The sequence below is a fragment of the Collinsella aerofaciens genome, from assembly GCF_015670745.1.
Classification (GTDB): domain Bacteria; phylum Actinomycetota; class Coriobacteriia; order Coriobacteriales; family Coriobacteriaceae; genus Collinsella; species Collinsella aerofaciens_T.
Window position 1 is genome coordinate 115,343 of the sequence record NZ_JADPCH010000002.1, and the last position, 57,671, is coordinate 173,013.

46 protein-coding genes and 4 tRNA genes (1 of these 50 cut by a window edge) are annotated in these 57,671 nt (G+C 62.4%); 6 read left to right on the top strand and 44 right to left on the bottom strand.

The window, feature by feature from the left end; translation table 11 throughout:
- Positions 1-240 precede the first annotated feature (240 nt).
- Positions 241-672, bottom strand: a complete 432-nt coding sequence (locus tag I4W07_RS01465) for a double zinc ribbon domain-containing protein (protein ID WP_055251579.1) — start codon at positions 670-672, stop codon at positions 241-243.
- Between the two features lie 889 nt (positions 673-1,561).
- Between I4W07_RS01465 and I4W07_RS01470 the strand changes: the two genes are divergently transcribed.
- The 4 genes from I4W07_RS01470 to I4W07_RS01485 all read left to right on the top strand — a co-directional run bounded on the left by I4W07_RS01470 (position 1,562) and on the right by I4W07_RS01485 (position 6,122).
- Complete coding sequence (locus tag I4W07_RS01470) at positions 1,562-3,019, top strand: NAD(P)/FAD-dependent oxidoreductase (protein ID WP_196025376.1); 1,458 nt, start codon at positions 1,562-1,564, stop codon at positions 3,017-3,019.
- Between the two features lies 1 nt (position 3,020).
- The gene (locus tag I4W07_RS01475) at positions 3,021-4,421 is read left to right on the top strand and encodes an NAD(P)/FAD-dependent oxidoreductase (protein WP_196025377.1); all 1,401 of its coding nucleotides are present in this window, start codon (positions 3,021-3,023) and stop codon (positions 4,419-4,421) included.
- A gap of 4 nt (positions 4,422-4,425) precedes the next feature.
- Entirely contained in the window at positions 4,426-4,836 is a 411-nt protein-coding gene (locus I4W07_RS01480; RefSeq protein ID WP_196025378.1) for a DUF1667 domain-containing protein, read from the top strand.
- Between the two features lie 197 nt (positions 4,837-5,033).
- Complete coding sequence (locus tag I4W07_RS01485; RefSeq protein WP_196025379.1) at positions 5,034-6,122, top strand: M24 family metallopeptidase; 1,089 nt, start codon at positions 5,034-5,036, stop codon at positions 6,120-6,122.
- A 351-nt stretch (positions 6,123-6,473) separates the two neighbouring features.
- On the opposite strand, the gene I4W07_RS01490 is transcribed toward I4W07_RS01485, so the two are convergent.
- The 29 genes from I4W07_RS01490 to I4W07_RS01630 all read right to left on the bottom strand — a co-directional run bounded on the left by I4W07_RS01490 (position 6,474) and on the right by I4W07_RS01630 (position 43,094).
- Positions 6,474-7,817, bottom strand: a complete 1,344-nt coding sequence (locus tag I4W07_RS01490) for a bifunctional folylpolyglutamate synthase/dihydrofolate synthase (RefSeq protein WP_196025380.1) — start codon at positions 7,815-7,817, stop codon at positions 6,474-6,476.
- A 277-nt stretch (positions 7,818-8,094) separates the two neighbouring features.
- Positions 8,095-10,791, bottom strand: coding sequence for a valine--tRNA ligase (locus tag I4W07_RS01495; protein ID WP_196025381.1), 2,697 nt, complete (start codon positions 10,789-10,791; stop codon positions 8,095-8,097).
- A gap of 338 nt (positions 10,792-11,129) precedes the next feature.
- Positions 11,130-12,536, bottom strand: coding sequence for an ATP-dependent Clp protease ATP-binding subunit ClpX (clpX, locus tag I4W07_RS01500; protein WP_196025382.1), 1,407 nt, complete (start codon positions 12,534-12,536; stop codon positions 11,130-11,132).
- Between the two features lies 1 nt (position 12,537).
- Entirely contained in the window at positions 12,538-13,158 is a 621-nt protein-coding gene (locus I4W07_RS01505) for an ATP-dependent Clp protease proteolytic subunit (RefSeq protein ID WP_196025383.1), read from the bottom strand.
- Positions 13,159-13,321: 163 nt separating this feature from the next.
- Positions 13,322-14,623: a trigger factor gene (gene tig / locus I4W07_RS01510; protein ID WP_271739724.1), complete on the bottom strand. Its 1,302-nt coding sequence runs from the start codon at positions 14,621-14,623 to the stop codon at positions 13,322-13,324.
- Between the two features lie 88 nt (positions 14,624-14,711).
- Positions 14,712-14,795, bottom strand: a tRNA-Leu gene (locus I4W07_RS01515).
- Between the two features lie 140 nt (positions 14,796-14,935).
- Positions 14,936-17,767: a molybdopterin-dependent oxidoreductase gene (locus I4W07_RS01520; protein WP_196025384.1), complete on the bottom strand. Its 2,832-nt coding sequence runs from the start codon at positions 17,765-17,767 to the stop codon at positions 14,936-14,938.
- Entirely contained in the window at positions 17,767-18,669 is a 903-nt protein-coding gene (locus I4W07_RS01525; protein ID WP_271739725.1) for an FAD binding domain-containing protein, read from the bottom strand. The genes I4W07_RS01520 and I4W07_RS01525 overlap by 1 nt, the downstream gene beginning before the upstream one ends.
- 241 nt (positions 18,670-18,910) lie before the next feature.
- Positions 18,911-20,266 (bottom strand): NADP-specific glutamate dehydrogenase, encoded by a 1,356-nt coding sequence (gene gdhA / locus I4W07_RS01530; protein ID WP_196025386.1) that lies wholly within the window; start codon positions 20,264-20,266, stop codon positions 18,911-18,913.
- Positions 20,267-20,523: 257 nt separating this feature from the next.
- Positions 20,524-20,919, bottom strand: coding sequence for a DUF3343 domain-containing protein (locus tag I4W07_RS09225; protein WP_196025387.1), 396 nt, complete (start codon positions 20,917-20,919; stop codon positions 20,524-20,526).
- Positions 20,920-20,948: 29 nt separating this feature from the next.
- A complete protein-coding gene (gene mobA / locus I4W07_RS01540) occupies positions 20,949-21,581 on the bottom strand; it encodes a molybdenum cofactor guanylyltransferase (RefSeq protein WP_196025388.1) in 633 nt (210 codons plus the stop codon).
- A gap of 154 nt (positions 21,582-21,735) precedes the next feature.
- Positions 21,736-21,832, bottom strand: a tRNA-Sec gene (locus I4W07_RS01545).
- Positions 21,833-21,966: 134 nt separating this feature from the next.
- Entirely contained in the window at positions 21,967-23,934 is a 1,968-nt protein-coding gene (gene selB, locus I4W07_RS01550; protein WP_196025389.1) for a selenocysteine-specific translation elongation factor, read from the bottom strand.
- Positions 23,931-25,388, bottom strand: coding sequence for an L-seryl-tRNA(Sec) selenium transferase (gene selA, locus I4W07_RS01555; RefSeq protein WP_230317412.1), 1,458 nt, complete (start codon positions 25,386-25,388; stop codon positions 23,931-23,933). Before selA ends, selB begins: the two co-directional genes overlap by 4 nt.
- A 52-nt stretch (positions 25,389-25,440) precedes the next feature.
- The gene (locus I4W07_RS01560; RefSeq protein ID WP_196025390.1) at positions 25,441-27,558 is read right to left on the bottom strand and encodes a molybdopterin-containing oxidoreductase family protein; all 2,118 of its coding nucleotides are present in this window, start codon (positions 27,556-27,558) and stop codon (positions 25,441-25,443) included.
- A gap of 121 nt (positions 27,559-27,679) precedes the next feature.
- Entirely contained in the window at positions 27,680-28,519 is an 840-nt protein-coding gene (locus I4W07_RS01565) for a formate/nitrite transporter family protein (RefSeq protein WP_196025391.1), read from the bottom strand.
- A 39-nt stretch (positions 28,520-28,558) separates the two neighbouring features.
- A complete protein-coding gene (gene hycI / locus I4W07_RS01570) occupies positions 28,559-29,062 on the bottom strand; it encodes a hydrogenase maturation peptidase HycI (protein ID WP_196025392.1) in 504 nt (167 codons plus the stop codon).
- Positions 29,062-29,643, bottom strand: coding sequence for a formate hydrogenlyase maturation HycH family protein (locus tag I4W07_RS01575; protein ID WP_196025393.1), 582 nt, complete (start codon positions 29,641-29,643; stop codon positions 29,062-29,064). Before I4W07_RS01575 ends, hycI begins: the two co-directional genes overlap by 1 nt.
- The gene (locus I4W07_RS01580; protein ID WP_022095195.1) at positions 29,644-30,426 is read right to left on the bottom strand and encodes an NADH-quinone oxidoreductase subunit B family protein; all 783 of its coding nucleotides are present in this window, start codon (positions 30,424-30,426) and stop codon (positions 29,644-29,646) included.
- 2 nt (positions 30,427-30,428) lie between these two features.
- The gene (locus tag I4W07_RS01585) at positions 30,429-31,145 is read right to left on the bottom strand and encodes a formate hydrogenlyase complex iron-sulfur subunit (RefSeq protein WP_196025394.1); all 717 of its coding nucleotides are present in this window, start codon (positions 31,143-31,145) and stop codon (positions 30,429-30,431) included.
- Position 31,146: 1 nt separating this feature from the next.
- Positions 31,147-32,919, bottom strand: coding sequence for a hydrogenase large subunit (locus tag I4W07_RS01590; protein WP_035138048.1), 1,773 nt, complete (start codon positions 32,917-32,919; stop codon positions 31,147-31,149).
- Between the two features lie 4 nt (positions 32,920-32,923).
- Entirely contained in the window at positions 32,924-34,489 is a 1,566-nt protein-coding gene (locus tag I4W07_RS01595; RefSeq protein ID WP_099431575.1) for a hydrogenase 4 subunit F, read from the bottom strand.
- A 3-nt stretch (positions 34,490-34,492) separates the two neighbouring features.
- A complete protein-coding gene (gene hyfE, locus I4W07_RS01600; RefSeq protein ID WP_196025395.1) occupies positions 34,493-35,146 on the bottom strand; it encodes a hydrogenase 4 membrane subunit in 654 nt (217 codons plus the stop codon).
- A 10-nt stretch (positions 35,147-35,156) separates the two neighbouring features.
- A complete protein-coding gene (locus I4W07_RS01605; RefSeq protein WP_055309579.1) occupies positions 35,157-36,614 on the bottom strand; it encodes a hydrogenase 4 subunit D in 1,458 nt (485 codons plus the stop codon).
- A gap of 16 nt (positions 36,615-36,630) precedes the next feature.
- Positions 36,631-37,554 (bottom strand): respiratory chain complex I subunit 1 family protein, encoded by a 924-nt coding sequence (locus I4W07_RS01610; RefSeq protein ID WP_196025396.1) that lies wholly within the window; start codon positions 37,552-37,554, stop codon positions 36,631-36,633.
- A 17-nt stretch (positions 37,555-37,571) separates the two neighbouring features.
- Positions 37,572-39,590: a hydrogenase 4 subunit B gene (gene hyfB / locus I4W07_RS01615; protein ID WP_196025397.1), complete on the bottom strand. Its 2,019-nt coding sequence runs from the start codon at positions 39,588-39,590 to the stop codon at positions 37,572-37,574.
- Complete coding sequence (locus I4W07_RS01620; RefSeq protein WP_196025398.1) at positions 39,583-40,200, bottom strand: 4Fe-4S dicluster domain-containing protein; 618 nt, start codon at positions 40,198-40,200, stop codon at positions 39,583-39,585. The genes hyfB and I4W07_RS01620 overlap by 8 nt, the downstream gene beginning before the upstream one ends.
- A 78-nt stretch (positions 40,201-40,278) precedes the next feature.
- On the bottom strand, positions 40,279-42,501 hold the full coding sequence (gene fdhF, locus I4W07_RS01625) for a formate dehydrogenase subunit alpha (protein ID WP_196025399.1): 2,223 nt from the start codon (positions 42,499-42,501) through the stop codon (positions 40,279-40,281).
- Between the two features lie 74 nt (positions 42,502-42,575).
- On the bottom strand, positions 42,576-43,094 hold the full coding sequence (locus tag I4W07_RS01630) for a 4Fe-4S dicluster domain-containing protein (protein ID WP_022095206.1): 519 nt from the start codon (positions 43,092-43,094) through the stop codon (positions 42,576-42,578).
- 463 nt (positions 43,095-43,557) lie between these two features.
- On the opposite strand from I4W07_RS01630, the gene I4W07_RS01635 reads away from it, so the two are divergent.
- Positions 43,558-43,848: a type II toxin-antitoxin system RelB/DinJ family antitoxin gene (locus I4W07_RS01635; protein WP_196025400.1), complete on the top strand. Its 291-nt coding sequence runs from the start codon at positions 43,558-43,560 to the stop codon at positions 43,846-43,848.
- Positions 43,841-44,338: a PIN domain-containing protein gene (locus I4W07_RS01640; protein WP_196025401.1), complete on the top strand. Its 498-nt coding sequence runs from the start codon at positions 43,841-43,843 to the stop codon at positions 44,336-44,338. The genes I4W07_RS01635 and I4W07_RS01640 overlap by 8 nt, the downstream gene beginning before the upstream one ends.
- A gap of 141 nt (positions 44,339-44,479) precedes the next feature.
- Here I4W07_RS01640 and I4W07_RS01645 read toward each other — a convergent pair whose 3' ends face one another.
- From I4W07_RS01645 to modB, 14 genes are all read right to left on the bottom strand, one after another.
- Positions 44,480-45,481 carry a hypothetical protein gene (locus I4W07_RS01645; RefSeq protein ID WP_196025402.1) on the bottom strand — a complete coding sequence of 334 codons (1,002 nt, stop codon included), beginning with the start codon at positions 45,479-45,481 and terminating at the stop codon, positions 44,480-44,482.
- Between the two features lie 333 nt (positions 45,482-45,814).
- A tRNA-Gly gene (locus I4W07_RS01650) sits at positions 45,815-45,888 on the bottom strand.
- Positions 45,889-45,894: 6 nt separating this feature from the next.
- A tRNA-Pro gene (locus I4W07_RS01655) sits at positions 45,895-45,971 on the bottom strand.
- A 91-nt stretch (positions 45,972-46,062) separates the two neighbouring features.
- Entirely contained in the window at positions 46,063-47,421 is a 1,359-nt protein-coding gene (gene brnQ, locus I4W07_RS01660; RefSeq protein WP_196025403.1) for a branched-chain amino acid transport system II carrier protein, read from the bottom strand.
- A 67-nt stretch (positions 47,422-47,488) separates the two neighbouring features.
- Positions 47,489-48,628, bottom strand: coding sequence for an aminotransferase class V-fold PLP-dependent enzyme (locus I4W07_RS01665; protein WP_196025404.1), 1,140 nt, complete (start codon positions 48,626-48,628; stop codon positions 47,489-47,491).
- Complete coding sequence (locus I4W07_RS01670; RefSeq protein ID WP_196025405.1) at positions 48,625-48,876, bottom strand: DUF3343 domain-containing protein; 252 nt, start codon at positions 48,874-48,876, stop codon at positions 48,625-48,627. The genes I4W07_RS01665 and I4W07_RS01670 overlap by 4 nt, the downstream gene beginning before the upstream one ends.
- 19 nt (positions 48,877-48,895) lie before the next feature.
- Positions 48,896-49,522 carry a sulfurtransferase-like selenium metabolism protein YedF gene (gene yedF, locus I4W07_RS01675; RefSeq protein WP_195444610.1) on the bottom strand — a complete coding sequence of 209 codons (627 nt, stop codon included), beginning with the start codon at positions 49,520-49,522 and terminating at the stop codon, positions 48,896-48,898.
- A 57-nt stretch (positions 49,523-49,579) separates the two neighbouring features.
- Entirely contained in the window at positions 49,580-50,629 is a 1,050-nt protein-coding gene (gene selD, locus I4W07_RS01680; protein WP_196025406.1) for a selenide, water dikinase SelD, read from the bottom strand.
- Positions 50,622-51,839, bottom strand: a complete 1,218-nt coding sequence (locus I4W07_RS01685) for a glycosyltransferase family 4 protein (RefSeq protein ID WP_196025407.1) — start codon at positions 51,837-51,839, stop codon at positions 50,622-50,624. Before I4W07_RS01685 ends, selD begins: the two co-directional genes overlap by 8 nt.
- A gap of 14 nt (positions 51,840-51,853) precedes the next feature.
- Positions 51,854-52,618 (bottom strand): acyl-CoA dehydratase activase, encoded by a 765-nt coding sequence (locus I4W07_RS01690; RefSeq protein WP_196025408.1) that lies wholly within the window; start codon positions 52,616-52,618, stop codon positions 51,854-51,856.
- Positions 52,619-52,773: 155 nt separating this feature from the next.
- Positions 52,774-53,937, bottom strand: a complete 1,164-nt coding sequence (locus I4W07_RS01695; RefSeq protein WP_196025409.1) for a double-cubane-cluster-containing anaerobic reductase — start codon at positions 53,935-53,937, stop codon at positions 52,774-52,776.
- 154 nt (positions 53,938-54,091) lie between these two features.
- Positions 54,092-55,375, bottom strand: a complete 1,284-nt coding sequence (locus I4W07_RS01700) for a double-cubane-cluster-containing anaerobic reductase (RefSeq protein WP_196025410.1) — start codon at positions 55,373-55,375, stop codon at positions 54,092-54,094.
- 429 nt (positions 55,376-55,804) lie between these two features.
- Positions 55,805-56,875: a sulfate/molybdate ABC transporter ATP-binding protein gene (locus tag I4W07_RS01705; RefSeq protein WP_138112235.1), complete on the bottom strand. Its 1,071-nt coding sequence runs from the start codon at positions 56,873-56,875 to the stop codon at positions 55,805-55,807.
- Between the two features lie 3 nt (positions 56,876-56,878).
- Positions 56,879-57,671 carry the 3' portion of a molybdate ABC transporter permease subunit gene (gene modB, locus I4W07_RS01710; protein ID WP_271739726.1) on the bottom strand. Its footprint extends 650 nt past the window's final position, so 793 of the gene's 1,443 nt are visible here — the last part of the coding sequence; the start codon falls outside the window, past its right edge; it ends in the stop codon at positions 56,879-56,881.

A 57,671-nucleotide genomic window follows, 5' to 3' on the forward strand; every position in this document is an offset into this window, starting at 1 on the left:
CTGATGCAAGTGCGTGCGATGCGCTCGGCGTTTTAACTTGCATCATTATAGGCAGGTTGCCTTGGTATACAAGCGCCCGCCGCACCTTAATGGCACGGCGGGCGATTTTCTACGCATGCTTCATCGTGTGGGGCGGGGCGGGGTGTGGGGCGCGCGTGGTTTGCGGCGTGCCCGTGGCGCGGGGCGATTGCGCAGGATGCGCGGTGCCCGTGGTTTGCGGCCGGCCCGGCGATGGATGCGTTACTGGATGCGAGTTCGGCAGTAGGGGCAGACCTTCCAGTGCGCATCGAGCGGGCGATGGCAGCTGGGGCAGACGTTGCGAACCTGCGTATCGCACACCGGGCAGACGACGAAGTCCTTCTCGATGGGCGCGCCGCACTGCGGGCAGGTGCCGTACTGGGCAAGCTGGCGCTCGCGCAGGGCCATGTCCAGCTCCTGCTCCTCGCGGTCGGACGCGTAGGAATGCGGGCGCAGGACCAGGTAGGCGATGAGGCCCACAAACGGGATGAGGGCGATGATGCCCCATGCCACGTAGGCGCTGGCGCCGCGGCGGCGAGCGTCGATGAACACATAGACGACCGACAGCACATACAAGGCGATGATAAAGCCAACGAAGGCATAGACGACGCCCATAAGCTGCGGCGACATGAGCTCGGAGATGTACTTGGACATTACGGGTACCTTTCGGAATAATAACAGTCCGGTCAAGTTTACCACGGGGTTTGTTTATATGGGACCACGGCTAGGGGCGGGGCTGGCGCGGACACAAACATCTCAATCTGTAACAGATACTCGGCAAATAAGGGGCCAGGTGTTACGGATCGAGACGAACGGGAGGGCCGCCGAGCAAACGTCTCGATCTGTAACAGCTTGGACCAAATTTCCTATCTTGCTGTTACAGATCGAGACACAGGGGCCCCTCCCCGACTTAAATCTCAATCTGTAACATCTTGGGCCCCAAAACCCCTCTTACTGTTACAGATCAAGATGAACGGTGAGCCCTCCGTTAAATATCTCAATCTGTAACAACTAGGGGTCAAAAACCCTTCTATCTGTTACAGATCAAGACATAGGAAAACGTCCAATCTCAATATCTCAATCTGTAACAATAACTCGGCAAAAACAGGTCTAACCGTTACAGATTTAGACATTCGAAACCAACTGATAGGTTCATCTAAATCTGTAACATCTAGACCCCAAAACGATCCCTAGATGTTACAGATCGAGACAGAAGATCTCTCCCTGGCTTTGAATCTCAATCTGTAACACGTAGGCCCGATTTCCCCCTCTTACTGTTACAAATCAAGACAAACGGAGGGGCCGTCTGGCAAACATCTCGATCTGTAACATCTAGAACCCAGTTCTTCTGCTTACTGTTACAGAACGAGACAAACCTCTGACACCAGGGGCGACAGACGATGTCACCGATGGTCCCGTGTCTCCCCTCGCCTGCCGTTGGCGGATACAGCAGGGCTGTTCGCCGCATTGCCGCTGCACCGGGGGGGTGTGCAGACCGTAGGATAGTCCTATTGACAGCCTGTCAACTCGTCTGGGAGGCACTGTGACGGAAACGTTTGATATCGCAATTGTGGGCGCGGGCATCACCGGGTGCGCCATCGCGCGGCAGCTTGCGCGGTTTGACCTGTCCATTTGTGTGGTCGAGGCGGCCAACGACATCGCGCTGGGCGCCTCGAAGGCCAACGGCGGCCTGGTGCACGCAGGTTACGATCCGGCTCCGGGCACGGTAAAGGCGCAGGTCAACGCCCGCGGTTGCGAGCTATATAGCACGTGGGCCCAGGAGCTTGGATTTTTGTTCCGCCGCACCGGGTCGATGGTGCTGGGTTTCAACGACGAAGACCGCGCACACCTGGAGAAGCTGCGCCAGAATGGCCTTGCCAACGGCGTGCCCGAGCTGGCGATCATTGGCCCCAAGCGTATCCGCGAGCTGGAACCGCGTGCCAGCGCCGACGCAACATGCGCGTTGTGGTGCCCTTCGACCGGTTACGTCGACCCGTTTGAAGTGGCCATCGCCGCGCTGGAGAACGCGGTTGCCAACGGCGTGACGTTTATGCGCTCCGCACCGGTGGAGGCCATTGAGGTTGCCGACTCGGATGACGGGGCTGCACGCTTTACGCTGGCAACGCCCGCCGGAGACGTGCGCTGCCGTTACTTGATAAATGCCGCGGGCAACGGAGCCGCGGACATCTCGCACATGGCCGGCGCCGAGGAGTTCCAGATGGTCTGGCGCCAGGGCAATATTGTGGTGCTGGACAAGGAGCCGCGTGCGCTCATGCCGCTCTACCCTGTTCCCACGCCGGTTTCCAAGGGCGTTATCGTCACGGGCACCGTGCACGGCAACACCGTAATCACCGCGACCGCCGCTGTACGCGAGCCGGGCGATACTCAGACCTACGCGACCGATGTCGACGCACTGCTGACCGGCGCGCGCAAGCTGGTGCCCGACCTGGACACGCGCCGCGTGGTGCGCGCGTTTGCCGGCGGACGCCCGGTCATTAAGGGAACAAACGACTTCTTTATTGGGCAGTCAGTCGTGGTGCCGGGCCTGTTCCAGGCGGCGTGCATTCAGTCGCCGGGCGTGGCGAGCGCGCCGGCCATTGCCGAGCGCATGGAGCAGGTACTGCGCGATGCCGGCGTGGTCCTGCGCGAACGGGACGATTGGGACCCGATACGCCGCGCGCCGGATGACTTTGACCGCGCCCCGCTTGTGCGCAAGGAAGAGCTCATTGAGTCCGACCCCGCGTGGGGGCAGATTGTCTGCCGCTGCGAGACGGTGCCCGAGGCCGAGATCGTGGCCGCGATCCGACGCCGCCCGGGTGCGGTTTCGGTCGAAGGCGTCAAGCGCCGCTGTCGTGCCGGCATGGGTCGGTGTCAGAGTGGCTTTTGCCAGAGCCGCGTGGTGGCGATCCTGGCGCGCGAGCTGGGCTGCGACCCTAGCGAGGTGTTGTTGGAGGATGCCGGATCCTGGCTGGTAGAGGGACCGCTGAAGGGGGTGCGCTAGGATGGCGACGTTTGATTCGCTCAACGGACGCGCGGATGCCGGAGCTACCGAGGCGGTGCAGACGCAGGCGTTCGACGTTGTTGTTATCGGCGGCGGACCTGCCGGCATGGCGGCCGCGCTTGCCGCGCATAAGGTCGGCGCCCACGTGGCCATCGTGGAGCGCGAGCAGCATCTAGGAGGAATCCTCCGCCAGTGCATCCACCCCGGTTTTGGCCTTTCGCACTTTAAACAGGAGCTCACCGGTCCCGAGTACGCGCAGCGCTTTATTGACCAGGTGCGCGCGTCCGATATTGCACTGTCCCTGGGCAGCATGGTGCTTGGGATTGATTCGAGCGAGGGCGCGTGTGTGGGCGACCCGGACACGGACGAAGGTACAGGAGATGCCGCAGTCCATACCGTCACGCTCATGAGCCGTACCGGCATGCTTCAGCTCACCGGGCGTGCGGTCGTCCTTGCTATGGGATGCCGCGAGCGCACGCGCAGCGAGATCAAGATCCCCGGCAGCCGTCCCGCCGGCGTGTTTACGGCGGGCCTGGCGCAGCGATACATCAATATCGAAAACCTCAAGCCCGGCTCGCGCGCCGTCATTTTGGGCTCGGGCGACATCGGGCTGATCATGGCGCGCCGCTGTACGCTCGAGGGAATTTCGGTCGAGGGCGTGTACGAGCTCATGCCGTACGCCAACGGCCTGCGCCGCAACGTCAAGAACTGCCTGGACGACTTTGGCATTCCGCTGCACCTGTCCACAACCGTGACGCGCGTGATCGGACACGATCGCGTGGAGGCCGTTGAGGTGAGTCGGGTCGACGAGCACCTGGCACCCATTCCGGGGAACGAGCGCGTTGTTCCGTGCGACACGTTGCTGCTTTCGGTGGGTCTGATTCCCGAGAACGAGCTTTCGGTGGGCGCGGGCGTTGAACTTGACCCGCGCACGCGCGGCGCCGTGGTGGACCAGAGCCTGCAAACGGGCGTGCCGGGCATCTTTGCCTGCGGAAACGTGCTACACGTACACGACCTGGCCGACAACGTGACGACCGAGTCCGAGCGTGCCGGCGCGGCTGCGGCGGCATACGCGCTGGGCTGTAGTGCTGGGGCCGATGCGGGCACTGCGGACCCGGGCTGCCAGCTCACAGTCTCCCCTGCCGGCATTGCGGGCTACGCATTGCCGGGACGCATTACGGCTGTGGCACTTACCAAACTCAACTTCCGTGTGCGCCGACCGGTCGATGCCGCCCGTGTGCGCATTTTGGCAGGCGACGAGGAATTGTTCGCAGGCAAGGTCCGCCCGTTTAAACCGAGCCTAATGGAAAGCTTCCCACTGCCGGCAAAGGTGATTCAGCGCGCACTCGACCTGGGTTTCAGCGAGATTGCCCTTTCCGTCGATCCCGTCGAGGAGGCGTAGAGCCATGAGCACAAACGCGATCGAAACGCTGCAGTTCAACTGCACCACGTGCCCCTCCGAATGCCTCCTGACCGTTGAGGTGGAGCGCGACGCAGACGGTGCCGTGGTAGAGGTGCGCTCCGTGGCCGGCAACAGCTGCCCGCGCGGCGATAAGTTCGCGCATCAGGAGCTCACCTGCCCCATGCGCGTGCTCACCACCACCGTGGCCGTATCCGGCGGCGACGAGGCTCTGTTGCCCGTGCGCACGGCCGAAGCCATCCCGCTGGCCCTCCACGCCCAAGCCATGGCCCTCCTCCGTGGCCTAGTGGTCAAAGCCCCCATCCGCATGGGCGACGTCGTCCTCCCCGACCTCCTCAACACCAACATCAACCTAATCGCCAGCATGGACATCGACCGAGCCCAAGTAGCTAATTAGGGACGGGGCTCTTTTAGCTACCCCGCCATCCACCCCGCCCTCCTCAGTTGCGGTGAAATACGGACTGTTTTATGGCTTCAGGCTGCTAAACAGTCCGTATTTCACCGCAGCTTATGAGGGCCGCATGGGATGCAAAGGAGTGTCCCTATGTGCCAGGCTTGGGATACCATGGTGGCACCCTAGCGAAAGGACGATGTATGGCACATGTCGATGACCAGCGTGTGGCGCGCGTGCTCGATGCGCTCGAGGCTCAGCACCCCGGCTCGCAGCTGCTCGTAAACGACCCGTGGTCGATTTATTACCTGACCGGTTTTTATGCCGATATGTTCGAGCGTTTTTGCGGCGTGCTGCTCGCACGCGGTAGCGAGCCCGTGATCCTGGTCAACGCGCTGCATCAGCTGCCCGAGTATGACAATGCGCGCGTTGCCTACCACACCGATACCGACGTCGTGGCCGACGCCATCGCTCGCGAGGTCGATCCGACCAAACCACTCGGCATCGATACCGTCATGCGCTCCGGCTTTTTGATGCCGCTCATGGAGCGCCACGCCGCAAGCGAGTTTTTCCTGGGCGACTTTGCCGTCACCGCCGCGCGCACCCACAAGGATGCCGCCGAGCAGGAGCTCATGCGCATGTCCTCGGCCGCTAACGACGCCGTGATGGCCGACGCCATCAAGCTCGTCCACGAGGGTGTGACGGAGCGCGAGATCGCCGACCAGATGCTCGGCTTGTATCGCAAGCACGGCTGCGAGGGCTTTAGCTTTCCGCCCATCGTGAGCTTTGGTGCCAACGCCGGCGACCCGCATCACGAACCCGACGATACGGTACTCAAGCGCGGCGACGTGGTGCTGTTCGACATTGGCGGACGTCACTGCAACTATTGCTCGGACATGACGCGCACGTTCTCTTGGGGCGAGCCAGACGAGGAGACGGCGCGCATCTACGACATCGTGCGCCGCGCCAACGAGGCCGCCGAGGCGCTCATCGCACCGGGCGTGCGCATGTGTGACCTGGACCGCGCCGCACGCGACGTGATTGAGGATGCGGGCTATGGGCAGTACTTTACGCATCGCCTGGGACACTCGATCGGCTTGCAGGACCACGAGCCGGGCGACGTTTCACTCGCCAACGAGCAGGTCGTAGAGCCGGGCATGACGTTCTCCATCGAGCCGGGCATCTACCTCCCCGGCCGCACCGGCGTCCGCATCGAGGACCTGGCCCTGGTCACCGAGTCCGGCGTCGAGATTCTCAACGCCTACCCCCACGATCCGCTCCGCCTAGACTAGCCAATGTGACAAAGGGACAGCCCCTTTGTCACATTGCGATTACGTCGCGCCACAAAAACGGGCTATCTACTACGTTTAACCCGCATGGGTCGACCATGCGGGTCTTTTTTGAAAAACAGCAAGCCGTCTACCTGCGGTTTTAATTTTGCGATTTTCCGTCTGGTCGAGGGTAGTCGCCAAAACGTAGTAGATAGGCCCATTTCGAGGCAAGCGAGTCAACTCGGGGCACAAGACAGCTAAAAAAGCCCCGTCCCAAATTGGCTGCTTTTGAGTTGCGGTGATATACGGACTGTTTGAGGCTTCTGGCTTGTAAAACAGTCCGTATTTCACCGCAACTGATGAGGGGATGGGTTAACGGAGCAGCCCCGCTACTTCGCCGGCTAGGGTGATGGTGCCGGCGGCTACGAAGGGCTCACCCGCGGCATCGAGGGCTGCGAGGGCCTCGGATACGCTGGGATACACGCCAGCGAGCTTATCGGCGTCCACCAGGGCAGCGAGCTCCTCCGCCGGCAGAGCGCGGTCGGAATCGGTCTGCGTCACAACCACGCGCGGGAAGGCCGGGATCAGCACGTCGACGATGCCCGCCACGTCCTTGTCTGCCAGTGCGGCGCACAGCAGCGTGGGCCGATTTTCTACGAACGGATCGATCTCATCCAGCGCGCCCACAAAGTTCTCGCAGCTCTGGGGGTTATGGCAGGCGTCGATCAGCTTGAGCGGATCGGTTCCCAGCACATCAAAGCGACCCGGCGTGGGGCAGCCCATAAGCGATGCATCGAGCTTGTCGTGGTCGAGCTCGCGGCCCAGATAGCCCTCGCACAGCATAATCGCGCACGCGGCATTCTGCGGCTGATACGCCGGCTTAACCATCCTCGACGTATAGATCGCACGCGGCGTGGTGCAGCTAAACTCCACCGTATCACCAACGTGTGCCGGAACCTTTGTTGTGGCATGGTTCACCACGAGCGGCACCACACCGCATTCGCGGCAACGGGCATCCATCACGCGCTGAACGCTCGCCTCATGGGTACCCTCACCCAAAACAACCAAACGCCCAGGCTTAATAACCGCAGCCTTCTCCCCCGCAATAGCCTCAAGCGTGTCGCCAAGGACCTTCGTATGGTCGAGTCCAATGCCCGTAATGGCGACGGCGACGGGATCGGTCGCACTCGTAGCATCCCAGCGTCCGCCCATGCCAACCTCAAGCACGGCAACGTCCACGCAAGCCTCGGCAAACATAGTCAAACCGGCCACGGACAAAAGATCGAAAGGCGTAATAGCACGGAGCTCCTCGCCCGCCGCCTCACGACGCGCATTGAGACGACGGCCCGCCTCATACGCCGCAGAGACACCATGGGCAAAGACCTCGTCTGAGACGACCTTTCCGTCAATCTCCATACGCTCGGGATAGCGCACCAGATGAGGCGACGTAAAGAGTGCCGTCTTAAGGCCCTCGCCACGAAGAATGGCAGCCGAGAATCGCGTTGTCGAGGTCTTTCCATTGGTACCGGCTATCTGGACGCAATCATAGAACTCGTCAGGACGACCAAGCTCATCGAGCATCTCGACGACGGTCTCGAGCAGCGGCGTGGAATAACGCGCAATCTTGCCCGTATCGGCCGCAAGTGCAACAGCCTCATCAAAAGAAAGCTCCGGAACCTCAAACGGCACCGAATACAACCCAGAACGCTTCGCCATAACCAAAGTCCCCTCAACATAAAAAGAGGCCCGTAAGCAACAACGAGCCCCTCCCATTCAAAATATCAGCCAAACACCGCTTGCAGCGAGCTCAAGGCCACAACCAAGTGGCCCTAACCGGCAGGCAGCGGACGCCCCCGTAACCGCCATGGGAGCGGTTTGGGGCTTTGCTCGATACAAGTTCCGCACGAGCCGAAGGCCACTTAATGTGGCCTTCGTGCGAGCAGGACTGTCCGCAGTAGCGAGCAATGCCCCAAACCGCGTCCCCCAGTAACGCTTACGAGAAGTCAGCAACCTGAGCAGTCAGTGCAGCCAGGATCTCTTTGAGCTCAGCTGCACGGTCCCTCTTCTTCTGGACCACCGCGGGCGCGGCCTTAGCCACAAAGCCCTCGTTGGCGAGCGTCTTCTCGCAGCCGGCGAGCTCCTTCTGGGCCGCGGCGATCTCCTTCTCCAGACGCGCCTTCTCGGCCGAAAGATCAACCTTGCCCTCGAGCACCACAAAGACCTCGACGCCGCCGTCGACCACGGCAATGCTCGCAGCCGGCTTCTCGACGTCGGTACCCATGACCAGCGAGGCGGTGTTCGCCAGCGGTTCAATGGTCGAGCGCAGGCTCTCGAGCTTCTCGATGTCCTCGGCACCGGCGCGCACGACCACGTCGAGCTCGGCCTTGGGGCTCAAGCGGTAACGCGAACGCGTGGCGCGGGCGGCGGAAACGACGGTGCGGCACAGCTCAAACGCGCGCTCGGCGTCCTCGTCGACATACTTGACGTAGTCGGCAGGCTCCGGCCACTTGGCGATCATGAGTGCCTCGGGGCGGTCGACGTTGCCCTCCGCATCCAGGTCGAGCACGCTCGCCGGCATGTTGTCCCAGATCTCCTCGGTCACAAACGGCATGAGCGGGTGCATCAGGCGAATGGAGGTATCAAGAACAAAGATCAGGTTGCGCTGAGCCTGCAGACGGCCCTCGCCCTTCAGGCGGGCCTTGGTGACCTCGACGTACCAGTCGCAGACCTCGTTCCAGAAGAACTGCTGCACGCCGCGAGCCATATCGCCAAAGGTGTACTTCTCGATACCCTCGGTGACCATCTTGACGGCCTTGGCCAGACGGCTGAACATCCAGGCGTCGGCCGGCGTCTCCACGACGGGCTCGCCGGGCGTGTAGCCCTCCATGTTCATAAGCAGGAAGCGGCTGGCGTTCCAGATCTTGGTCACAAACGACTTGGCCTGCTCGGTACGCGGGCTGTCGATGAGCTTCTTGGTCTTCTTGTCGATGTTCGCGTCGAACTTGACGTCCTGGTTGTTGGTGCACAGCGTCAGCAGGTTGTAACGCATGGCGTCGGCGCCGTACATGCCGATGAGGTCCATGGGGTCAACGCCGTTGCCCTTGGACTTGGACATGCGGCTGCCGTCCTTGGCAAGAATCGTCGGGTAGATGACGACGTCCTTAAACGGCACCTCGTCCAGGAAGTACAGCGAGCTCATGACCATGCGGGCGACCCACAGTGCAATGATGTCGCGCGCGGTGACGAGCGCCGTCGTGGGGTGATGGCCCTCGAGCAGCTCCGGCTTTTGCGGCCAGCCCTGCGTGGCAAAGGTCCACAGCTGCGAGCTGAACCAGGTGTCCAGCACGTTCTCGTCCTGATGCACGTGATGACCGCCGCACTTGGGGCACACGTCGGTGTCCTCGGTAAGGGCGTCCTCCCAGCCGCAGTCCTCGCAGTAGAACACGGGGATGCGGTGGCCCCACCACAGCTGGCGGCTGATGCACCAGTCCTTGAGGTTCTCCATCCAAGTGGTGTAGGTCTGCGTCCAGCGCGCGGGATGGAAGGTGACCTTGCCGGAGTTGACGGCGTCGAGCGCCGGTCCCTTGAGCTTGTCGACGGCCACGAACCACTGCTCGGACAGCCACGGCTCCAGCGCGGAGTCGCAACGGTAGCAGTGCATGACGGAGTGATCGAGCTCGTCGACATGATCGAGCAGGTCGTGCTCCTCAAACCACTTGATGACGGCCTCGCGGCACTCGTCGCGGTTCATGCCGGTGAACTCGCCGTAGCCCTCGACAACCACCGCGTGCTCGTCAAAGATGTTGATCTGCGGCAGGTCGTGAGCCTGACCCATGGCGTAATCGTTGGGGTCGTGGGCCGGGGTGACCTTGACAAAACCGGAACCAAAGTTGGCGTCGACATGCCAATCCTCAAAGATGGGGATCTCACGGTCGACGATGGGGAGCTTGACGGTCTTGCCCACAAAGGCAGCCTTCTCGGGGTCCTTCGGGGAGACGGCGACGCCCGTGTCGCCGAGCATGGTCTCGGGGCGCGTAGTGGCGACGACGATGTAATCCTGGCCGTTGACCGGCTCGGTCAGCGGGTAGCGCAGGTGCCACAGGTGGCCCTTCTCGTCCTTGTACTCGGCCTCGTCGTCCGAGATAGCAGTGGTGCAGTTAGGGCACCAGTTGACGATGCGCTTGCCGCGGTAGATCAGACCATCGTGGTACCAGTCGCAGAACACCTTGCGCACGGCCTGGGCGTAGTCCTCGTCCATGGTGAAGCGCTCGTTATCAAAGTCGACGGAGCAGCCCATACGCTTGATCTGCTCGACGATGATGCCGCCGTACTCGTGGGTCCAATCCCAGCAGGCGTCTACAAACTTGTCGCGACCGATCTCCAGGCGGCTGATGCCCTCCTCTTTAAGCTTCTTGTCGACCTTGGTCTGCGTGGCGATACCGGCGTGGTCGGTGCCGAGCACCCAGCGCGTGGACTTGCCGCGCATGCGGGCCATACGGATGATGGCGTCCTGGATGGAGTCGTCGGTGGCGTGACCCATGTGGAGCTTGCCGGTCACGTTGGGAGGCGGAATGGTTACGGTGCAGTCGCCCACGCCCTCGCGGCGCTTGTAGTAGCCGCCGTCGAGCCACTTCTGCAGGATCGCCGGCTCGTTGGTCGACGGATCGTAGTTCTTGGGCATTTCTTCCATATATCTCTCCCTTGCCCGTCGGCGTGTCCGCCTGCTTGGTTTTCGCTCGGTCAGGTCCTGGGCTCGCACGAAGAGCACATTTAGTGCTCTTCGGCTCGTGCGGAATCTACGAAAACCAAGCAGGCGGACACGCCTTAGGTATCGATTACTTCAGTCTGAAGGTACTAACTTGACAATCTCACAGAATAGCACAGGCATACCTGCCGAAAAGGGACAGGTTTATTTTGGTAGGTTTTATCAGGGGAAACGACAGTTGCCCATATAAAACCGACCAAAATAAACCTGTCCCTAAATGGCAGGCCCCGCGGTGGTTGCCGCGGGGCCTGGATTCAAGCTATTTAACCGTAGATGCGCTGGGGTTGTTCTTCGCCCTTTACGGAGGCTTCGGTCACGACGACCTTGGAAACGCCCTCCTCGCTGGGGAGGTCGAACATCGTCTGCTGCAGCACGTCCTCGCAGATGGAGCGCAGGCCGCGGGCGCCGGTCTTGCGGGCAAGCGCCATGCGGGCGATCTCGTGCAGGGCGGCATCCTCAAACTCAAGCTCAACGTCCTCGAGCTGGAACATCTTGCGGTACTGGCGCACCACGGCGTTCTTGGGCTCGGTCAGGATCGACACCAGGTCGTCCTCGTCGAGCGCCTGCGTCTGGGTGACCACGGGCGTACGTCCCACAAACTCGGGAATCATGCCAAAGGCGTTGAGGTCCTGCGGGAGCACCTGGCGCAGCAGGTCGTTCTCGTCGACCGAGGTGGGGCCAGCGATCTCGGAGTTAAAGCCCACGCCCTTGTTGCCCACGCGGTCGGCGATGATCTTGTCCAGACCCACAAAGGCACCGCCGCAGATGAACAGGATGTTGGTCGTGTCGATCTGCAGCAGCTCCTGCTGGGGATGCTTGCGACCGCCGGTGGGCGGAACGCTTGCCACCGTGCCCTCAAGAATCTTAAGCAGCGCCTGCTGAACGCCCTCGCCCGAAACATCGCGGGTAATGGAGAGGTTCTCGGCCTTGCGGGCGATCTTGTCGATCTCGTCCACGTAGATAATGCCAACCTGCGCGCGCTCGATATCGCCATCGGCGGCGTTGATAAGCTTAAGCAGGATGTTCTCCACGTCCTCGCCCACGTAGCCGGCCTCGGTAAGCGCGGTAGCGTCGGCGATGGCAAACGGTACCTCGAGGATGCGCGCGAGCGTCTGGGCGAGCAGGGTCTTACCGGTACCGGTGGGACCGAGCAGCAAAATGTTGGACTTGGCGAGCTCTACCTCGTCCATATCGTCGTCGAACTGCGAGCCCATACCGTCGTCAAAGGCAGACACCGCGGCGCCGCCCTCGATCACGCGACGATAGTGGTTGTACACGGCCACCGACATGGCGCGCTTGGCGTCCTCCTGGCCCATTACATAGGCCGAGAGCTCGTCATAGATCTCGTGCGGCGTCGGCACGTGCGTGATGACCTGGCGGTCGTCCTCGAGCTCAAAACCCTCGGTCTCGGGGTCCACGGCGGGCTGGGATGCAGCCTGACCATGGTCGTTGAGGAAGCCTGGCAGCTTGCCGTTGCGGGCAGCGTCCATAAAGTCCGAAGCCAGCGACTCCTCCAGAATCTCGGAGCAAGCGGCGACGCACTCGTCACAGATAAAGATGTTGGTCGGGCCCTTTACGAGGCGACGGACCTGGCCCTGCTCTTTTCCGCAGAAGGAGCAGCGGATAGGGTTGCCGTTCTCGTCAAAGTTGTCCTGCATGTTTCCTGCCATCCTAGGCGTCCTTCGCGGCGAGGTCGCGCGAGGTGACGATACGGTCAATCAGGCCGTAGTCGAGGGCCTCGGCAGCGGTCAGGTAGTTGTCGCGCTCGGTATCGGCCTGGACCTTCTCGATGGGCTGGCCCGAGGCATCGGACAGGATCTGGTTGAGCTCGCAGCGGGTCTTCTTAATCTCCTCGGCCACAATCTCGATCTCGGTCTGCTGGCCCTGGGCACCGCCGCTGGGCTGGTGAATCATGACCTTGGAGTGCGGCAGGCAGAAGCGTTTGCCCTTGGCGCCGGCCGAAAGCAGCACAGCGGCCATAGACGCGGCCATACCGACGCAAATGGTCGAGACCTGCGGCTTGATGAAGTTCATGGTGTCCAGAATCGCCAGGCCGGAGTAGACCTCGCCACCGGGCGAATTGATGTAGAGCGAGATATCCTTCTCGGCATCCTGGCTCTCAAGATGCAGCAGCTGGGCAACGACCAGGTTGGCGCTGACGGAGTTGATCTCCTCGCCCAAGAAGATGATGCGGTCGTTGAGCAGGCGCGAATAGATATCGTAGCTGCGCTCGCCGCGCGGCGTCTGCTCGATAACGTATGGCACGAGGGCGGAATCGAACTTGGCGATCATACGCATCTCCATTTCTCTCTTGCGGACCAAATTGGTTCTAGATAAACGTACGGTGCCCGCATGCTATGCATTGGCTGGCACCGTACGAAGCAACCGGATAACCGGTGTATAACTTTACCCCATCACGGGCGCACGCATGCGCTCGCGGGCAAGGTGGCGAGAATTACTCGGCGTCCTTGGCGGTCTCGTCGACCTCGGTCACCTTGGCGTTCTCGACCAGGTGGTCGACGGCCTTGGAGCGACGGATGGACTCGCGGACGGCAGGCATGCGGCCATCGGCGATGAACTCGGCCTTGGAAGCCTCGACGTCCTTGACGCCGGCCTTCTCGAACTCGGCGTTGATGTCGTCCTCGGTGACCTCGATCTTGAGCTCACGGGCAAGGGCGTCCAGAGCCAGGGACTCACGGGCAACGTCGTTGGCCTGCTTGTGCAGGTCGCCGATGAACTGCTCCATGGTCAGGCCGGAAGCGGGCAGCCAGGTGTCCAGGGTCATGCCGCGAGCAGCGAGGTTAGACAGGAAGTTCTGGCCGAGCTCCTCAAAGACGGACTGCTCGTAGTCGGCATCCATCTCGTCGAGCTGCAGGCGCTCGGCGAGAGCGGAGACGCAACGGTTCTCCTTCTCGGCCGGGAGGCGGGAAGCCTTGTCCTGCTCGATCTCGATCTTGATGGCATCGCGCATGGCCTCGATGCTGTCGAAGCCAAAGTCGGACTTGACGAGCTCATCGGTGAGCTCGGGGGTGTTGCGGACCTTGATGCCCTTGACGGTGACCTCGACGGTGTGGGTCTCGGCCTCCTCGCCCTCCTCGGCCTCGTCGGTCCAGGTGACGGACTTGACGTCGTCAACGTTGGCACCGATCAGGGCCTCGTTGAACTCCTTGGGGTTGCTGTCGCTACCGGCGATGAGCATGCGGCCCTCGGCGGCGAAGTTGTCGGCGTTCTCGACGGCCTTGAGGTCGACGGTCACATAGTCGTCAGCCTCGACGGCGCGACCCTCGACGTCCTCGAAGGTGGCACGGTAGTTGAGGAGCATCTCGACCTGGTTGTTGATCTCGGACTCGGTGACCTCCGCAGGGGGCATCTCGATCTCGACAGCGTCGAAGGAGGAGAGCTCAGCGGCGGGACGCAGGGAGAACTCGACGGTGTAGGTGTAGTCCTCGTGATCCTTGGCGAGGTCGAGCTCCTTGTAGTCACCGTTCTTGGTGGGGACGATGTCCAGCTCGTTGAGGACGGCGGGCTCGTTGGCGGCGATCAGGTCGTTGGTGGCCTGAGCGAGGGTAGCCTCGGCGCCAAGAGCGGAGTCGATGACCGGACGGGGAGCCTTACCGGCGCGGAAGCCCGGGAATCGGTACTTCTTGGCGGTGTCCTTGTAGGCCTTCTTGATCGCGGCGTCGACGTCGGCGGCCGGGATGGTGACCGTAGCGGTGAGCTTGGCGTCCTTGACGTCAGAAGCGGTGATGTTCAACACGTTCCTCCTCATACTGCCCAGCTTATCTGAGGTGCTGGTACCTTTATGCAACAAAGAGTCGCGACGGCGGGAGCCGACGCAGATGCGTTGGTGCGGGCGAAAGGACTCGAACCTTCACGGGAATCCCACCAGAACCTAAATCTGGCGCGTCTACCAATTCCGCCACGCCCGCATGAGCGCACAGACTAGGAATGATAGCAGATACAAGCGGCAAGCGCACGCACACCTTTTACGGGCTCACGACCTCACCACGAGTACAAAAGGCGGGACGAGTTGTCCCGCCCCGCCCATTACGATTTGTTCGCTGACCAGCTACTCCCCCAGCAGGGCCTTCTCGGGCGTGATCGGCAGCGAGCGTACCTGATGTCCGGTGGCGTGTGCCACGGCCGAGGCCACGGCGGCGAGCGGCGTGTTGATGACGACCTCGCCAATCGACTTGGCGCCAAACGGACCCGTCGGCTCGTAGCTCGGCTCAAAGGCCACGCGAATGCTGCCGATATCCAGGCGCGTGGGCAGCTTGTAGCTCATAAAGTTGCCGGTGCGCAGGCGGCCGCGATCGTCGTGCTCGACGATCTCGTAGAGCGCGTGGCCGATACCTTGGGCAATACCGCCCTCGGCCTGGACGCGCGCGAGCGCCTCGTTGATCACGGTACCGCAGTCGACGGCCGCCGCGTAGTCCACCACAGTCACCTTGCCGGTGGCCTTGTCGACCTCGACCTCGGCAATGCCGGCCATAAACGGCGGAGGCGAAACGGGGAGGCAGGCAGAGGCATGCGAGGTGAGCGCGTCGCCGCCCGCGATGTTCTTGACGCACAGGTTGGCAAAGTCGCGCAGCGTGAGGTAGCAGTTCTGCTCGCGCGCGGCGCGCTCGTCGGACAGGCGCACGTACTGACCATCAAAGACCACATCGGCGGCATCCACGTCCCACATCTGGGCGGCCTTGGTGCAGATCTTCTCGCGCAGCTCGGTCGCTGCGTTCTTGGCTGCCAGGCCCGTCACGTACGTGCCCGAGCTCGCGTACGAGCCGGCATCGAACGGCGACACGTCGGTGTCCACGCCGCGCACCACGATCAGCGAGCTCTCCACGCCCAGCTCCTCGGCGGCAATCTGCGCCAGGATCGTGTCGACGCCCATGCCGTTGTCGGTGGCGCCGGTGCCGATGGTAATGAAGCCGTCCTCTTCCAGGCGCATGTCGATGCCGGCAATGTCCACGTTGGAGATGCCCGAGCCCTGCATGGTGAGTGCGCAGCCCAGAGCACGCACGCGGTCGCCCAGGTCGACGGCCAACGGCTTGTCGCGCCAGCCGATCATGTCCATCGCGCGCAGCAGGCAGCGGTCGAGCGCGCAGGCGTTGAGCTTCTCGTTGTAGTACTGCGGCATGATCTCGCCCTCGTGCACGATGTTCTTAAGGCGAAGGTCAGCCGGGTCCATGTGCAGCATGTCGGCGAGCTCGTTGACGGCGCTCTCCACGGCAAACTGGCCCTGGGTGGCACCGTAGCCACGATACGCGCCGCCGCGGTTGGTGTTGGTGTAGACGGCATCCCAGCTAAAGCGGCTCGCCTTCACGTGGTTGTAGATAGGCAGGCTCTTGTGGCCCGAGAGGCCGATCGTCGTGGTGGCATGCTCGCCATAGGCGCCGGCGTTGGACAGCGTATGCAGGTCGATGGCCGTGATGGTGCCGTCGTTCATGGCGCCCAGCTTAACGGTCATCTGCATCTGGTGACGCGAGTTGCCCGCGGTGATGGTCTCCTCGCGGGTGTAGCAGCAATAGCTCGGACGGCCGGTCTGCTGGGTGACGAACGCCACGAAGATCTCGCAGCAGCCCGTCTGCTTGGAGCCAAAGCCGCCGCCGATGCGCGGCTTAATGACCTGCACCTGCGATTGCGGAATGTCGAGCGACTGCGCGACCATGCGGCGCACGTGGAAGGGCACCTGTGTAGAGGTGGTCACCGAGATGCGGCCGAACGCGTCGGTCGTCGCGAAGGCGCGGAAGGTCTCCATGGGCGCGGTCTGCGTGGCCTGGCTGGTGTAGGTGCGCTCAAAGACGATGTCGCTCTGGGCGAACGCTTCATCAAGGTCACCAAAATCACTGGTACCGCTACACACTAGGTTGCGAGCAACATCGCCGCCCTGCGGGAACATAAAGGTCACGTCGCCCTCGGGGTGGACCACGATGTCGTTATCGAGCGCCTGGGTAAAGTCGAGCAGGGGCTCGAGCACCTCATAGTCGACCTTGATGAGCTTGAGTGCCTTGTCGGCGGCCTCCTCGGTCTCGGCGGCGACGATCGCCACCTCCTCGTTTTGGTAGCGCACGAGGTTCTCGAGGATCAGGCGGTCGTAGGGACTCGGCTGCGGATAGCTCTGGCCGGCGATGGTAAAGCGGCGCTTGGGCACGTCCTCGTAGGTGTAGACGCCCACCACGCCGGGCACCTTCAGGGCGCGCGATGTATCGATGGAGCGAATCTTGGCACGGGCATACGGGCTGCGCTTGAGCTTGACGATCAGGGCGCCGGCGGGCACCAGGTCGCCCGTGTAGACGGGACGGCCCTCGAGCAGGGCCTTCGAGTCCTTCTTGGGCTGCTTGTGGGTGATCTGCTTGTAGGAGACACCGTCGCAGCTGGTGTCGTTGACCGGCAGCTCGGGCATCTCAAAGCCCACCCGTACGCCGGACTCGTTAAGGAAGCGCACGATGGCGCGCAGCTGGCTCTCGTAGCCGCTGCAGCGGCAGAGGTTGCCGGCGAGCTGGCGCGAGAGCTCCTCGCGCGTGGAGACGAGGCTTGGGTCCTCCTTGGCGGCACGGGCAAGCGCCAGCACGTTCATGATAAGGCCGGGGGCGCAAAAACCGCACTGCTCGGCGCCTTCGGCAGCCATTGAGCGGGCGAGTGCCTCGGACTCGGCCTTGAGTCCCTCGAGCGTGGTGATGGTGTGTCCCTCAACACGGGCGGCGGGAACCGAGCAGCTCAGCACCGGGTCGCCGTCGAGCCACACCGTGCACAGGCCGCAGTTGGTGGTCTCGCAGGCGCAGCGCACCGACGCGCAACCCTGCTCGCGCAGCAGCGCAAAGAGCATGGTATCGGGGGCAATCTGAACCTTGACCTTGCGGCCGTTGAGCATAAAGGAAAGATCGATGGGTTTGGCAGCCATTAGCGCACCTCGCTAGAATCGACGCCGGGCACGCGGCGGCAGGAATACTCGTCCGTGGCAAACTTGGGAATCTGCACGCCCTCGAGCTCGCGGGCAAGCGCGGCCGAAAGCTCGATGCCGGCGGCGCGGCGCACGGCCTGAATCGCCAGCGGGGCTGAGATGCGACGGCGGTAGTCAGCCGAGCCCCACATGTTGGTGCCGTAGCTCAGGGCACGCACGGATGCGGCCAGGGCGCGCAGCTCGTCCTCGGAAGGCCGCTCGGCGGTAAGGCCGCATGCCTCACCCTGCAACAGGGTCGCGCGGAGCGGGCGGGCACCCACGGTGACATGCCAGCTGTTGTCCCACCAGGCGGCGGTGACGTTTAAGGAGGGGAAGTCGGTCGCGGCCTTGCGCACGGCCTCGTAGCTCGCACGGTAATCGTGCTTAACGACTACGACGTGCTCGATCACGTCGCGCACATAGCCCATGTCCACGAACTCGGCAAGCGGTACGCGGCCGGCACCCGTCAGCTCAACGTACGAATCGAGCGCCAAAAATGCCGAGAGCACGTCCGAAAAACCAAAGCGACCGTAGATGCTGCCGCCCGCCGTGGCGGTGTTACGCAGCTGCACGCCCACAATATCGTGGACGGCGAACTCAAAGACATGGTTGACAAGCGCGTTGAGTTCGGCATGACGCTCGAGCTGGCGCAGGGTACACATGGCACCGATGCGAAACTCGGTCTCGGTCTCCTCGATCTGATCGAGTCCGCAGGCCGAAAGGTCAATCGCCGTCGCCACGCGACGCGAACCCAGGCGCATCCAGATGCCGCCGCCCACAATCTTGTTGTTGCGGTTCTTCTGTAAGAGCTCATAGGCTTCGGCCGCGTTTCCAACACGGACGTAGGTACCGAACTTGAGCACGTTCTCCCCCATCTCTTCACTTGTCCAGTACCTTTAAGTGTACCAAACGAGGAGCCGCACACCGTTTTAGGACAAAATCCACCCACCCATCCATAACTTGCGGTGATATACGGACTGATTAGCCGTTATGGGACGCTAAGCAGTCCGTATATCACCGCAAGTTATGAGGAGTCCTCCGGGATAGAAAAGGCTCCCAGCCAAATAGCTGGGAGCCTCATCACATGCTATATCGAGCGAAGATTTAGCAGACGCCCTGGGCGAGCATGGCGTCGGCGACCTTCAGGAAGCCGGCGATGTTGGCGCCCATGACAAAGTTGCCCTCCTGGCCATACTCCTTGGCGGTGTCGTCCACGTTGTGGAACATGCCGCGCATGAGCTGCTCGAGCTTGCCGTCGACCTCCTCGAAGGTCCAGGACAGGTGCTCGGCATTCTGGCTCATCTCCAGGCCGGACACGAGCACGCCGCCGGCGTTGGCAGCCTTACCGGGCATAAAGGCAACGCCGTTCTCCTGGAAGTAGGTCGTGGCCTCGATGGTCGTGGGCATGTTCGCGCCCTCGCCGACCACCTTGCAGCCGTTGGCGACGAGCGCCTGGGCATCCTCGAGCAGCAGCGTGTTCTCGCGAGCGCAGGGCAGCGCGATGTCGCAGGGCAGCTGCCAAACGCCACGGCCGTCGCCCTCGTGCCACACGGCGTTGGGCTTCTCGTCAACGTACATGGCGAGCGTAACGCCCTTGTCGTGGCCAGAGCGCTTCTTGTTGTAGATGTGCTCGAGCACGGTGTAGTCGATGCCGTCGGGATCCTCGACCCAGCCGTGGGTGTCGGAGCAGGCGAGCACCTTGCCGCCGAGCTGGGAAACCTTCTGGACGGCGTAGATGGCGACGTTACCGGAGCCGTGAACGACGACGTTCTTGCCCTCGAAGGAGTCGCCGCGGCTCTTGAGGTACTCGTCCACAAAGTAGGCCAGGCCGTAGCCGGTGGCCTCGGTACGGGCGAGCGAGCCGCCAAAGGAGAGGCCCTTGCCGGTAAGGACGCCGGTCCACTCGTTGGTCAGGCGCTTGTACTGACCGAACAGGTAGGCAACCTCGCGGCCGCCAACGCCCAGGTCGCCGGCGGGAACGTCGGTGTTGGGGCCGATGTGGCGATAGAGCTCGGTCATGAAGGACTGGCAGAAGTGCATGATCTCGTTGTTGGACTTGCCCTTGGGGTCAAAGTCGGAGCCGCCCTTGCCGCCGCCCATGGGAAGGGTGGTCAGGCTGTTCTTGAGGATCTGCTCCAGGCCCAGGAACTTGAGCATACCCAGAGTGACCGTCGGGTTAAAGCGCAGGCCGCCCTTGTAGGGTCCAATGGCAGAGTTGAACTCGACGCGATAGCCGCGGTTGACCTGGACCTTGCCCTGGTCGTCGACCCAGGGAACACGGAACATGACGATGCGCTCGGGCTCGACGAGGCGCTCCAGCAGGGCGGCCTCCTCGTACTCGGGGTGGGCGTCGAGCGCCGGCTGGATGGTGCCGAGGATCTCGGTCGCGGCCTGGATGAACTCAGGCTGCTCGGGATAGCGGGCCTTGAGCTCTTCGAGAACTTTCTGCGTGTAGCTCATGCTTCCTCCAATGATGGGAAACGAAAAATGTTGGTCGCGGCACCCTATGTGCCGCGAACTTTATCGAGTATGGATAATATCGCACTGTTGCGGCAAAGTTACGAATAAGGCCGCGGGCGGATGTTTCATTTTGATTACGATGCAGGTAAAGACGTTTTTGAGTGCCTGACGTGCAAAACCTGTGTTTCAAACCTGTTTCGTCCACGTGTTCCAAACCACCACATTGGGGACAGGCACCTTTGTGGTGATGCTGGTGGTTAGAGGACGAGCTGATGGTAGTCGGCGGGGGTTATGCGGCCTTCGGCGGCAGCGCGGAAGGCGGCGAGCGCATCGCCCGAGAACGGCATGGCCCAGCACAGCCCGCAGCCGGCGGTGATGGAGCCGGGCAGCGGCATGATGCGCCCGGGCACACCGGCGGCAAGGCACAGCTGCTCGCATTCCATCACATCGAAGGTGCTATCGAACGAAACGATGATCTTGCGTTCGTGATCAGAGGCATCGCCAAACGAGGCCTCGCGGTGCGACTCGCGATACGCAGCCGCCGCTGCCTCTTCCTCGGCCGTATGTCCACAGCCGCCACAGCCGCAGGCGCAAGGTTCGGACCCATCGCAAGTGCAAGGTTCCCCGGTATCGGGGCAAATATCATGTGACACGGCATCTCCCGTCATTGATGTGTGCAGATCTAGGCGAGCAACTCGGCCGCCGCAAACTCCTCGGGCGTATTAACGTTCTCGAAGCAGAGCGTCGAGCCCGCGGCCTTAACGATCTGCGGCTCATCCATATAACCGGCCTGAACGCGATTGATCAGGCAGCGAATGCGCTGGCGGTCGCAGGCGAGCAGCTCTTGGGCAACCGGCGCACACGCGTCACGGCGCCAGACGGCGCAAAGCGGCTCAATCCCCCGCTCCTCGCGCGGCACGCACACGTCGAGCGCCTCGGCCTCAACACGATCGGCAAGCGCGCCGATGAGTTCCGGCGAGACAAACGGCATATCACAGGCGACGATAGCCGCATGAGGAAGCCGAGCCGCAGCCAGCGAGCTCGCGATGCCGCGCATGGCGCCCGCCGACCCCTCAAGGTCCGGCACTATTCGCGGCACCAGGCCGCCAAACGTGCGCTCCTCAAGGTAGGCAAGCTCGCTGGGACGCGACGTCGTCACGACCAACTCACCGGCAACTGGCGCCAACCGACCCAGTACGCGCTCGATGAGCGGCTCGCCGCAAAACGCCATGCGCGCCTTATCGCAGCCCATGCGCGAGGACAGCCCGCCCGCCTGGACGACACAAGAAAGATCGGTACGTCTTACGGTAGTCATACGGCAAAACACCTCCATCGGCATGCTCGAAACCCGGTGCACGATGCTAACTACAGCCGCCGAAATAACGGCGCTACGAAAAACTCGTGCAAAAACAAAACAGCGCCTTTGCGGCACGCAGCAAGACCGCGAGCACAAAAGCGCTGGTAGCGTGTGGCGGGAACGTATGTGAATCGAACACATCCAAGACGTTTTGCACGCCTCGCAACGGTTTTGAGGACCGCGGAGCCCACCGGAGCCCATCCGTTCCCAAGTGCGGCGGTATTTTACCAAACCGACAGGCCCCATCCCAAAATGACAAACAAGAAGTTGCGGTGGAATAGTTCCTGGTTTGGCGTTAGATGCCGAAAACAGGAACTATTTCACCGCAACTGATAAGGGTGGCCTAGCGCAGGGAGCGCAGGCCGCCGGCTTCTTTGTCGAGGGATGTGAAGCGCACGGCATCCAGGTGCTCCAAGATGCTGATAGCACGCTTGCGCGACACACCCAGGGCCTCGCGCAATACACTCGTGGTTGCAGCGCCGCCAGCATCGGCGATGGCGGCGGCAACAAGCTCGCGCGCATGGGCCTCGGCGGCGGCGGATAGGGCAACGTCGCGCTCGACCTTAACGATCGAGCGATTGAGCGAAAGCTCACGCAGGGCACGCGTCATGGTGTCGCGATCGAGCTGCAACTGCTCGCCCACTTCGGGCAACGTCGGTGCATCGAGGCCGGCTTCGTTCAGCAAGGCAACGATACGTTCGCAGGCCTCGCGCACCACACGCGCCGCGGCGGCAGCGGAGTGCGGGTCGAATACCTCGGCACCCTCGGCGGCACACACGCCACGCGAGCAGCCCTCGGCAATCAGAGCCGCGGCAACGCCATCATCAGCGGCAGGCCACGCAGCATGGGCAACGGCGCCGGGCGTAAAGCCCGTCTCCTTGGGAGACGCCGCGTGCATGGCTGACAGGGTCGCCGCCAGTGCATCCATCGCAGCGTCGAGCACCACGGCGTCCGCCAAGTAGTCCGCATCACCCATAGCAAGCTTGCGAACAGAGCCCTGCGACACCAACCCGCGCAGTGCGGCATCGACCTCGCCGACACCAAGATCCAAAGCGTCAGTAACATCAACAGCCGTAACTGGCAGCATCTGCAGCGCCAGCCAAGCGCCCACGCTGCCCGCGGTATCGCCGGACTCAAGCGCCGCAAACAGTGCGCGCTCACCGGCAGAAAGCTCGCGCGAGCGACGGCAGCGCGAAAGCAGCACGCGCCCGCCGCCGATGAGCATAACGGGCGAATACGACAGCACCACGGCATGGTCTCCGGCACACAGCGGCAGCGGCTCCTCCAGGCGCACCTGCACGGTACGGGTCTCGCCCACCGCCATGGGGGCCTCGCCCTCCAAAAGCATGATGCGGCCGACGACCTCGGCCGTGCCGGCCATCACATGCGCGCGCGCGCCCGACTCGAGCACGCGCGGCTTGGTGCCCTCGCGGCCCAAATACGTAAACGCCATCATAAATCGCATCGTCTGGCCAAAGCGGTCCGCCACGCCCAGCATCTCGCCACGGTCAAGCGCCGCGACACCGTCACCAACTAGGTTGAGCGCCACACGCTGACCAGGCAGCGCGCGCGGCGTATCGCCATGCACCTGAATCCCGCGCACGCGGCAGACCGTACGCGACGGCAAAGCCATCAGCTCGTCGCCCACCGCAACCGGCGCATCGTGCAGCGTTCCCGTTACGACAGTGCCGACGCCCTTAATCGTAAAGCAGCGGTCAATCGGCAGGCGCGGCGCGGCATCGGTGCGCTCGGCACGGTCGCGGCAGGCATCCCAGCAGGCACTTACCTGCTCGTCGAGCACCGCAAGCAGCCCATCGACCCCCTCGCCCGTCTTAGACGACACGGGCACAATCGGCGCGCCCGCAAACACGGTACCCGACAAAAAGTCATCGACATCGAGCTCGGCAAGCTCGGTCATCTCGGCGTCGGCCAGGTCACACATCGTCAGCGCCACCACCATATGCGTGACGCCCAGCATCTCCAGCACGTGCACGTGCTCGCGGGTCTGCGGCATCACGCCCTCGACGGCCGAAACCACCAGCACGGCCACGTCGATGCCCGTGGCGCCCTGCACCATGGCGCGCAGGTAATGCGCGTGGCCCGGCACGTCGACCAGGCCGACGATCTTGCCACTCGGCAGCGCCAGCTCACCAAAGCCAAGCTCCACCGTCATGCCGCGACGACGCTCGACCTCAAGGCGATCGGGATTCTTGCCGGTCAGTGCCTCGATCAGCGCCGACTTACCGTGGTCGACGTGGCCCGCCGTGCCAACGATAACGGGACACTCCACCAGCGCTTTAACCTCACTCATCGAGCAATCGCCTTCTTAACGCACGCGACGAGCGTCGTTGCCGCCGTCTCGATATCGCGGTCACCCACGAGTGTACGCACGTCAAACAGGACGCGATCGTGCGAGGCGCGTGTGACGACCGGCGTGTCGAAATCTTGGACGAGCGAGCGCTTGAGTGCGTCAACGGAAAGACGCTCATCGACGAGGCGCACGGCAACGCACATGGTGGGCAGCTCGACGGTAGGCAGCGAACCGCCACCGGGGGTCGACGATTCCTCGACAATCTCCAACTCAACGGCACACGGGCAACCAGCCTTATCGAGCCCGGCGACCATACGATCACGCAGCTTACGGGCACGTCGCTCCAAATGGGCCTGCGGCAGCGTAAGCATGCTGAGCACCGGAATATCGCGATGGGCAACATCGGCGCCATCCATGTAGATACGCAGCGTGGCCTCGAGCGCCGACAGAGCCAGTTTGCCCGGACGCAGAGCGCGCATGAGCGGATGTGCGCCGCAGGCCTGGACCAGATCGCGACGGCCCATGATAATGCCCGCCTGCGCGGCACCAAGCAGTTTATCGCCCGAGCACGACACCAGATCGAGCCCTGCCGAAACCGAAGCCGGCGTGGTTTCTTCGCCGCCGCGCACCAAGATGTCGTCGGGCAACAGCGCGCCCGAGCCCTGGTCCTCGTAGAACAGCAGGCCATGCTTGTGAGCAAGCGCCGCAAGCTCCCGAGAATCCACCTCCTCGTGAAAGCCCTCGATGCGATAGTTGGAAGGATGGACCTTGAGGATCATGGCCGTATCGGGTGTGATGGCTTGCTCATAATCTGCCAGGTGCGTGCGGTTGGTGGCGCCGACCTCGACGAGCTTGGCGCCCGAAGCCTCCATGACATCAGGGATGCGGAAGCTGCCGCCGATCTCGACAAGCTCGCCGCGGCTGACGATGACCTCTTTGCCTGCGGCATGGGTCGCCAGCACCAGCAGCACAGCGGCGGCGTTGTTATTAACGACCAGCGCGTCCTCGGCACCGGTAAGCGAGCGGATCAGCTGCGCGGCATGTTCCTTGCGCGACCCACGCGAGCAGGTGTCCACGCTGTACTCGAGTGTGCTGTACCCGCGCGCGACCTCGGCCACGGCCTTTGCCGCCGACTCCGCGAGCGGGGCGCGGCCCAAGTTGGTATGGATGACCACGCCCGTAGCGTTGACGGCGGGGCGCAGGCTCGGCAACGCGGAGCGGTGCGCACGCCACTCGATGGCCGAGGCCAGGTCGCGCTTAGAGCGCGGGGCGGCACCGGCGCGAATGGCGGCGCGCTCCTCGTCGAGCTCGGCCGTGACGGCGGCATGCGCCACCGCGTCGCAGGTCTCCCCCGCCGCCTTCACAACCGGCCACTCGGCAAGCAGCTCGTTGACGGAAGGAATGGCGCGCAGGCGGGCGCGTACCTCATCGGACATGTTCTGGCAATCGCTCATGTGCGGCCTTTCAAAAGAAACGTGGATCAGTCGAATACATCAGCTGAGTCAATTACTCGTTATTATCCTCGCGCGCCGCGATCTTTTCCACGCGAACGGCGTTTTCCTGAGTGAGCGCGGCGCCCGTCAACGGGTCCCAACGCAACGGTGTATGGTCGAGCGGGCCGACGCCCAAGGCTTGAGCGCCGCCGGCATCGGCGCCAAACGAACGTCCGCCGGGGGCGGCCGACGTAAAGATACACGCCGGATGCAGATACGGCGTCGTCTCCACGCGCACGCGGTCGCGGCCCATATCGCTCACGAGCTCGACGATCTCGCCGTCGGCGATGCCCATGTGCGCAGCAGCATCGGCATTCATCTGCACGGCATCCAGGTCCGATCCAGCCTCAGCGGCACCTTGGGCCGCGAGCCTGCGCGAAGTATGCGACTCAAAGGGACGGTTGCCGCTAATGAGGCGAAACATCCCCGGGCCGGGCTCCACCATCGGCGCAATCCAGCCTGGCACGCGTCCCAGACCGGCTCGTTCCCACACGTCGCTTGCCAGCGCAATTTTGCCGCCATCCAAGGGAATCACCGGCTCGCCTGTACGCGACGGCAACGCAACACCCGTGTCGGCCCAGCCGCGCTCCTTGAGCTCGTCCAGATTGATCCCAAACGGCGCCACCTGGGCAGCCGCTAGATCGTCGGACGTAAACTGGAAGTACTCGCCCGCGCCACACGCCTGCGCCAGACAGGCAAAAATCTCCCGACCGGGACGTGTGTCGTCGTGCTGCACGGGCAGCACGGCGTTGCGGTAGAACACGCGCGCATCGTTGACGCCCGCCACCGTTCCCACGCCGCGGTCGGCCTCCAGATACGTCACGTCGGGCAGCACGAAGTCAGAAGCACGTGCCGTCTCGGACCAGCGAATATCAATCGTCACGAGCAAGTCGAGCTTCTGCAAAATACCCAGCCAAGCCTGTGCATTGCCATAGCCCGCACCGGGGTTACTGGCATAGACGATGAGCCCGCACAAATCGCCGGCAAGAATCGACTGGCCGATGGTCGTGCACAGGCCGCGCACCGGATCGACCAGTGGATAGCGCTCGGACCCCAGCTTGGGCCCGCGAGGCACCGGCGGCGTCGCAAAGCGTGCGGGATCGAGATCGCCCAACACAAGCGGCGTGGATGGGTTGAGCGCGCCGCCCGCATGTCCAATACAGCCCAGCAGCACATCGACCAAGCAGATAGCGCGCGCGGTCTGGGTGCTATTGGCATACGCGATACCGATGCCACCATGAAAGCCCGCATCCACCACAGCGGCAGGCGCGGCGGCAGCCAGATCGCGCGCCGTCGCAACAATCTCTGCGGCAGGCACGTCACACATCGACTCGGCCCACTCGGGCGTCCAAGCACGGGCCGCCTGCGCCAGCTCGTCAAAACCCGTGGTGTAGCGGGCAACAAACTCGTGGTCGTACAAGTCCTCGGCAATGAGCACATGCGCAATGCCCAGCAGCAAGGCCAGGTCGCAGCCCGGGCGCACGCGCAACCAGCGGTCGGCAAGCGCAGCCGAGCCGCTGCGCCGGGGGTCGACCACGATAATCTTCGCCCCACGGCGACGGGCATCGTTGAGCGCATCAACAGCCCCCATCGTCGACGAATCGACAATGGAGCGCCCCAGATACATGATGCAATCGGTGTGCGCAAGGTCGGAGGCGGGACTATAGCCCAGACTGTGCTCCCAGCCGGTAAGTCTGCTTACCTCGCAGGCACCGTCGGCACCGTATACGTTGGGCGAGCCCAGCGCATGCATAAAACGATACGCCCAGTAACGGTCGAACGAGGGCACGCCGAGCGTCATGCCCAGCGCGCGCGGACCATGCCCGCCAACAATCCCCAAAAGGCGCTCGGCAATCTGAGCAAACGCCTCGTCCCAGGTAATCGCATCGAACCCCGAGCCATCCCGGCGGCGTCGCATGGGGTGCACAATGCGGTCGCGCTCGTCAAACGGCATTGCCAGGCGATGCCGTCCGCGGGCGCACAGGGCACGCGCCGCGCACGGATGCCCCGCAACCGGCAGCTCAGCCACCACACGCCCATCCTCAACATGGGCCGCAAAGGCGCAATCGGCATAGCATCCCCCGCATGTGGTCACCACGGCGCGACCGTCACGCTTCACAGCAGATGCCATCTCGATTACCCCTTTCATCAGCCAAACACAACAGGCCAAAAGCCCGGCAACGAGCCCCGGACCCAAAAAGCCTCCCGCACGGCAACGCCCCGCGGGAGGCCAACGTCAAACAGGCGGTACTTTACGCCTCGGACTTCTTGGCGTAGACAAACCAATAGCCGAGCGCGATCAGAACCGCGCCGCCCACGATGTTGCCCAGCGTGGCGGCGGACAGGTTAAACGCAATACCCGCGACGTTGAGCGCATCGGACCCGGCAACCTTGGCACCATAGCCGCACGCGTGCATCACGGCACCCATGGGCAAAAAGTACATGTTGGCGACGCAGTGCTCAAAACCGCAGGCCACAAAGGCGGCGATGGGCAGCAGAATGCCCACGACCTTATCGACCACGGTCTTGCCGGCGGTACCGATCCACACGGCAAGGCACACAAAGATGTTGCATAGGATGCCGCGGAAGAAGATCGTCACCCAGTCGACCGTCACCTTGCCGGCGGCGACGCTCACCATGGAATTGGCGACCGCCTCGCCGTTGAGCTTGTAAATGCCGGCCATGTACACCAAAAAGACGATGAACAGGGCACCGACAAAGTTACCGACCCATACGACGACCCAAGCCTTGAGCATCTGGACCAGGGTGATCTTTTTGCTCTTGAGTGCGCAGACCATAAGCGAATTGCCGGTAAACAGCTCGGCGCCGCACACCAGCACCAGCACCAGTCCCAAGCAAAAGCACAGGCCGCCCACGACGCGCTGGGCGCCCCAGCCCAGCGCGCTATCGCTCAAGAACACGGTAAAGAACAGGCCGCCGAAGGCAATGAACGCGCCGGCGAACATTGCCAACAGAAAGGCCTTTGCGACCGGCAGGTTGGCCTTGGTCACGCCGGCGGCCTCGGTCTTGGCCTCGATCGCGGCGGGCGCCAGGCAATCGGGAGCGGGGTATTCTGCCTTGGAATCTGCCATGTCAATCACTTCTTTCCTAATCAGCAGGGACAAGCGCTCCTATTGCTCTTGTCCCAAGCGGACAAAGTGGGAAAAGTCGTTGGCGGCCACGGCGTCGTACACGGCGTCGACGGCGTCAAAGACCTCCGGGGACATAGGGTTGTAAAACTCCGTATCGCCCGGCTGAATCCCTATGAAGACGATATCTTCGCACGATTGCTCGATTTCCTCGATCAGAATCGACAAGGGGAGCGAATGCGTGGTGAACATCGACTTGCGGGCCACATCGCGCTTATCGAGCAGGCGGATAGACCCGACGGGCAGCGCCATGTCGGCGGCATCGACCAAGACCAGACGCGGCGGACGCTCGCGCTTGACCTCGATAATGTCGTCCTCGGGCGTTTGGCCTCCGTCGATGGTGTACCAACCGGCGATGGGTGCGTCTTCCATCTTTTTGGAGAGCACGGGGCCGGCGGCATCGTCGGCACGCAGCACGCTTCCCGCCGTGAGCACGATGCCCGCAAACGGGGCGCCGTTCACACGACCATCCACAACGCGACCCATTACTGCAACCTCCCCGTCAGATACACGCCCGACACATCGCGCACGCGTTCCACCAGATAGCGAAACTTCATCAGAAACGCGACCTGCTGGGCATGCAGGCCAAAGTCGTTATCGAACACCGAGATGCCGGCCTTGGCCGAGCCGCGAAAACCGCGCTCGTCGAGCAGCGTATCGCAGGCCTCGAGCAGCGACGGCACCGCCGCCTTGTCGAGCTGGCACTCGCCAAAGGAGCGGATGGCCTCGAACTTGGTCTTGGCCTCCCCCTCCGGCAGCGCGTCGATAAGCGTATAGAACACGTTCACCGGCACCGACAGGCGCGGCTCAAAGCAGTCGAGCACGCCGGTATGGTGGCCCACGGCGAGCGTGTAGTACAGCACGTCGCAGGCCTCCTGGGGAACGTCTTCCTCGGTCTCCACAAACTTACGCGTGAGCTCGTAAAAGACCACCTGGTCGGGCGCATGGTCCAGGCAGGGGTCGGCGACGCCCTCGGCGGCCTCGTCGCTTGCGCGCGAGGCATCGCCAAAAGAGCCGCCGAGCATGCCGGGACCCGCAAAGTAACCAGAGCGGTCCGTGAGCTCCATCTAGCGACCTCCGGCCAGCACCAGATCCTGCAGCGCCGAGTACACCTCGACGCGGCGCGGATCGTCCTGCTTATCGATAAGCAGCGCCATGGCGCCGCGGATATCGCCCTTGGGCGCGCCCTCGAGCGTATCCATAAACTCGTTGGCCAGGTCACGGCCGTAGCGGTAGCCGCTCATGGCGCGAGCCTCACGCTCGATGGCCACACGCAGCTTGTACGGCACGCCGGGGTGCAGGATATCGGCCTGCTCGCCGGCGGCCTCCACCGTGGTCTCGGCATGGAGCTTTTGGTCCAGCAGACCGAGCGCCATGGCAAAGCCGTAGATGGTCTGCGCGGGGCTGGGCGGGCAGCCGGGGATGTAGACATCGACCGGCAGAATCTTGTCCGTGCCGCCCCAGACGCAGTAGTTGTCGTAGAAGATGCCGCCGGTGCAGCCGCACGCGCCATAGGACACCACGATCTTGGGATCGGGTGCGGCCTCAAAGGCGCGCAGGGCCGGCATGCGCATGGCACGCGTCACGGCGCCGGTGTACAACAGCACGTCGGCATGACGAGGCGAGGGCACGACCTTGATGCCAAAGCGCTCGACGTCGAAGACGGGCGTGATGGAACCGAAGATCTCGATCTCGCAGCCGTTGCAGCCGCCGCAGTCAACGCGGTAGACATACACCGAGCGCTTGATCTTCTTAAGAAGGGTCGCCTTGGCCTTCTCGATGCTCTCGTCGAGCTCGATCTTGGTCGGGCGGTACTGGAGCCGCTCGGGCAAAAGCGTGGGTTCGGCCATGGTTACTCCTCCTTCGTTTCAAAATCCATGATGATGCCCTCGACCGGCGCCGGACCGGCGGGAATCTCGGGCGCATCGGGGTTGAGCTCGCGGTCGATATACTCCGGGTTCACGCCGTGGCCGCCCAGATACTCCATGCCGGGGCCCTGGGGCTCGCCGGACGCAAGCGTCTCGTTGGCAGCCATGCCGTGCGCGTTGCCGGTCTTTACGGCCGAGGCGGCGCGCAGGGCGTCGAGCTCGCGCTTGCACTCCTGGCACATACCGACGGTACGGGCGGCCTGCTCGGCCTCCATGCCGCCGGCCTTTTGCAGCAGGCGCTTGGCGTAGTCGATCTCCTTGTGCGGGGCAAACGGCTTGCCGCAGCGCGAGCAGTGCTCGAGCGTATAGACGCTCTTGCTGGTGAGGTCGTCCTTGCTCATGACGGCCAGCTCAAACTCCTCGGTGAGCTTGATGGCCTCCATGGGGCAGGCTTCCTCGCAGCGGCCGCAAAAGATGCAGCGGCCGTAGTCGATTGACCAGGTGATGGTATCGGCCGCAAGGTCGGTGTCCATGCGAATGGCATCGGCCGGGCACGCCACGCCGCAGGCACCGCAGGCGATGCAGAGCTCGGCATTGCGCTCGGGCTTGCCGCGCATGTCCTTGTTGGTGGGGAACGGCGCAAACGGGTACTTGACCGTCGCGTCGCCGGCCTTGGCGTTAACCTTCCAAAGCTTCAGCATATTAGAGCGCCTCCTCATCGAGCGGGGCGGCCATGGTGCCCTCGCCCGCGAGCGGCGACTTGTCGCGCCAGACGTTCTCGAACTGCTCCTTGTCGAGCACGTGGTCGCGCTTGGCGGCGACATCGGTCACCGTCACGCGGTCGGTGCAGGAATAGCACGGGTCGAGCGAGCCAACGATCAGCGCCGCATCGCCCACGGTGTTGCCGCGGAACATGTAGCGCAGGACCGGCCAGTTACTGTACGTGGCGGCCTTGGCGCGCCAGCGGTAGCACTTCTGGTTATTGCCGAGCATGGCCCAGTGCACGTCCTCGCCGCGCGGCGCCTCGGTGGCACCGATGGCGTACTTGTGCGGGGTGTACTCCCAATCCGTGGTGAGGATGGGGCCCGACGGGCAGTTCTCGAGCATGGTCTCGATCATATCGATCGAATCGTAGACCTCCTGGATGCGAACGGCGGTACGGCCGAAGGCATCGCAGGTGTCAGCCGTGGCGGCGTGCATCTTTTGAACGTCCGGATCGGCGTAGCCGTCGAAGGGATGGTCGAAGCGCACGTCGCGGGCATAGCCCGAGCCACGCATGAGCGGGCCGACCGGCGAGAAGTCGCGTGCGATCTTGCGGTCCAAGATGCCGATGCCACTCGTACGCTCAATAAAGTTGGGCGTGGAGAGCAAGACGTCGACGAGCTCCTGAACCTCGGAGCGCAGCTGGTGGATGGTCGTGAGCGTGGAGAGCTTCTGCTCGGCCAAAATGTCGCGACGCACGCCGCCGATCACGTTGAGGCCGTAGGTCTTGCGGTGACCGGAGAGCTTCTCGGCCAGGTCCATGGACTTCTCGCGGACGCGGAAGAACTGCTGGAAGCCGGAGTCGAAGCCCGTGTAGTGCGACGCCAAGCCAATGTTGAGCAGGTGCGAGTGCAGGCGCTCGACCTCGAGCATGATGGCGCGGATGTACTGGGCGCGCGGCGGGACATGGATGCCCTGGGCGCGCTCGACGGCCTCGGCATAGGCCACCGAGTGGGCGCAGCCGCAGATGCCGCAGATGCGGTCGGCGAGGAACGTCACGGCGTCATAGTTCAGGCGCGTCTCGGCGACCTTCTCCATGCCGCGGTGCACGTAGAACAGACGGTAGTCGGCGTCGACGATCGTCTCGCCCTCGACGAACAGGCGGAAGTGACCGGGCTCGTCGGAGGTGATGTGCAACGGGCCCATGGGGACGAGCGTCGTCTCCTTGCCCTTGGTGTCGGCCAAGAACTCGTAGTTTTCCATGTCGCTCGCAGGAGCGGGACGGAAGCGGTAGTCCATGGAGTCCTTGCGCAGCGGGTACAGGCCGCTGGGCCAATCGTCGGGCAGCACCAGGCGACGGCGATCGGGCAGGCCCTCGGGGATCAGGCCGAACATATCGCGCAGCTCGCGCTCGCCCCACACGCAGGCGGGGACGAACGGCGTCACGGACGGGAACGTCATCTTGGCGGGATCGACCTCGGTGCGCACGGTCACCCAGCCGGGGTCCTCCCCCTCCATGGAGATGACGTAGTACACGGCGTAACGGCCGCACAGGCTGCGCTCATCGTTGCCGATGATCACGGGAATCCAGCCGTAGCGCTCGTAGTACAGGTAGTGGACGGCCTCGGGCAGCTTGTCCTGCTTGACGGTAATCGTCAGCTGGTCCTCGCACTGCCACTCAACCTTCTCGATAGCGCCCGGCACTGCGGCGCGCAGGGCCTCGACGTGGCTTTCGCAACGACGAGCGTAGTCCTTCTTTTCAGGTTCTGCCATGGTGCTAATTCACCTCGCTTGTCTTGGTCTGGGAACTGAACACCATGCGGTAGAGAGGAGCCTCGTGGAGCTCTTCGACGCTCTGGTTCAAAACGACGGACGTTGCATCCTCGACGCCGCTCGTGATGGCGACCGGGGTGGCGATACCGAACCACATGACCACGATCGCGAGGGCGATCTCGGGGATGATCATGAGGGCGGGCACCTCGTGGCGCTTCATGCCCTCGGGCGCCTTGCCGAAGATGGACTTGAGCGCGATGCCGGTAAGGGCAAAGTACACGCCGGTGAGGCCAATGGCCACGAGCACGACCACCCAGATGGGACCGGACTGGACGCCGGCCACGAAGGTGAGGAACTCGGAGATGAACAGGGCGAACGGCGGGAAGGCGGCGAGCGCGAGCAGGGCGATGATGGTGAGCGCTGCCGTGACGGGAGCGATCTCGACGACGCCCTTGATCTTGTTCAGGTCGCGGGTGTGGTAGATGTGCTGGATGTTACCGGCCATGCAGAAGGCGAGCGCCTTCGTGAAACCGTGGAAGATGCAGTGCAGCAGGCAGGCGGCGATACCGAGCGGACCACCGATACCCAGGCACAGCGCGACCACGCCGACGTTGTCGACGGAGGAGTACGCGAAGCGGCGCTTGATATCGTCCTGCTTAAAGATGCACAGGGCGGCCACCAGGATGGACAGCGTGCCCAGGATGAGCAGGAGCGTACGCGGATAGGTGTCGCCCACCGTGATGATGGACAGGGAGTAGAAGCGGATGATTACCAGCATGGCGCACTTGAGCAGCACGCCCGAGAGCAGCGCGGAGACCGGGCTCGGAGCCTGGGAGTGCGCGTCGGGCAGCCAAGTGTGCATGGGGAACAGGCCCGCCTTGGTGCCGAAGCCGATGACGATGAACGCGAACGCGAGGCGCACGAGCATCGGGTCGAACTGGTCGGCGTAGGGCATGATGGAGGTGAGGAAGGCTGCCTCATGCGCGTTGGGCATGATATCGGCGGCGTTCGCGTAGATGAGCAGCGTGCCGAACAGGCCGAAGGCCACGCCGGCGGTGCAGACCATCGCGTACTTCCAAGACGCCTCGAGCGCCTGCTTGTTCTTGTAGATGCCCACGAGGAACACGGTCGACAACGTGGTGGCCTCGACCGCCGCCCAGGTGAGGATGATGTTGTTGGACAGGCAGGCGAGCAGCATCGTGAAAACGAACAGGCTAAACAGCGCGTAGTACTGCTTGGTGCGCTCGGCCGGCATGGTCTTCTCCTCGATATCGATCTTGATATAGGAGATGGAGTACACGCCGGTGATGAACCCGATGATGCCTACCAGAAGGACGAAGATCGACGAGAGCGAATCGAGATGGAGCCACAGGCCCAAAGCGTCGATATTCTGCCCGCTCGAGAGCATGGTTCCCGCGGTGACGACCGAAAGGACGAGGGTCGCCGCGACGGAGATGGTGTTGAGCCCCGCAAAGACGTTGTAGGACGTCGTCTTGGGGAGCGCAGCCATAATCAGGGAGAACACGAGGGGACAAGCGAGCAGGGCGACCGTCAGCATTGAAACATCCATGGCCTACCCCTTCAATTCGGTCAGGTCGTGGGAGTCGAGCGACTTGGTGTCGTTCCAGATCCTCACGACGACGGCGGACATGATGATGACGGCGAAAATGGCGTCGGTGGCGATGCCGATCTCGATGATCTCGGGGGCCGTGGGCGCGAGCAGGGCGAGCGTCACGTGGCTACCGTTCTCCATAAGGCAGTACCCGAAGATTTGCTTGAGGATGTTGCGCTGGGAGATGATGCACGTGAGGCCGACGAAGAAGTGCGCGAAGCTGATGGCGAGGGCCGGAGTAGTCACCTCAGCGGTGGGCAGGCTCAGGCGCGTGACCACCGCGAAGCAGATGGCCACCTCCAGACCGGTGAGGATGATGGTCCAGGCCGGCTTGATGGAGGAGGTCAGCGTGCTATCGGCAGGCGAACCCATCTTTTTGTAGGCACGGTTGAGAATGAACGGAACGAGGATCACCTTGGTGACGAAGGCCGACGCGGCCCACATGAGAAGCTCGGTGGCACCGGTGGTGAGGCCCAGGGTGAGCAGCACGCCCACCAGGACAACCGACTGGATCGCGTACCACTTAATGGCGGACGGGATGGTCTTCGAGACGACCACCATGGTGGAGGTCACGATCAGAAGACCGCCCAGGATATTGACTAACGAATAACCCATGTCCTACCTCCTAACCCATCCAACTAGAGGACAGAGGACCGGCGACGACGACCATGATCATGAGGACGACGAACACGAACGCCATGGCGCGCGGAAGGGGCTGGCCGGCGGCCACGGTCTCGCTCGGCTCACCGGGCAGGACCTTACCCATCCAACGCAGGAACCATGCGAAGGTGGCGACGGTCTCGACGACCATGACGCACACGAGGACGAAGATGACCGTGTTGGAAGCACCAACCGCGAAGCCACCGGAAATAATCTGGAACTTGGAGAAGAACGTGCTCATGGGGGGCACGCCGGCGATAGCGGTCGCGGCGACCGCGAAGCCCACGCCCGTGACCGGGTACTTCTTCATGAGGCCCTGGATCTTGGGCAACATACGGGTTCCCAGCGTGAAGCTGAGGGAGCCGGCGATGAGGAAGAACAGGGTCTTGGTGAACGCGTGGTTGAAGATGTGCTCGACGGCGCCGTTGAACGCCATCTGGCTTCCGAACACGGAGAGGCCCAGGCCGAAGAACACGTAGGCGAGCTGCGCGATCGTCGAGAAGGCGAGCAGGCGCTTCATATCCTTCTGGGGCAAGTACATGAGAAAGCCGAAGAGCATGGTCACGACGGCGTCGATGATGGCGACCCAACCGACGATCTCGGGGATATCGCCGGCACTCGCAAGAGCGCGGGCGAACACGCACACGCCGACCTTCACCATGGACGCGCCATGGAGGTAGGCGGAAACGGGCGTGGGGGCCTCCATTGCGGAGGGCAGCCACATGTAGAGCGGGAACTGGGCGGACTTGGCCCAAGCGGCGAACAGGATGAGCAGCAGCACGACGGTCTTCATACCGGAATCGAGCTGGGAGATCGCGCTCAGCGCGAACGTGCCGGTTCCGGCGAACAGGAAGGCCGCACCGATGTAGAGTCCCAGAGCGCCGATATGGGTGATGATGAGCGCCTTCATACCGGCCTTCTTAGCCGTGGGCGTCATGTAGTAGCTGATGAGGCCCCAGGAGCACACGCCGGTGATCTCGAAGAAAACGAGCTGGCCGACGATGGTGGAGCTGTAGGCGAGACCGGCCATGGCGCCGATGAACGTGGAGAAGTACACGTAGAAGCGGCGACGGGGCGCGTCGGGATGCTCCTTGTTCTTATCGCTCATGTACGGGAACGAATAGATGACGACGAGCAGGCCGATAGCGACGAACGCGGGTGCGAGCAGCGTGCTCATCCGGTCGAATATGAAGCCCATGACCAAGGTCTGGCCCATACTCGCCCAGGTTACATCGACCGCGTTCATGCCGTTTCCGGCAAACGTCGCGGCCAAGCCAACGGAAGCGACCGTGGCGATGCCGCCGGCAAAGGCGCAGATCCATTTAGCGTAGGGACGCGGCAGCATGACGATGAGCAGGGAGCCCAGCATGGGGACGGCGATCGCCACCATGGCAAAGAGGGACAAGCTCGATTCGATTGACATAGTTTCTCCCTTCTCCCTACACGCCTACGACGACGAAGACGAACGCGAGGACCGCGATGCCGACGACGGCCCAGGTCTGGTTACCGAGCACCTTGAAGCGCGAACGGGAAACGGAGTTCTCGAGCACGCCGCAGACAACGAAATCGACCAGGCACTTGACAAGGAAGACGACGGCGCCCACGAGAGCGGTGACGCCGATGGTCGCGGGCTCTCCCCAGGGGATGAAGATGGAGGTGAACCAAGCGACGACCACGACCTGCTTCATGCCCATGGCGAGCTTCATCATGGCCAGGGACGGGCCGGAGAGCTCGGCGAGCGGGCCCTCCTGGAGCTCCTGCTCGGCTTCGGCCTGATCGAACGGAAGCTTGCCGAGCTCCATATAGCAGGCGGCCGCGAAGGCGACGCCGGCGAGGATGACGGCGACGACGCTCGAGACGTTGCCCGTAACGATGTGCTGACCCATGGTCGCAATGTCCGTGGAGCCGCACACGATGGCGACGGTAAACATCGCGATGAGCATGGACGGCTCGATGAGCGCGCTCATGAGGAGCTCGCGGATACCGCCGAAGCCCGCGTAGGCGTTGGAGGAATCCACGCCGGACAGCGCGAAGAAGAAGCGGGACAGCGCGAGCGCGTACATGATGGTGATGGCGTCACCAAAGACGGGCATGGGGCTCTCGAGCGTGAACATGGGCAGGCCCATGGCGAGCATGAACGACACCGCGAGGAACAGCGGCGGCATGATGCGCAGCACGAAGCTCGAGTCGGAACTCACGGACTCGGGACGCGCCATGAGCTTCGCGAGGTCCCGGTAATCCTGAAGGATGGACGGACCGCGGCGATTGTGCATCTTCGCGCGAATCACACGGGCGAGGCCGGAGAAGAAGGGCGCGACCAGCATGACCACGAGGCCCTGCGCTATCGCAAGAACGATGTTCATAATATCCTCTCCCCTCTCTAGACCATGACCACGGCGAGCACGAGGAAGACCACGAGCGCCGCGACGATGTAGCAGATGTATACGGAGTAGTTGCCGCCCTCGATCTTGGAGGCGAGGCCGGCCAGCTTATCGGCACCCTCGCTCGGTGCATCGACCAGGAAGCGGTCGGGCAGGGGCTCAACGCCCTGGGCGACACCGGTGAGCTTCTGGAACACGTGCGCGATGGACCAGCAGATCTTGGTGCATACCTCGCGCAGGGTGTAGAGCGGGCCCATGAAGAACTCTACGTCTGACGCGAAGCTCGTGGCGACGACGGGCATGTGCTCGTTGGGCTCGTAGCCGCACGCCCAAGGGTCGGTCTTCTTAGCGGGGGCCTTGGTGCCGAGGCAGGATCTCAACACGAACGCGAGGCCGGTGAGGACCACGAGCGCGATGGCGATCGCGGGGGTGGAGGTGGCGGCACCGGAAATCTCGTTCACCAGAGACACGCCCGAGGTGGCTGTGATGGCAGAGCCGGCAAGCACGCTCTGGGCGACGTCGCCCAGAACCGGGGCGATGACGGGAGAGCCGATTCCCAGCACCACGCAGATGGCCGCGAGGAGCATCTGCGAGAACAACATCGGAGCCGGGGACTCCTTGGCGTTCGCGGCCTCCTGGGAACGAGGGCTGCTCGCGAACGAGACGCCGTAGGCCTTCACGAAGCACGTGACGGCCAGGGCACCGGTGATGGCGAGGGCGGCCGCGGAGGCGACGGCGAACACCATGACGACCGGGTCGGAGAGCGTCGAGATGTTGAACAGGGACTGGTAGGTGAACCACTCGGAAACGAAGCCGTTGAGCGGCGGGATAGCCGAGATGGCAAGGGCACCGATGAGGAAGCAGACGGCCGTGACCGGCATACGGCGGAACAGGCCGCCCATCTTCTCCATGTTGCGCGTACCCGTGGCATAGAGCAGGGAGCCCGCGCCGAGGAACAGCTCGCCCTTGAACATGGCGTGGTTGAGCGTGTGGTAGAGGGCGGCCATGAGCGCGATCGTCGCGATGACGTCGTTGCCCAGGGCGTGCGCCGTCATGGACGCGCCGACACCGAGCAAGATGATGCCGATGTTCTCGACGGAGTGGTAGGCCAGCAGGCGCTTAATGTCGTGCTCGTGGAGGGCGTAGACGACGCCCAGGACCGACGAGATGGATCCGAAGACCAGGACCATGAGGCCCCACCAGAGCTGGACGCCCGAACCCGCGAGCAGGTCGAGACCGACCTTGAGGATACCGAAGATACCGATCTTGATCATGCCGCCGGACATGAGGGCGGACACGTTGGACGGCGCCTCGGGGTGCGCCTGGGGCAGCCAGGAGTGCAGCGGGATGATACCGGCCTTTGCGCCGAATCCGAAGAACGCGAGGACGAAGCACGCGGAGGAGACGGCGGGTCCAAAGTCATGCGTACGGAAATCACTGAAGCTGAAGGAACCGCCCACGCCGTTGGTCATGAGCAGGAAGCTCGCCATGATAAGGACAAAGCCCACGTGCGCGATGACGAAGTAGAGCCAACCGCCCCTAATGGAGTTCTTGTTCTCCTCGATAACGACAAGGAAGTAGCTCGTAAGGGACATGAGCTCAAAGGCGACCAGGAACCAGAACACGTTGTCGGCGGTGATGACGAGCATCATCGAGGCGACGAAGGTGTTCATGAAGAAACCGGCGCGCCCGACCTTGCCCGGGTACTCATCGAAGTAGGACAGACCGTAGATGAAGCCCGCAAAGGCGAGGATTGAGATGAGGACCACAATCAGGCCCGCAAGGCCGTTGAGCAAGAGCTCGAGACGGGCGAACGGGAAAAAGAAGACCGTGTTGAGGGACGAAACGTCGCCAAGCACGGCCTCGAGGCCCGCGATGAACGACAGCACGGCCGCGACGGCGCCGATCAGGCAGCCGGCGGTCTTGGCGGCGTTATCGGCCTTGATCAGCAGAACCGAGGCGAGCGCACCGATGCACGAGACGGCAAGCGATGCGATAAACAGCGCCATGCTATCCATTGTTTACGCTCCCTTCTGCTTTCTCGGACAGGCCCTGGGCCACAGCGGTAACGTCGACGACTGGACCGTTTTCGATCGAGCGCAAGCGCTTGGCCTCGTCGAGCTCGCGATCGGCCGCGCAGCCCATGACGGTCAGCGCCTTGGTGGGGCACGCCGCCACACAATGCGGGCCGTCCGGATCGAAGGCGCACAGGTCGCACTTGACAGCGCAGGTGTACTGGCCAGGAGCCCACGTAAGCAGGCTGCTCAGGGACTTAGGATACGAAGGCGTCGGGTCGCACATGCCTGCGACACCGGCGATAGACGTGCCATCGGGATGGATGGCTCCGAAGGGGCACGCGATGGCGCACAGCCTGCACCCGATGCACTCCTGCTCCTTGACGTGGATGCGGTCGCCATCGTGCTCGATGGCATTCACCGGGCAGACCTCGGCGCAGGGGGCACCCTCGCAATGGTGGCAGGCAAGGGCGGCCGAAATACCGCCGGTCTTCACGAGCGCCAGGCGCGGCGTATCCTGAAGACCCTGCATCCGGTGGGCGTCGGCACAGGCGGACTGGCATGTTCCGCAGCCGATGCACCTCTCCGGGTTGATGTCGATGAAGCGGTTCATCCCCACTTCCTTTCAAAATAACGGGCCGGGCTCCCGAACGTACGGGACGCCCGGCCCAAAAAGCCAACGAGAACGGAACTACACGATTTGATTCACGTGCGTCTCGTCGTCGAACTTGGCGGCGCCGGGCTCAACGTCCTGGGGAGCGGCGGCGTCCACCAGAGCCTGCTTGAGCTCGGTGTACTGACGCTCGACCTCGCCCTCGGCCCAGACCTGGTCGGCGATAGCGTCGACCTGGCAGGCGGAGAACTTGTCCTCGGGCGTATGCGAGACCGGGTCAACCTTGTGAATGGTCAGCTCGTTGCACTTGCCGATCCACCACTGGTAGGTCATATAGACCGTGCCCTTATTGATGCGGTCGCTCACGTCGGCGCGGCTGTATACCTGGCCGCGGCGGCTGTGAATCGAGACGATGTCGCCGTTCTTGATGCCGCGCGCCTCGGCGTCCGCGGGATTCATGCGGACAAAGCCGGGCTCGTCGGCAAGCAGCGCCAACGTCTTGCAGTTGCCGGTCATCGAACGGCAGCTGTAGTGGCCGACCTCGCGGACGGTGCACAGGATGAGCGGGTACTCATCGTCGGGAAGCTCGGAGGGCGCCTCCCAGTCGTGCGCCATCAGGTTGGCGCGGCCGTCCTTGGTGGTGAACTTGCCACCAGCGAACATGTCGGGCGTACCGTGGTCGTTCACATCGGTGCTCTTGACCGGCCACTGGGCGTAGCCGCCCTCGGGAGCCATCTTCTCGTAGGTCGCGCCCACAAAGTTGGGGCACAGGCTAATGCACTCGTTCCAGATCTGCTCGGTGTTGTCGTAGTGCATGGGGTAACCCATGCGCGTAGACAGGTCCGCGAAGATCTCCCAGTCGTGACGGCACTCGCCCTTGGGCGGAACGGCCGCGTCAAAGTGCTGGAAGCTACGGTCGGATGCGGTAAAGACACCCTCGTGCTCGCCCCAAGAGGTAGCGGGCAGGATGACGTCGGCGAGCATGGTCGTCTGCGTCATAAAGATGTCCTGGCAAATGAACAGATCCAGCTCGGAGAGCGTCTTGCGCATACCGGCCGAATCGGGCTCGGTCTGCACCGGGTCCTCGCCGTAGTTGTAGAAGCAGTGCACCTTGCCCTCGTCGACCAGGTGACCCAGGTCGGTGAGCTTGTAGCCCTCCTCGAGCGGGAGCTTTTCCTCGGGCACGCCCCAAGCCTTGGCAAACTTGGCGCGCACTGCCGGGTCGGTGACCTTCTGGTAGCCAGGGTACAGGTTGGGCAGCATGCCCATATCGCAGGAGCCCTGGACGTTGTTCTGACCGCGCACGGGCGCGAGGCCGGAATTGGGTTTGCCGATCTGGCCGGCAACGCAGGCGATGGAGGCGATGGTGTGCACCGTCTTCAGGTTCTGCTTCTGCTGGCATACGCCCATACCCCAGCCAATGATGGCAGAGGGCTTCGCCGTGGCGTACATCTCGGCAGCTTGATGGATCAACGCGGGCTCGACACCCGTGATGTCCTGTACGGATTCGGGAGTGTAGTTTTTGATGGTCTCCCACCATTCGTCAAAGCCGTTCGTGTGCTCGGCGACGAATTCCTTGTCGTAGAGGCCATCGTTGACCAAGCAGTTGGCAAAGGCGTTGAGGAACGCAACGTTGCAACCGTTCTTGATCGGAAGGTAGAGATCGGCGATACGCGCGGTTTCGATATGGCGCGGGTCGGCGACGATGATCTTGCAACCCTTTTCTTTGGCTCGCACGATACGCCTTGCGACGATGGGGTGCGAATCGGCAGGGTTATAGCCGAAGAGGAAAATGCAGCCCGCATCCTCCATACCGGGGATGGAGCATGACATGCAACCTGAACCAACCGTGTCCATCAGACCGAGGACAGTAGGGCCGTGTCAAGTACGGGCGCAGTTGTCCACGCTGTGGGTGCCGATGCACGCACGCGTAAACTTCTGCATGACGTAGTTCGCCTCATTGCCGCCGCCTCGCGAAGAGCCGGTGGTCATGACAGCGTTAGGACCATATACGTCAATTATGGCCTGCATCTTAGATGCGGTGAAATCCAGTGCCTCGTCCCAGCTTACGCGCTCAAGATCCGCGCCCTTAGTGCGGCGGATCATCGGGTGCAGTACGCGAGGAGTCAAGATCTTGGTGTCGTTGATGAAGTCGTAGCCGCTCATGCCCTTAAGGCACAGCTCGCTCTGGTTGGTGATGCCGTTGAGCGGTTCGGTACCCACGACCTGGCCGTTTTGGACCAAGAGGTTAAACTGGCAACCGGCGCCGCAATACGGGCAGATCACTTTATGCTTCTCCATGACACCCTCCTTCCTTTTTCTGCTACCGAATACTCGGTACTTATTTGACAATCATTGGGCCTGTCGCCCGACGCTTACGCCTCGTTTTCGATGGTGGCGCGGGCACGCTCGGCAGTCAGTTCTGCCAGACGCTCCTCGTCTACCAGGGTGAGGCCCTTGGTCGGGCACGCCTCGGCACACGCCGGACCGCCGGGACGGTCCACGCACAGGTCGCACTTGAGCACGAAGCTCTTAGTCTGCGAGCCCACGCGAACGTCACCCATCAAGACGGGGACCTGCGTGGTCGCCACGCTCACGGCGCCAAAAGGGCATGCCATGACGCAGCTCTTGCAGCCGATGCAGTTGTCCTCGTTGACGCCGATGCGATGGTTCTTTGGATCAAAGAACAAGGCGCCCGTGGGGCAGGCCTTGGCGCACGGAGCGTCCTCGCAGTGGTGACATGCCACCGGTGCGGAAATCTCGTAGGTGCGCGTTACGCGCAAGCGAGGTGCGGCGATGTTGCCGGGAATATCGTGTGCCTCGATGCACGCCGCCATACAGGTTTGGCACCCAATGCAACGTGAGGAATCGGCTACGACTCGTTTATTGCCCATGTTGTTCACTCCCTCCTGAATCCCATGCCGGAGAGACCCTGCCGACGTTGCCCCGGACCGCCCGTGGTCCGGCATCGGCGTATCGAGTGCATGCGGCGAAACAGGCACTTCGATAGAATTCCTCCAACGATATACAGGTTAAATATACGCAGTTGCAGGTGGCGAACTTGAGCATACGCCCTGCAATACGGGTGTATTGCAGGGGTTTTAGCAGGTTGGAACTATTCTCGGATAGCTATAAAGGTGAGTGTATTACATGCGTACATCCAGGGGAGATTTCACGCTCGTTTATAAAGGATGTAATACGTTTGATATATATTTCGTGCTCATTAACTTGAGTGCAATAAAGCAGTGGTTATAAGATTGGCTATTATTAGCCAATGTTGTATTTGACCATTCATATTGCACGCTCATTAAGGGAGGCCAGTGATGTCATCGACTCAAAAAAAGAGCCATCCTGCAGGTGCGCATTCGCGAAGAGGACAAACAGCATGCCGAGCGCCTCTACGACGCCATGGGCACATCGCTTGCCGAGGCCGTTCGCCTTTTTGTCGCGCAGAGCATTTTGATGCGCAAGCTTCCCTTTCAACCGGTCGCCGTGCGCTCAAAGGACGGCACCGCCGCCTATGGATCGCTCAAAGCATATGGTGACCCCAATCGCCGCTCCGAAGAGCGCAATGCCTGGATTGAGTACCTTGCCACAGAAAGCGACGATTCGATTTTGGGTCCCGAGGAAGTAGATATCCATGAGTAGCACCATCATCGACGAGACCGTCATCCTGCGCTACCTGCTTGACGACGACGAGGTTCTGCCACCGCGCGCCGCCAAGGTCATCGCCACGCGCACCGCTCGCGTCTACCCCGAAATCATCACGCGCGTCGTGGTCACACTGCGCGACGTCTATAAGGTTCCCCGCGTTGAGATTACTGCGGCCATGAAGAGGTTGCTCGATGACGTCATGGTCGACGAGCCCACCGTTGTCGCCCTTGCCGTCAAACTCTTTGGCAAGACCCATATGGACTTTACCGACTGCCTCCTCGCAGCCCGAACCGCCATCTACAACGATGATGTCGTGAGCTTTGGCAAGCCCATCATCCAAGGCATGATCGATTACCGCCGCAAGCGCCAAACCGTGGCCGACGTTCGCGACCGCGCCGCCGAAGCCCGCGGCCGTGCCGCCGAAGCCCGCAGCCACGGCACCGATGCCACCATCGACAAGCTCCGCCACCACGGTCGCCACTAACCGACAGGCAACGGCATCGCCCGTCCCTCAACCCCATCCCCTCTTAAGTTGCGGTGAAATACGGACTGTTTCATGCCTTTAAAGGCCTCAACAGTCCGTATTTCACCGCAACTTATTGAAGGTTGGCTGCGAACGATTTCGCTATCGGGAGTCGGCGTAGGGTTTTGTTGTCGGAATGCCGTAACCGCGCATCATGGCACCGAACGATTCTACGTCGTAGGTGTCCGAAAGTTTGAAATGAATGACGTTGTGGCCCATGGCACGAAGGTTCGCGTCGCGCATGAGGGCCGCTCGATAGGTTTTTGCCGCCGCTTGCTCTGGATCATCTTGAGCTTCGTCTTCAAACTTACCCAGCCCATGCAGCTCTGCCAGCGTCCATGATCCGTCTGGCATCTGCCAGCCATAATCTGCTAGATAATAACCAGCGTTTCCCGGTCGCGTTATCTCAACTTGAAGCTCAGGCGCGGCAACCCCAGCGAGAATCATCGCTGCTCTCGCCTCGGACTCGCCGCCATTGTCTGACCTGCAGTCCATATGCTCAAAAACGTCAAAAGCACGCGCGATGCCATGCAGCCCTCGGCAATTTGCCTGCGCATATGCTCGCAGCTCTTCGCGTTCAACATCGTACTCACGGGCCAAGCCATCGACATAGCCCAGCGCATAGCGAAAGGCGCTCGTTCGGGCGATATCAACAACCGTTCGATACGGATCCGTCAGCGTAAACAGACCGATCCGCCACACTTCGCCCGCCCGCCAGCGCTTGTATTCAACGAACTCATACGTATCACGCCTTGTAGACCGCGGCAGCAGCACTTGCACTTTATCCAATAGCGTATACGCAGAGCCGATGCCGTAGAGCAGCGCTGCCGTCGATCCGCAAAACACAGCATCCGGTTCAACGACCGCAATAGCGGATGCCAGCTGAAAGATGCGATCTTCAACCCCAAGATTATTCCAATAGACCGGATCCGCATACACATGGTTGTAAAGACGAAGCATGAGCTCTTCCTGCATAAGCTCGCGCGCACGGCGTTCATCCCAAGGATCAATTGTTATAAGCAGCTGTCCATCTTGATGAATTCCAAGGGCCGAGAATAGCATCCTTGCATATGACTGCGGAATATGTTTGCCTTTATCGAGCATGGCCAACCCCATAACCGTCACGGCGGAGAGAATACCATTACGCTATCGCATGCTTCCGTCCGTAGGCCTTGCCAAAAGCTGACCAAAAGCTTGACGTCGCAGGTCAGAGGTTCAAAAAATATTTACACTCTCGGTAGACGGTCGCTACGACCCTCCCAACGGCATCGGAATCCAACCTTACAAATAGTTGCGGTGAAATACGGACTACATGGGCCATAAAAGCCGGAAAACAGTCCGTATTTCACCGCAACTTAGGAGGGGATGTGGGGTCCCCGGCATGTATATGAAAACAGCTCTGGTCCCAAAAGGAGCCAGAGCCGTTCGTCTATCTTATGGAGCGGGCGACGGGAATCGAACCCGCGTCATCAGCTTGGAAGGCTGGGGTTCTACCATTGAACTACGCCCGCAAGATATGGTCGGGACGACAGGATTTGAACCTGCGACATCCTGCTCCCAAAGCAGGCGCGCTACCAAACTGCGCCACGTCCCGAAGGTGTTGAGCAGCTAAGGTCTAAACCTTGCGTGTCCCAAAGCGAAGGAAATTATAGGGGAGACTCCCCGCCTGTGCAAGCGCAGAAACCCTAGCTCCTCGAATGTGCGACAAAACGACTATGGAGCAGGCCGATCACAAATGCCACCACGGCAACCGGCGCCCACGCGGCACCGATATCCGCCAACGGCAGCGCATCAAACGGCAGCCACGTGCCCCCAAAGAACGCATCGCGGACCGAGGTGATCACGCTCTGCACGGCAACCACACCGCCAACCCAGACCCACACCTGCGGATGAGCGTCGCAAAAGCCGTGTACCAAACCCATGAGAACCAGCACGATGGCGACGGGATACAAGGCGTTAAGCATGGGCACCGAGAACATAAGGATCACGTCGAGGCCCACGTTGGAGAGCACGCACGAAAACGCCGCGAACACAAAGGCAAGGATCGCGAAGGGGCGGCGCATGGCCCCCTCGGAAGCCTCCGCTCCCCCTTCAACTACGTACGTCTCACAGAAATAGCGCGAGCAGCAGCTAATAAGACCGATGCACACGTTCATGCAGGCGAGGAAAAAGATCGCGAAGACCACGACCGTGCCAGCAAGCCCAAAATGCATGGAGGCCGAACGAGCGAGGATGGCAGCGCCGTTGGTGGCATCGGGCATAACCGTGCCGAGTTGCATTCCGGCAAGCGCCAGGCCGCAGTAGATGATGGCCATGAGCACGCCGGCGATCACACCCGAACGCGAGATCTCGAAGGCCACGCGCCTATCGTCGGTAACGCCCAACTCGTGGATGGTCTCGGCGATGATGATGCCGAAGGCGAGCGACGCGAGCAGGTCCATGGTCTGATAGCCAGTCAAAAAGCCCTGCACGGCGGCGCCTGCATCGTAGGGAGCCTGAGGCGCGGCAGCCGGTCCCAGTGGCGAGACCACGGCGGCACCCACGACCAACACTATGAGCACAATGAGCGCGGGGCCCGTAATGCGGCCGAGCACGCGCGTGATGACACCCGGGCGCAGCGTGAGAGCAAACGCGACGACAAAGAAGCCAACGGCAAACACCAGGCGAGCCGTGCCAAGCGAAACGCCCTCGGGCAGCAGCGGCACCAGCATCTCGAAGGCCGTGGAGCTCGTACGCGGAATGGCCAGGCACGGGCCGATGGCCAGATACACCGCCGCAACAAAGAACTCACCGAACTTGGGGTGCACGCGGCCGGCAAGCTCGCGCGCCGTTCCGGCAAGCGCCACGGCGATAAAGCCCATGACGGGCAGGCCGATGGCGGCGATGAGAAAGCCGAGCATGGCGACCGGCGTGGCTGAACCTGCTTGCAGCGCCAGCAGTGGCGGAATGATAAGGTTGCCGGCGCCAAAGAGCATCGAGAACAGGGCGATGCCGACGGTAACGACATGGTCGGAGCGCAGACCACGCGAGGCGGATGAGGCCATAGACACACCTTTCGGGTCGAAACAAAAACGGGACGGGCAAAAGACCCGTCCCGCAAGTATATACGCTCTAGCAGGCTAAATCGCGCAAAGCGTCAATCGCGGTGTCGACTTCCTCGTCCGTGTTGAAATACCCAAACGAGAAGCGAACGACACCCTGACGCTCGGTCCCCAGCGCACGGTGCATGAGCGGGGCGCAATGGGCGCCGGGGCGCGTCGCAATCCCCCACCCTTGCATGAGTGCATCCGAGATCTCGGCAGAGTCGATATCGCCCACGTTGAGCGAGACGATCGCCGAGCGCGTCGGTTGGCCAAAGGCACCATAGAGCTTAATCCCCGGAATCTCGCGCACACCGGCAAGGAAGCGATCAGCGAGCGCACGCTCGTGGGCAGCAATCGCCTCGACCCCACCCTGGGCCTCGATAAAGTCGAGACCAGCGGAAAGGCCGGCGATACCGTGGCCGTTGAGCGTGCCCGCCTCAAGGCGCGTGGGCCACTCAAGCGGCTGCAGTGGGTCGAAGCTGTGCACGCCCGTGCCGCCCATGGCCCACGGAGCCACGTCAATGCCCTCCGCCACGGCCAGGCCGCCGGTCCCCTGCGGACCCATGAGCCCCTTATGGCCGGTAAAGCACACAATGTCGAGGCCCATGGCCTGCATATCGATATGCGCCGTGCCGGCAGACTGCGAGGCATCGACGATCACCAGCGCACCGGCCGCATGCGCGATGGCAGCCACGCGCGCAATGTCGACCGCGTTGCCGGTCACATTGGAGGCGTGCGTCACCACCACAGCACGCGTACCGGGCGTGACAAGCCGCTCGAGCTCGTCGTAGTCGAGCACGCCGTTGGTATCACAGCCCGCATGCTCAACCGTCACACCCTGCTCTGCCGCCAGGCGGTTGAGCGGACGCAGTACGGAGTTGTGCTCGAGCACCGTTGTGACCACATGGTCGCCGGGGCGCACCACCCCGTTGATGGCGGTGTTGAGCGCCGCCGTGGAGTTGGGCGTAAAGCACACATGGTCCGCCCTCGGGCAACCCAAAAGGCGCGCGAGCTTGGCACGGCAAGCGTGAATCGTACGAGCGGCATCGAGGGCACCCGACGTGGCGCCGCGCCCGGCATTGCCGAGCGAGCACATCGCCTGCGTCACGGCATCGATGACCACCTGCGGCTTGTGCATGGTCGTTGCCGCGTTATCCAGATAGATCATCGCACGACCTCCCACATATCGATCACGGTGAAGCCCTCGGTGGGAACGCCCGCCGAGGCAAGTTCGCCGCGCAGCAGTTCCTCATCGGCAGGCAACGCCTTCCACGCCAAACCGCAGCCGGCAGCGACCTCCCCGGGCACGGGAATCGTCCGCCCGGGAAGACCGCGCTCGATGCACAGGGATTCGCAACCCATGGCGGCCGCCGTGGTAGGAAACGTGATGACAAGCGCCGGGCGCTTCTCCCTCATGGCAACTCCAACCAATACGCTACGGGCGCACGACGCGCACGGCCTGCTCCATCTTCTCCACGATCACGTACATGTTGGTGACCTCGCCCACCGCAAGCTGGTCTTTAATGCCATAGTGGTCCAGGCAGGTGCCGCAGGTAAGGATCTCGACGCCCTGCTCGGCCAGACCCTTCAGGTCGTCGAGCACCGGTGAGCCCTCGACGGTGAGCTTGGCGCCGCCGTTATAGAACAGCATGGTCGAGGGCAGCTCCTCCTGCTGTGTCACGGCAAAGATGAAGGCCTTCATGAGCTTGTGGCCCAGCTCGTCGTCGCCGCGGCCCATGCAGTCGGTGTAGACGGAGATGACGAGCTTGCCCTTGCCGGCGCTGGCATCACAGAAGGCAGCGCCATCCTGCTCGGGATCGGCCACGGCAACGGCGCCAGAGGTCGCCACGGTCACGTGCCACTCGGCGTCAGAAACCTTCTCGACCGAGGCCGTGCAGCCCTTCTCCTGCGCCATCTTGGAGATGTTCTTGACGGCGGTCTCGTTATCGACCGAGGTCACGACGGTGCCCTCGCCATCGAGCTGCTTCAGAGCTTTGAGCGTCTTGACGACGGGCAGCGGGCAGGCATCGCCCATGGCATTGACTTCAATCTTGGTAGACATATTTTTTCCTTTCGAATAAATCGTTTTAGAACTGTACATAGCTCAATAAACGTGTCGTTAACGGACAACGTGGACGGCAGGACCGTCCGGCACCGGCTCGCACACGCGGCCGATTGTGGCGGCAACACGCCCCTCGGCATGCAGACGGCACGCAAGCTCATCCACATCGGCAGCAGGCGCCGCGATAAGCAGGCCACCAGACGTCTGTGGATCGTACAGCGCGTCGAGCATACCTGGCTCCAGGTCCTCGTCGGCAGCCACGCGCGGGCCAAAGAAGTCCTGGTTGCGATAGGAGCCCGCGGGGATAATGCCCAGACGCGCCATGTCGAGCACCTGATCAAAGAGTGGCACCGCTCCCGAGGCAAGCTCAACCTGCACGCCCGAGCCCTCGGCCATCTCGCACGCATGCCCGATCAGACCAAAGCCCGTAATGTCGGTGCAGCCGTGAAGCTCAAGTCCCTCGGCCAGACGAATCGGCGCCTCGTTGAGGGTGCACATCGAGTCAAACATGGCTGCGGCCTCGTCTTGCTCGATGAGCTCGCCCTTAATGGCCGTGGTGATGATGCCCGAGCCGATCGCCTTGGTCAGCAGCAGAACATCGCCCACGCGTGCGCCGCTGTTGGCGAGCATGCGGTCGAGCGCGACAAAACCACTCACGGACAGGCCGTACTTGGGCTCGTCATCGTTGATGGTATGGCCGCCCGCGATGGAGCAACCCGCCTCGACGCACTTGTCGGCGCCGCCCGCCAGAATCTGGCCGGCGACCTCGATGCCCAGGCAGCTCGGGATGCACAGCAAGTTCATGGCATGGCTCGGCCGCCCGCCCATGGCGTAGATGTCCGACAGCGAGTTGGCCGCGGCGATCTGGCCAAACAGGAACGGGTCGTCGACCATCGGCGGGAAGAAGTCGATGGACTGCACGAGACCAAGGTTCTCCCCTACGCGGAAGACGCTCGCATCGTCGGAGGTATCGAACCCCACGAGCAAGTTGTCGTTATGCACATTGGGTAAATCGCCCAGGACCTGGGCGAGGGCTCCGGGGGCCAACTTAGCGGCTCAACCGCTCGCGGCCGTCATGGACGTGAGCCTCATGGTGTCCTTAGCCATACGAACCCCCTTCCAACAAATTAACGACTTTAAGTATACGCCCCAGGCACGCTTCCCAAGAGACCGCCGACGGCTCGAACGTCGAAGGCGGAGCCGCAAGCGCCTGCGCGATAGCATCTGCCAGTGCGCGCTCAAACAACGGAAGGTCGGCCGCCACGGGCGTGTCGACATCCGTCATACGCGGCGACGCCACCCACGTCACGGGAGCACCGGGAAGCATCGCCTCCATCCAGGGACGAACGCCGGGCAAATCGGTCGCCATAACTTTGCAGCCGCACGCGAGGGCCTCGATCGTCACGAGCGGCAAACCTTCGTAAAACGAAGGCAGCACAAAGACGTCGGAACTGCGGTAGGCACGCACGAGTTCATCGCTATCCAGGCGCCCCGCCAGCGTCACCGGCACATCCGAGGCCGCGGTCAAGCGCTCGATACGCGCGTACTCGGCATCGTCCCCGCGGCCGCCCACAAGTACCAAGCCAGATGAGCGGACGCCATCGTCAATCGGCAATGACACAGCTCGAACCAGCGACTCGACGCCCTTTTTAAAGCAAATCTTGCCCACGTACACAAGCGATCCCGGCTGCCTCGCCACGCTTGCGTCGCGGCAGAAGACGCGATGGTCGTAGCCCGTCCCAATCACGTGGATGCGATCGGCATCGACGCCGCACACCAGGCCAATCTGCTCAGCCTGCTCAGCGTGGAGCGCAAAGACGGCATCGAGCCGACGAACCGCACTTACGATGCGATCGCGCTCGAGCGCATGCGAACGCAGCTGGCGCAGGTCGGTCGAATGGCACACGGCAACAACCGGCACGCCCCGGACGCACTCGCGCGCCAATGCGGTCACAAGATACAGGTGATGGCAGAGCACCAGATCGGGCCGAAACTCAGCCACCGCCCGATCGATTGCAGCAGCAAATGCCCGCTCAAATGCCTTGAGCATCGAAGGCGTCAGGTCACGATAGCGCGTGGAGGGATAGGGCATGACATCGGACATACCGCAGATGGGAAACGGCAGCTCGGGCGACTCGAACGGTACGGCAAACACGGCAGCACGCCGGTCCAGCTCGCCTTGGGTATCACCCGGTGCCGCGCCGCAAAGCACGGCGGCGCGATGCCCCGTCTCGATCTGTTCGCGTACGAGCGCGGCAAGGTAGGTGCCGCTGCCGGTGCTATCTGGTTTTTGCGCCGAGATATTGAGGATGCGCATGTCGCGGTACACCCCTAGGCCAAGGCGGCGGCGCGGACAGCCGCGCCGATCGCTCCGGCAAAGCGAGCTTGGGGCGAGGTGGTCACCGGCGACCCCAGTAGCTCGCCCAACCGCTCCACCACGAAGGCGTTCTCGCACAGGCCACCGGTCAGGTAGTACGGGGCGCCCGCGGCCTGCCCGGCCATGGTCGCCACGCGCGATACGACACTCTCAATCACACCACGGGCGATGTTCTCGCGCGGCTCACCACGGCCGATCAGGCTGATAACCTCGCTTTCGGCAAACACCGTGCACATGCTGCTGATCTTGGTGGGTTCGCCGGTGCGGGCGAGGTCCGTCATCTGCTGTTGGGAAATGCCTAGGCGGTCGGCCATGATTTCCAAAAAACGGCCTGTGCCGGCAGCGCACTTGTCGTTCATGGCAAATTTGGCCACGCGGCCGCCTTTAAGCTGGATGACCTTGGTGTCCTGGCCGCCCACGTCAATCACGGTCCCGTGATCGCCAAACAGGCGCACGGCACCGGTGCCGTGGCAGGTGATCTCGGTCACGACCTTGTGCGCATAGGGCACGGCGACACGACCGTAGCCGGTCGCGATCACGCGCACATCGTCGGCTGCCACGTCATAGCCGGCCGCTGCCAGCGCCTCGCGCAGCCGCTCGGAAGCATCGACCGAGGAGAACCCGGTTGGCTGCACGCACGTCCACGCCACCGAACCCTCCCCGTCGACCACAGCAGCCTTAGCCGCCGTAGACCCGATATCGATCCCGATCCCTATCATGGCTCTCTCCCAATCTAAACATCAAAGACAGCTGCGCGTTCAGGCGCCTTAGCTCTAGGTTTCTCAGGTGCCGGAGATTGCCCCGAAAGAGGAGCGCAGCGTACTTTGGGTACGCAAGCGACGGTTTGAGGAGCAAAATCCGGTGCCTGAGGAAGCTACAGGGTTTCGATGAAGGCGGCGATGCGCGTCTCGATCTGGCCTATGTCGCCGTCGCTGTAGTCGGTCTCGATCTTCATATACGGAATGCCCGCGCCCTCGACTGCCTCCTGCATGCGCGCACTCTCCACGTTAAAGGTGTGGCACGCCTGGAGCACGTTTTCGACCACACCATCGACGTGATACTTCTCGCACATGGCCAGGGTGTTGTCCATACGGCCGTCGTTGGGCGTCATGACCGAGCAGTTGATATCCAGGTAGCGGTCGGCGATGGCGCGCAGGATGTCGGGAGCCTCCGGGTCGATCATCATGGCCGCCGTGCGCTCGCCCGAGCAGTCGTCCATACACACGACCACACCGCCGTTGAACTCGATGGTGCGACCGATCTTGTTGATCACACCGCCCACCGGGCAACCGGTGATCAGAATGCGCTTGGCATCCGCCGCAACCGGGCGCTCGCCCGCGTCGTAGGCCTCGCGCAGCTTGGCGACCTTTTGCTCCAGCTGCTGCGTATAGGCCTCGATATCAAAGCTGAACGTACCAGCAAACATGGTGCTCATCAGGTCGACGCCGCTCATGGCCGCCGGCTGGTTGGCCTGCAGCGCAAACATCTCGAGCTGGGCCGCACGCAAGCGGTTGCGACGACGGACGGCAGCGCGCAGGTCGTCATCGGTGATCGTAATACCGTAGAAGTTCTCGAGCTCCTCCTTGAGCAGGCGGCACTCCTCGTACCAGCCCTCGCGCTCGTAGGCGCGATCGCGGCTCTGCGGCAGGTGCAGAATGTGCGTGCGCTTGAGCTCGTTGAGTAGCTCGTACATCTTCTTCTTGCCGTCGCAGGTGGTCTCGCCGATGATCATGTCGCTAAAGTACGTAAACGGGCACTTTTGCGAGTAGGCAAAGCCGTAGGTCGACTTGATGAGCGGGCAGAGGTTTGCCGGCAGCACCTTCTCGGCCTCGGGAATCACCTCGTCGGACGTACCGCACAGCGCCACACTTGCAGCGCCCGCGGCATCGATAATCTCGAGCGGCGTATAGCTGCACAAAAAGCCGACCAGGCGATTACCCGCCTGCTTATAATCCTTGACGCGAATAAACGCCGCCTTGCGTTGCTCGTTGAACTCCTCAAAAGTGCACGGCAGCAGCTGCTCAATATTTTCCGACATATAACTCCTTAACAAACCTTTTAACCAACCAAGGAAACGGCTTTCCCAGGTGCCCGAGGTTGCCGTGAAAGAGGAGCGCCGCGTACTTTGGTATGCAAGCGATGGTTTGAACGGCAAGATCGGGTGCCTGGGGAAGCCGCTGGACCGGATAGCCCTAAATGGTTTCCAAGAAAGCCTCAATCCTGGTTTGCAGTTGGCCTGCATCCTCGCCGGCGTAGTCGGTCGTGATGTGCATAAACGGGATGCTGGCCTCTTCGGCGGCCTTCTCCACGGCAAACGACTCCATCTCGTAGAGCGTGCAGAACTGCAGGGCCACGTCGACGATGCCGTCTACATGCAGGTCCTTGGCCATCTGAACGATGTCCTTCATACGCTGGTCGTTGGGCGTAAAGACGGCGCAGTTGATCTTAAAGTAGCGCTCGGCGATGGCGTCGAGCATCTCGTCGACCGTCTCGCCGGACTCGTCGACCAGGTCCTTGTAGTAGCGCGAGCCCGTGCAGGACTCCTCGCCGACCACAACGCCGCCGGCCTTCTCGATGAGGTTGAACAGTTTCCAGTTGGGCACGGCCATGGGCGTACCGGTGTACAGGATGCGCTTGGTCCCCTTGGGCGTCACGCCCTCGCCGGCCTCGACACGCTGCTCGCACTCAGCCGCCATATCGTTGATGGCTCCGGTCAGACGCGGCGTGTCGTCCATAAAGGCGGCCTGAACGGTCAGCAGGCTGTCGAGACCGCTGATGGGTGCCGGGTCGGCAGCGCGCGTGGCTGCGAGGCGCTGCAGGGCGCGACGCTTCTCATTGACGGCGTGGATGGCGGCCTTCAGACGCTCGGGCGTAATCTTGACGCCGCACTCGTCCTCGATCTTGGCGGCGAGCTTCTTGACCTCGGCCTTCCAGGTCACGAGCGTCGACTCGTCGTGTACGTTGGGAATATCCATGACGTACATGTTCTTTTGCGTGGCAAAGAACTCGTAGGCCTTCTTCTTGCCGTCGCAGGTGTTCTCGCCCACCACCAAGTCGCTCGACTCGATGTAGGGGCAGACCTCGCCCAGCTTAAAGCCGGCAAAGCTCTTGATGAGCGGGCAGGTGTTGCGCGGCAGATGCTCCTCGACCTTGTCGGTCGCCCAGTCGGCACCCGAGCACAGACCAACAGGAATGCCGTCACAGGCAAGCACGATCTCCTCGGGCACGTACACGCAGAACGAACCGACGATCTTGGTGGCCTCGCCGGCCTCCTTCTTGTCGAGCATCTCCTTAATACGGCCGCTATGGATGTTGGTGGCCACAAAGTCCAGGTAGGACGTGGACTTGGGGCGATTGTTCTGCGTCAGGAACATATCGCCGTACATCTGGCCCACAGCGCCCAGCAGCATGTCGTGATCGGCAAGATTCATGCCGAGGCTCTCCCACATCGGATGGAAATCGAATTCTTCAGCCATGACGGTTCCCCTCTCGAACCAAATACGGATAACTACGGTATTGCTGCACGGTGGGCGGCGAAAACCCAGCCGTGCCTAAACCCGGAATTTTGGGGAACCTGCTTTGCGGTCGATTATTTAGTTGTGCGTCGTCTCTCCCGGAGCCGTGAACATACCTGCTCATATGCGACTCCGAGCCATATACAGGGCGCGCGCGGCAACGCGGCGAATGTATGTCGTCTGCGGCATGTGCGCGTCCTCCTTTACAAGTTAAGATCAACTATATCAACGGTCGTCGACCATGCGAACACCGTTGACATTCGTACGACAGCGTCGTGTGCCGCCGTTTAATAAATAATTATCTGTGTTGATAAGAGTTTGTCATTCCCCATTAGGCGAACGGCAAGACAAAGCCGCCGAGACTTATATCCCCGACGGCATTACCCGGCGCTACCGACAAACCAGATGGATCCTGCTGGCATCAAAATGCATACGCAGGGTCTCGCCTTCTTGCGGTAACCCATCCGCTGGTACGCTCAATTTGTTGACCTTCCACTGCAGACGCGTTGGCGCATCGGCCCGCGGCGCATCCAACAGCACCAGGCGCTCAAAACGCGAATCGCTCACGCGCGCCACGTGCAGGTCGTAGCTGTTGCGACCCCGCTCGGCACGGTTGTCCACATGGAAGTAGCTCGCGCGAATGCCCAGGTACGCCACATTATCGGGAACCTCGCGACCCACGTTAAAGGTCATGCCCCAATCGAGCGCCTCAACTTCTTCGTCGCCGATCTTGCGCGCCCGGCTTGTGTTCTTGCAGCCCGTCAGGCGCAGCGCCGCCAGCGTCTGCGGACGGCGGACCACGTCCTCGACGGAGCCGATCTCCTCAACATGCCCGTCGTGCATCACGCAGATGCGCTGGCACAGGCGGCACGCTTCGTCGATGTCGTGGCTCACATAGAGCACGGTGCGGTTGCATACATCGAACAGGTCGAGCATGTTCTGTTCGAGGGCGCTCTTAAGATAGGAATCGAGTGCGCTCATGGGCTCGTCGAACATAAAGATGCCCGGGTGAGCCGCCACCATACGGGCAAGCGCCACACGTTGCTGCTGACCGCCCGAGAGGCGCGCGGGATAGCGGTCGGCAAAATCGGCTAGGCCAAAGATGCCCAGGTAGCGCTCGGCAAGTTTTTTACGCGCCGCGGCGTCGCCCGCGTCCTTTACGCCGGCACATACGTTATCGGCCACCGTCATGTTGGGAAACAGCTGATAGTTTTGGAACAGCAGGGCGCATTTGCGCTCCTGGGGCGACAGGTTGATGCCCGCCGCCGAGTCAAAAAAGGTCACGCCGTTGACGACGATCTTGCCCTCGTCGGGCGTCTCCACACCGGCAATGCAGCGCAAGGTGCAGCTCTTGCCGCAACCCGAGGCACCGAGCAGCGCCACACGCTCCTCGCCGGCCTCAAGCTGCATGTCGAGCATAAACCCGGGATAGCGCTTTTTAATATCCAGAACGAGCGACATGGCCTATCGACCTCCCTTCGCGACCGCGTCATCGCGCATAAGCTCGGCCAGCGCCTCGCGATCGATTCGCAGGGCATCGCCGCCCGCCGGGTCGAGCGAATCACCCTGTCCGGCGAGGTCTTTGGCCTGCTTGCGCCCCGCATGGGAAAGGCCCCGCTCGCGATACTTTTGCGAATGGGCGGTGTACATGTTAATGAACAGGATGACCAGGAAGCTGAACGCAATTACGACCACGACCCAGAAGAGCGCGACCGACGTATTGCCGCCCATCCACTCAAAATAGATGGCGATGGGGATGGTCTGCGTAATGCCGGCGTAGTTGCCCGCAAAGAACAGCGTGCAGCCAAACTCTCCCATCGCGCGGGCAAAGGCGAGGACCGTACCAGCAGCAATAGAAGGCCACCCAAGCGGCATCATAAGCTTGGCAAAGATGCGACGCTCGGACCATCCCAGGGTTCGCGCGGCGTCAAGCATCTGCGTGTCGAGGCTCTCAAAGGCGCCGAGCGCCGTACGGTAGACCAGGGGGAACGATACCACCACGGCAGAGATCACCGCCGCCGGCCACGTAAAGACAATCGAGACGCCGTGCGCAATCAGCCACTGGCCCACCCCGGTCGAGCGACCAAACAGCATAAGCAGCAAAAAGCCGCAGACCGTGGGCGGCAACACCATGGGGATGGTAAAGACCGAGTCGAGCAGGCCCTTGATGCGACTCGAGGTACCCATAGTCTTCCACGCGGCGAACAGGCCCAGCGCAAGGGAGATCACCAGGGCAAGGCCGCTCGTTTTAATGGAC

Excerpts from the sequence above, each read along its gene's own strand:
- I4W07_RS01465 (WP_055251579.1), bottom strand. The coding sequence starts at position 672 with ATGTCCAAGTACATCTCCGAGCTCATGTCGCCGCAGCTTATGGGCGTC.
- I4W07_RS01475 (WP_196025377.1), top strand. The coding sequence starts at position 3,021 with ATGGCGACGTTTGATTCGCTCAACGGACGCGCGGATGCCGGAGCTACC.
- I4W07_RS01480 (WP_196025378.1), top strand. The coding sequence starts at position 4,426 with ATGAGCACAAACGCGATCGAAACGCTGCAGTTCAACTGCACCACGTGC.
- I4W07_RS01485 (WP_196025379.1), top strand. The coding sequence starts at position 5,034 with ATGGCACATGTCGATGACCAGCGTGTGGCGCGCGTGCTCGATGCGCTC.
- I4W07_RS01490 (WP_196025380.1), bottom strand. The coding sequence starts at position 7,817 with ATGGCGAAGCGTTCTGGGTTGTATTCGGTGCCGTTTGAGGTTCCGGAG.
- I4W07_RS01495 (WP_196025381.1), bottom strand. The coding sequence starts at position 10,791 with ATGGAAGAAATGCCCAAGAACTACGATCCGTCGACCAACGAGCCGGCG.
- clpX (WP_196025382.1), bottom strand. The coding sequence starts at position 12,536 with ATGGCAGGAAACATGCAGGACAACTTTGACGAGAACGGCAACCCTATC.
- I4W07_RS01505 (WP_196025383.1), bottom strand. The coding sequence starts at position 13,158 with ATGATCGCCAAGTTCGATTCCGCCCTCGTGCCATACGTTATCGAGCAG.
- I4W07_RS01520 (WP_196025384.1), bottom strand. The coding sequence starts at position 17,767 with ATGGCTGCCAAACCCATCGATCTTTCCTTTATGCTCAACGGCCGCAAG.
- gdhA (WP_196025386.1), bottom strand. The coding sequence starts at position 20,266 with ATGAGCTACACGCAGAAAGTTCTCGAAGAGCTCAAGGCCCGCTATCCC.
- mobA (WP_196025388.1), bottom strand. The coding sequence starts at position 21,581 with ATGACTACCGTAAGACGTACCGATCTTTCTTGTGTCGTCCAGGCGGGC.
- selB (WP_196025389.1), bottom strand. The coding sequence starts at position 23,934 with ATGAGTGAGGTTAAAGCGCTGGTGGAGTGTCCCGTTATCGTTGGCACG.
- selA (WP_230317412.1), bottom strand. The coding sequence starts at position 25,388 with ATGAGCGATTGCCAGAACATGTCCGATGAGGTACGCGCCCGCCTGCGC.
- I4W07_RS01560 (WP_196025390.1), bottom strand. The coding sequence starts at position 27,558 with ATGGCATCTGCTGTGAAGCGTGACGGTCGCGCCGTGGTGACCACATGC.
- I4W07_RS01565 (WP_196025391.1), bottom strand. The coding sequence starts at position 28,519 with ATGGCAGATTCCAAGGCAGAATACCCCGCTCCCGATTGCCTGGCGCCC.
- hycI (WP_196025392.1), bottom strand. The coding sequence starts at position 29,062 with ATGGGTCGCGTTGTGGATGGTCGTGTGAACGGCGCCCCGTTTGCGGGC.
- I4W07_RS01575 (WP_196025393.1), bottom strand. The coding sequence starts at position 29,643 with ATGGAGCTCACGGACCGCTCTGGTTACTTTGCGGGTCCCGGCATGCTC.
- I4W07_RS01580 (WP_022095195.1), bottom strand. The coding sequence starts at position 30,426 with ATGGCCGAACCCACGCTTTTGCCCGAGCGGCTCCAGTACCGCCCGACC.
- I4W07_RS01585 (WP_196025394.1), bottom strand. The coding sequence starts at position 31,145 with ATGCTGAAGCTTTGGAAGGTTAACGCCAAGGCCGGCGACGCGACGGTC.
- I4W07_RS01590 (WP_035138048.1), bottom strand. The coding sequence starts at position 32,919 with ATGGCAGAACCTGAAAAGAAGGACTACGCTCGTCGTTGCGAAAGCCAC.
- I4W07_RS01595 (WP_099431575.1), bottom strand. The coding sequence starts at position 34,489 with ATGGATGTTTCAATGCTGACGGTCGCCCTGCTCGCTTGTCCCCTCGTG.
- hyfE (WP_196025395.1), bottom strand. The coding sequence starts at position 35,146 with ATGGGTTATTCGTTAGTCAATATCCTGGGCGGTCTTCTGATCGTGACC.
- I4W07_RS01605 (WP_055309579.1), bottom strand. The coding sequence starts at position 36,614 with ATGTCAATCGAATCGAGCTTGTCCCTCTTTGCCATGGTGGCGATCGCC.
- I4W07_RS01610 (WP_196025396.1), bottom strand. The coding sequence starts at position 37,554 with ATGAACATCGTTCTTGCGATAGCGCAGGGCCTCGTGGTCATGCTGGTC.
- hyfB (WP_196025397.1), bottom strand. The coding sequence starts at position 39,590 with ATGGATAGCATGGCGCTGTTTATCGCATCGCTTGCCGTCTCGTGCATC.
- I4W07_RS01620 (WP_196025398.1), bottom strand. The coding sequence starts at position 40,200 with ATGAACCGCTTCATCGACATCAACCCGGAGAGGTGCATCGGCTGCGGA.
- I4W07_RS01630 (WP_022095206.1), bottom strand. The coding sequence starts at position 43,094 with ATGGGCAATAAACGAGTCGTAGCCGATTCCTCACGTTGCATTGGGTGC.
- I4W07_RS01640 (WP_196025401.1), top strand. The coding sequence starts at position 43,841 with ATGAGTAGCACCATCATCGACGAGACCGTCATCCTGCGCTACCTGCTT.
- I4W07_RS01645 (WP_196025402.1), bottom strand. The coding sequence starts at position 45,481 with ATGCTCGATAAAGGCAAACATATTCCGCAGTCATATGCAAGGATGCTA.
- brnQ (WP_196025403.1), bottom strand. The coding sequence starts at position 47,421 with ATGGCCTCATCCGCCTCGCGTGGTCTGCGCTCCGACCATGTCGTTACC.
- I4W07_RS01665 (WP_196025404.1), bottom strand. The coding sequence starts at position 48,628 with ATGATCTATCTGGATAACGCGGCAACGACCATGCACAAGCCGCAGGTG.
- I4W07_RS01670 (WP_196025405.1), bottom strand. The coding sequence starts at position 48,876 with ATGAGGGAGAAGCGCCCGGCGCTTGTCATCACGTTTCCTACCACGGCG.
- yedF (WP_195444610.1), bottom strand. The coding sequence starts at position 49,522 with ATGTCTACCAAGATTGAAGTCAATGCCATGGGCGATGCCTGCCCGCTG.
- I4W07_RS01685 (WP_196025407.1), bottom strand. The coding sequence starts at position 51,839 with ATGCGCATCCTCAATATCTCGGCGCAAAAACCAGATAGCACCGGCAGC.
- I4W07_RS01690 (WP_196025408.1), bottom strand. The coding sequence starts at position 52,618 with ATGATAGGGATCGGGATCGATATCGGGTCTACGGCGGCTAAGGCTGCT.
- I4W07_RS01695 (WP_196025409.1), bottom strand. The coding sequence starts at position 53,937 with ATGTCGGAAAATATTGAGCAGCTGCTGCCGTGCACTTTTGAGGAGTTC.
- I4W07_RS01700 (WP_196025410.1), bottom strand. The coding sequence starts at position 55,375 with ATGGCTGAAGAATTCGATTTCCATCCGATGTGGGAGAGCCTCGGCATG.
- I4W07_RS01705 (WP_138112235.1), bottom strand. The coding sequence starts at position 56,875 with ATGTCGCTCGTTCTGGATATTAAAAAGCGCTATCCCGGGTTTATGCTC.